Annotated in this window: 46 protein-coding genes and 2 tRNA genes; 31 read left to right on the top strand and 17 right to left on the bottom strand. The window is 59.9% G+C overall.

Going from position 1 to position 53097, the window contains the following annotated elements; translation table 11 throughout:
* Positions 1–967: 967 nt before the first annotated feature.
* Complete coding sequence (locus NMA52_RS18220) at positions 968–1729, bottom strand: hypothetical protein (protein ID WP_254829146.1); 762 nt, start codon at positions 1727–1729, stop codon at positions 968–970.
* Between the two features lie 73 nt (positions 1730–1802).
* Between NMA52_RS18220 and hemH the strand changes: the two genes are divergently transcribed.
* From hemH to NMA52_RS18205, 3 genes are read left to right on the top strand one after another with little or no spacing between them, the layout of a single operon-like run.
* Positions 1803–2885, top strand: a complete 1083-nt coding sequence (hemH, locus tag NMA52_RS18215) for a ferrochelatase (RefSeq protein WP_254829144.1) — start codon at positions 1803–1805, stop codon at positions 2883–2885.
* Entirely contained in the window at positions 2885–3526 is a 642-nt protein-coding gene (bioD, locus tag NMA52_RS18210) for a dethiobiotin synthase (RefSeq protein WP_254829142.1), read from the top strand. The genes hemH and bioD overlap by 1 nt, the downstream gene beginning before the upstream one ends.
* 24 nt (positions 3527–3550) lie before the next feature.
* Positions 3551–4543 carry a glycosyltransferase family 9 protein gene (locus NMA52_RS18205; RefSeq protein ID WP_254829141.1) on the top strand — a complete coding sequence of 331 codons (993 nt, stop codon included), beginning with the start codon at positions 3551–3553 and terminating at the stop codon, positions 4541–4543.
* Here the strand turns inward: NMA52_RS18205 and NMA52_RS18200 are convergent.
* The gene (locus tag NMA52_RS18200) at positions 4523–4918 is read right to left on the bottom strand and encodes a DUF4783 domain-containing protein (protein ID WP_254829140.1); all 396 of its coding nucleotides are present in this window, start codon (positions 4916–4918) and stop codon (positions 4523–4525) included. The two genes, NMA52_RS18205 and NMA52_RS18200, sit on opposite strands and share 21 nt — an antisense overlap.
* Positions 4919–5150: 232 nt before the next feature.
* Between NMA52_RS18200 and rplS the strand changes: the two genes are divergently transcribed.
* The 7 genes from rplS (at position 5151) to NMA52_RS18165 (ending at position 10771) form a co-directional block, all read left to right on the top strand.
* Positions 5151–5498, top strand: a complete 348-nt coding sequence (gene rplS / locus NMA52_RS18195) for a 50S ribosomal protein L19 (protein WP_254829139.1) — start codon at positions 5151–5153, stop codon at positions 5496–5498.
* A 178-nt stretch (positions 5499–5676) separates the two neighbouring features.
* Positions 5677–7050: a lactate utilization protein B gene (locus tag NMA52_RS18190; RefSeq protein WP_254829138.1), complete on the top strand. Its 1374-nt coding sequence runs from the start codon at positions 5677–5679 to the stop codon at positions 7048–7050.
* Positions 7040–7612 (top strand): LUD domain-containing protein, encoded by a 573-nt coding sequence (locus NMA52_RS19290; protein ID WP_254829137.1) that lies wholly within the window; start codon positions 7040–7042, stop codon positions 7610–7612. The genes NMA52_RS18190 and NMA52_RS19290 overlap by 11 nt, the downstream gene beginning before the upstream one ends.
* Before the next feature lie 157 nt (positions 7613–7769).
* Positions 7770–8786, top strand: coding sequence for a hypothetical protein (locus NMA52_RS18180; protein ID WP_254829136.1), 1017 nt, complete (start codon positions 7770–7772; stop codon positions 8784–8786).
* A 67-nt stretch (positions 8787–8853) separates the two neighbouring features.
* Positions 8854–9171 carry a hypothetical protein gene (locus tag NMA52_RS18175; RefSeq protein WP_254829135.1) on the top strand — a complete coding sequence of 106 codons (318 nt, stop codon included), beginning with the start codon at positions 8854–8856 and terminating at the stop codon, positions 9169–9171.
* The gene (locus NMA52_RS18170) at positions 9161–9820 is read left to right on the top strand and encodes an O-methyltransferase (RefSeq protein WP_254829134.1); all 660 of its coding nucleotides are present in this window, start codon (positions 9161–9163) and stop codon (positions 9818–9820) included. Before NMA52_RS18175 ends, NMA52_RS18170 begins: the two co-directional genes overlap by 11 nt.
* Positions 9821–9904: 84 nt before the next feature.
* Positions 9905–10771 carry an alpha/beta fold hydrolase gene (locus NMA52_RS18165; RefSeq protein WP_254829133.1) on the top strand — a complete coding sequence of 289 codons (867 nt, stop codon included), beginning with the start codon at positions 9905–9907 and terminating at the stop codon, positions 10769–10771.
* A gap of 66 nt (positions 10772–10837) precedes the next feature.
* Here NMA52_RS18165 and NMA52_RS18160 read toward each other — a convergent pair whose 3' ends face one another.
* The 5 genes from NMA52_RS18160 to NMA52_RS18140 are packed head-to-tail and all read right to left on the bottom strand — an operon-like array spanning position 10838 to position 16274.
* Positions 10838–11878, bottom strand: a complete 1041-nt coding sequence (locus NMA52_RS18160; RefSeq protein ID WP_254829132.1) for an NAD(P)/FAD-dependent oxidoreductase — start codon at positions 11876–11878, stop codon at positions 10838–10840.
* Between the two features lie 49 nt (positions 11879–11927).
* Complete coding sequence (locus NMA52_RS18155) at positions 11928–12614, bottom strand: phosphoadenylyl-sulfate reductase (protein ID WP_254829131.1); 687 nt, start codon at positions 12612–12614, stop codon at positions 11928–11930.
* A complete protein-coding gene (locus NMA52_RS18150) occupies positions 12614–13363 on the bottom strand; it encodes a bifunctional precorrin-2 dehydrogenase/sirohydrochlorin ferrochelatase (RefSeq protein ID WP_254829130.1) in 750 nt (249 codons plus the stop codon). The genes NMA52_RS18155 and NMA52_RS18150 overlap by 1 nt, the downstream gene beginning before the upstream one ends.
* A gap of 12 nt (positions 13364–13375) precedes the next feature.
* Entirely contained in the window at positions 13376–14149 is a 774-nt protein-coding gene (gene cobA, locus NMA52_RS18145) for a uroporphyrinogen-III C-methyltransferase (RefSeq protein ID WP_254829129.1), read from the bottom strand.
* Positions 14150–14153: 4 nt separating this feature from the next.
* Positions 14154–16274 carry a nitrite/sulfite reductase gene (locus tag NMA52_RS18140; RefSeq protein ID WP_254829128.1) on the bottom strand — a complete coding sequence of 707 codons (2121 nt, stop codon included), beginning with the start codon at positions 16272–16274 and terminating at the stop codon, positions 14154–14156.
* A 681-nt stretch (positions 16275–16955) separates the two neighbouring features.
* On the opposite strand from NMA52_RS18140, the gene NMA52_RS18135 reads away from it, so the two are divergent.
* Positions 16956–17537 (top strand): RNA polymerase sigma factor, encoded by a 582-nt coding sequence (locus NMA52_RS18135; protein ID WP_254829127.1) that lies wholly within the window; start codon positions 16956–16958, stop codon positions 17535–17537.
* Positions 17538–17629: 92 nt separating this feature from the next.
* Here NMA52_RS18135 and NMA52_RS18130 read toward each other — a convergent pair whose 3' ends face one another.
* Both NMA52_RS18130 and NMA52_RS18125 read right to left on the bottom strand, forming a co-directional pair.
* The gene (locus NMA52_RS18130) at positions 17630–18934 is read right to left on the bottom strand and encodes a RagB/SusD family nutrient uptake outer membrane protein (protein WP_254829126.1); all 1305 of its coding nucleotides are present in this window, start codon (positions 18932–18934) and stop codon (positions 17630–17632) included.
* A gap of 21 nt (positions 18935–18955) precedes the next feature.
* Positions 18956–21892: a SusC/RagA family TonB-linked outer membrane protein gene (locus NMA52_RS18125; RefSeq protein WP_254829125.1), complete on the bottom strand. Its 2937-nt coding sequence runs from the start codon at positions 21890–21892 to the stop codon at positions 18956–18958.
* A gap of 294 nt (positions 21893–22186) precedes the next feature.
* On the opposite strand from NMA52_RS18125, the gene NMA52_RS18120 reads away from it, so the two are divergent.
* Both NMA52_RS18120 and NMA52_RS19285 read left to right on the top strand, forming a co-directional pair.
* A complete protein-coding gene (locus NMA52_RS18120; protein ID WP_254829124.1) occupies positions 22187–23302 on the top strand; it encodes a hypothetical protein in 1116 nt (371 codons plus the stop codon).
* Positions 23299–24744 carry an O-antigen ligase family protein gene (locus NMA52_RS19285; protein WP_254829123.1) on the top strand — a complete coding sequence of 482 codons (1446 nt, stop codon included), beginning with the start codon at positions 23299–23301 and terminating at the stop codon, positions 24742–24744. Before NMA52_RS18120 ends, NMA52_RS19285 begins: the two co-directional genes overlap by 4 nt.
* Here NMA52_RS19285 and crcB read toward each other — a convergent pair.
* The 7 genes from crcB to NMA52_RS18080 form a co-directional block, all read right to left on the bottom strand.
* A complete protein-coding gene (crcB, locus tag NMA52_RS18110; protein ID WP_254829122.1) occupies positions 24703–25083 on the bottom strand; it encodes a fluoride efflux transporter CrcB in 381 nt (126 codons plus the stop codon). The genes NMA52_RS19285 and crcB overlap by 42 nt on opposite strands.
* Positions 25080–26168: a glycosyltransferase family 4 protein gene (locus NMA52_RS18105; protein ID WP_254829121.1), complete on the bottom strand. Its 1089-nt coding sequence runs from the start codon at positions 26166–26168 to the stop codon at positions 25080–25082. Before NMA52_RS18105 ends, crcB begins: the two co-directional genes overlap by 4 nt.
* A 122-nt stretch (positions 26169–26290) precedes the next feature.
* Positions 26291–27058, bottom strand: a complete 768-nt coding sequence (gene truA / locus NMA52_RS18100) for a tRNA pseudouridine(38-40) synthase TruA (RefSeq protein ID WP_254829120.1) — start codon at positions 27056–27058, stop codon at positions 26291–26293.
* Positions 27055–27738, bottom strand: coding sequence for a tRNA (adenosine(37)-N6)-threonylcarbamoyltransferase complex dimerization subunit type 1 TsaB (gene tsaB, locus NMA52_RS18095; RefSeq protein WP_254829119.1), 684 nt, complete (start codon positions 27736–27738; stop codon positions 27055–27057). Before tsaB ends, truA begins: the two co-directional genes overlap by 4 nt.
* A 3-nt stretch (positions 27739–27741) precedes the next feature.
* On the bottom strand, positions 27742–28071 hold the full coding sequence (locus NMA52_RS18090; protein ID WP_254829118.1) for an MGMT family protein: 330 nt from the start codon (positions 28069–28071) through the stop codon (positions 27742–27744).
* A 3-nt stretch (positions 28072–28074) separates the two neighbouring features.
* A complete protein-coding gene (locus tag NMA52_RS18085) occupies positions 28075–28737 on the bottom strand; it encodes a sterol desaturase family protein (protein ID WP_254829117.1) in 663 nt (220 codons plus the stop codon).
* 42 nt (positions 28738–28779) lie between these two features.
* Positions 28780–29865 carry a PLP-dependent cysteine synthase family protein gene (locus NMA52_RS18080; protein WP_254829115.1) on the bottom strand — a complete coding sequence of 362 codons (1086 nt, stop codon included), beginning with the start codon at positions 29863–29865 and terminating at the stop codon, positions 28780–28782.
* 182 nt (positions 29866–30047) lie between these two features.
* On the opposite strand from NMA52_RS18080, the gene NMA52_RS18075 reads away from it, so the two are divergent.
* The 5 genes from NMA52_RS18075 (at position 30048) to accC (ending at position 33809) form a co-directional block, all read left to right on the top strand.
* Positions 30048–30473, top strand: a complete 426-nt coding sequence (locus NMA52_RS18075; protein WP_254829114.1) for an NUDIX domain-containing protein — start codon at positions 30048–30050, stop codon at positions 30471–30473.
* Positions 30474–30546: 73 nt separating this feature from the next.
* Positions 30547–31269 carry a DNA repair protein RadC gene (gene radC / locus NMA52_RS18070; protein WP_254829113.1) on the top strand — a complete coding sequence of 241 codons (723 nt, stop codon included), beginning with the start codon at positions 30547–30549 and terminating at the stop codon, positions 31267–31269.
* A gap of 84 nt (positions 31270–31353) precedes the next feature.
* On the top strand, positions 31354–31914 hold the full coding sequence (efp, locus tag NMA52_RS18065; RefSeq protein WP_254829112.1) for an elongation factor P: 561 nt from the start codon (positions 31354–31356) through the stop codon (positions 31912–31914).
* A 15-nt stretch (positions 31915–31929) separates the two neighbouring features.
* Positions 31930–32448, top strand: coding sequence for an acetyl-CoA carboxylase biotin carboxyl carrier protein (gene accB, locus NMA52_RS18060; RefSeq protein ID WP_254829111.1), 519 nt, complete (start codon positions 31930–31932; stop codon positions 32446–32448).
* 8 nt (positions 32449–32456) lie between these two features.
* Positions 32457–33809, top strand: coding sequence for an acetyl-CoA carboxylase biotin carboxylase subunit (gene accC / locus NMA52_RS18055; protein WP_254829110.1), 1353 nt, complete (start codon positions 32457–32459; stop codon positions 33807–33809).
* A gap of 6 nt (positions 33810–33815) precedes the next feature.
* Here accC and NMA52_RS18050 read toward each other — a convergent pair whose 3' ends face one another.
* Positions 33816–34766, bottom strand: a complete 951-nt coding sequence (locus tag NMA52_RS18050; RefSeq protein WP_254829109.1) for a sugar phosphate isomerase/epimerase — start codon at positions 34764–34766, stop codon at positions 33816–33818.
* A 147-nt stretch (positions 34767–34913) separates the two neighbouring features.
* Here NMA52_RS18050 and corA point away from each other — a divergent pair, with 147 nt between their 5' ends.
* From corA to NMA52_RS17985, 13 genes are all read left to right on the top strand, one after another.
* Entirely contained in the window at positions 34914–35999 is a 1086-nt protein-coding gene (gene corA / locus NMA52_RS18045; RefSeq protein WP_254829108.1) for a magnesium/cobalt transporter CorA, read from the top strand.
* Positions 36000–36078: 79 nt separating this feature from the next.
* Entirely contained in the window at positions 36079–37008 is a 930-nt protein-coding gene (locus tag NMA52_RS18040; protein WP_254829107.1) for a hypothetical protein, read from the top strand.
* 47 nt (positions 37009–37055) lie between these two features.
* Positions 37056–38012, top strand: a complete 957-nt coding sequence (locus tag NMA52_RS18035) for an acetyl-CoA carboxylase carboxyltransferase subunit alpha (RefSeq protein ID WP_254829106.1) — start codon at positions 37056–37058, stop codon at positions 38010–38012.
* A gap of 5 nt (positions 38013–38017) precedes the next feature.
* The gene (gene dapA, locus NMA52_RS18030; RefSeq protein ID WP_254829105.1) at positions 38018–38923 is read left to right on the top strand and encodes a 4-hydroxy-tetrahydrodipicolinate synthase; all 906 of its coding nucleotides are present in this window, start codon (positions 38018–38020) and stop codon (positions 38921–38923) included.
* 24 nt (positions 38924–38947) lie between these two features.
* Positions 38948–41458, top strand: a complete 2511-nt coding sequence (locus NMA52_RS18025) for an AsmA-like C-terminal region-containing protein (protein ID WP_254829104.1) — start codon at positions 38948–38950, stop codon at positions 41456–41458.
* A gap of 81 nt (positions 41459–41539) precedes the next feature.
* Entirely contained in the window at positions 41540–43297 is a 1758-nt protein-coding gene (locus tag NMA52_RS18020; RefSeq protein ID WP_254829103.1) for a gliding motility-associated C-terminal domain-containing protein, read from the top strand.
* A 60-nt stretch (positions 43298–43357) separates the two neighbouring features.
* A tRNA-Cys gene (locus NMA52_RS18015) sits at positions 43358–43428 on the top strand.
* A gap of 424 nt (positions 43429–43852) precedes the next feature.
* On the top strand, positions 43853–47074 hold the full coding sequence (locus NMA52_RS18010; RefSeq protein WP_254829102.1) for a T9SS type A sorting domain-containing protein: 3222 nt from the start codon (positions 43853–43855) through the stop codon (positions 47072–47074).
* Positions 47075–47193: 119 nt separating this feature from the next.
* Positions 47194–49365: a 30S ribosomal protein S1 gene (rpsA, locus tag NMA52_RS18005; protein WP_254829101.1), complete on the top strand. Its 2172-nt coding sequence runs from the start codon at positions 47194–47196 to the stop codon at positions 49363–49365.
* A 69-nt stretch (positions 49366–49434) separates the two neighbouring features.
* Positions 49435–50379, top strand: coding sequence for a GYDIA family GHMP kinase (locus NMA52_RS18000; protein WP_254829100.1), 945 nt, complete (start codon positions 49435–49437; stop codon positions 50377–50379).
* Complete coding sequence (locus tag NMA52_RS17995) at positions 50372–51106, top strand: ferredoxin--NADP reductase (RefSeq protein WP_254829099.1); 735 nt, start codon at positions 50372–50374, stop codon at positions 51104–51106. Before NMA52_RS18000 ends, NMA52_RS17995 begins: the two co-directional genes overlap by 8 nt.
* A gap of 65 nt (positions 51107–51171) precedes the next feature.
* A tRNA-Ile gene (locus NMA52_RS17990) sits at positions 51172–51244 on the top strand.
* A gap of 100 nt (positions 51245–51344) precedes the next feature.
* On the top strand, positions 51345–51542 hold the full coding sequence (locus NMA52_RS17985) for a hypothetical protein (protein WP_254829098.1): 198 nt from the start codon (positions 51345–51347) through the stop codon (positions 51540–51542).
* Positions 51543–53097: the final 1555 nt, after the last annotated feature.

Below are 53097 nucleotides of genomic sequence, written 5' to 3'. Positions count from 1 at the left end.
GGGTGGTGGCCAACGCGGTGAAGAACAAAATCATCGAGCGCGTCTTCGCCGTCGTGCGGCGGGGCACTACATATCAAAAAAATTATCAACCAAACTTGCAAGCATCATAGAAAACACGGATTCTCGCGGATTGCGCTGCCGCACGGCTCAGGTCGAGGCGTTGCACGCCGAGCAGGCAATGGGTCGAGCGGCCTCCGGTCCGAGACGCTTCACCACGGATGGACACGGATCAAACACGGATTTCGGTGCCGCACGGCTCAGGTCGAGGCGTTGAACGCCGAGCAGGCAATGGGTCGAGCGGCCTCCGGTCCGAGACAAGTTCACCACGGATAGGCACAGATTAAACACGGATTGCGCTGCCGCACGGCTCAGGTAGAAGTAGGGTCGAGGCGTTGCACGCCGAGTGGAAGCAATAGGTCGAGCGGTCTCCGGTCCGAGACGCTTCACCACGGATGGGCACGGATTACCACGGATTTCGCTACTCACGGCTCAGGTCGAGGCGTTGCACGCCGAGCGGGCGATGGGTCGAGCGGCCTCCGGTTCGAGACGCTTCACCACGGATGGGCACGGATTACCACGGATTTTGCTGCCGCACGGCTCAGGTCGAGGCGTTGCACGCCGAGCAGGCAATAGGTCGAGCGGCCTCCGGTCCGAGACGCTTCACCACGGATGGGCACGGATTCTCACGGATTTCGCTGCCGCACGGATCCGGTCGAGGCGTTGCACGCCGAGCAGAGTAGTAGGTCGAGCGGCCTCCGGTCCGATACGCTTCACCACGGATGGGCACGGATTCTCACGGATTGCGCTGCCGCACGGCTCAGGTGGGGGGGTAAGGTCGAGCAGGCAATAGGTCGAGCGGCCTCCGGTCCGAGACGCTTCACCACGGATGGGCACGGATTGAACACGGATTTCGCTGCCGCACGGCGCTGCTCGGCGTAAAACGCCTCGACCTAATAATGCCTAGAACCTAGGTGGCGTAGAAGAATTTTCGCCGCCCCGCGATGCCAAATACTGCCAGCCCTACTAATCCTATAGCTCCCGCGATCCCCGCCCAGAATATGAGTGTCGCGTCCCGCTGTTCGACGGCGACCGCGACCAAAGCCCAGGCTACGGTGAGGGCATAGATGCCGTCGCCGCGCAGGCCAAGGTAGGTACCCAGTGCAATCAGGACGACTACGAGGGCCGTAGCGATGTAAATAGCCGTTTGCGGAGCGAAAGACACCCCCAGCTGGTCGAGGGCCAGGGCGGTGGAGATGACCGTTGCCGCGCTGATCCACCCTAGGTACATGGAGGGGGCGAAATAGGTCCAACCGTACCGCGGACGCCCCACCTCCCGTACGTGAGCGCGCAGGGCAAGGTGGGCTCCGATAAGGGCCATGAGGTGCCAGAGCAGATCCACGAATCCCCACAGTTGATCGCCGACGATGCTGATAGGGACGAAGGCAATACTCGCCAGTCCGGCCACGGTAAGGAAGCGGTAGGCCCGTCGTAAAGCCACCGTTTCCCGGTCCACCCTAAGCTGCAGGACCGAAAAGACGAGCATGCCCGTGAAGATCACGCCCCAGATGGAAAATCCATAGCCGGCCGCATCGACCCGGGTACTCACGTCGTCGGTAAACCGATCCTGGGAAATATCGAGGACGACGGGCAGATAATTGGCGATCGGCACCAGGATGAAGGTGACCAACAGCAGGTACCGCCAGGTACGGGTGGAAGCGGAGACGGACATAGCACACTTTACGGTGTACAACCGAAAGCAGGCTACGGGGTTAATTCAGCACACCATAATAATCGATCGTTCTATGGCTCTCCAGCCTCACTACGGAAAACAGGGCGTGCTGCTCGTCAATCTGGGTACCCCGGATGCCCCGACCCCCTCGGCGGTCAACCGCTACCTCGGAGAATTTCTGACCGACCCCCGGGTGATCGACAACCTACCCGGCGTAGCCCAACAATTGCTGGTGCGCGGCATCATCGCCCCCATCCGCTCGGGCATCGTCAACCCCTTCAAACCGGGAGGATCGACGAAGCTCTACCAGGAGCTCTGGACGGAAAACGGCAGCCCCCTCAAATACTACGGTGAAGTAGTCACGGAAAAGGTAGCCGCCACTCTGGGCGACGATTACGTGGTGCGCCTGGCCATGCGCTACCAGAATCCCAGCATCGAGTCCGCCCTTGACGAACTGCTGGCCGAGCAGGTGTCGAGCATTCTGGTCTTTCCGCTTTTCCCCCAGTACGCGAGTGCCACGACCGGCTCCGTCCACCAGGAAGTGATGCGCCTGCTGAGCCGGCGTCAGACCATCCCCGACGTGAAGCTCGTCAACAGCTACTACGAGCAGCCCGACCTGATCCGGGTCTTTGCCGACAACGCCCGCGACCTCGGCGATCTGAGCCGCTACGACCACATCGTCTTCAGCTACCACGGTCTGCCCCAACGCCAATTGAAAAAGGCCGACGACTGCAACCACTGCTACGTGGTCGACGGATGCTGCAACAGCATCTCCCGCGTCAACCAGTTCTGCTACAGCGCTCAGTGCCACGCGACCACCCGGGCCATTGCCGACGACCTGGGCCTAAGCCCCGACCGGTACACGACCAGCTTCCAGAGCCGCCTGGGCTTCGACGACTGGGCCAAACCCTACACCATCGACGTACTCGAGGAGTGGGCGAAGGAACGGGGGGCGAAAAAGATTCTGTGCTTCAGTCCCGCCTTCGTAGCCGACTGCCTGGAAACTACGATCGAGATCGGCGTCGAGTACCAGGAAGAATTCGAGAAATGGGGCGGCGAGCGCATCGACCTGGTGCCCAGCCTCAACGATGACCCGCGGTGGATCGACGCCCTCGTGAGCATGATCCGTGCCGAAACCCGGGAAACGGTCGCGTAATGGGGCAGGCGTACTTCATCACCGGCATCGGTACGGAGGTCGGGAAGACCGTCGCGAGTGCCTTTCTGCAGCTCACCCTCGACGCGGACTACTGGAAGCCGGTGCAGGCCGGGGATCTTGACTTCGGCGACACCGACCGGGTGAAATTCTGGACCGGACTGCCCGACGATCGCTTCCATCCCGAACGGTACCGCCTGCGTACGCCGGCCAGCCCCCACTATGCCGCCCGCCTGGACGGGGTGGAAATCCGTTTAGGCGACTTCGTTCTTCCGGACTCCGGCGACCGGCCCCTACTCGTGGAGGGGGCGGGCGGACTGATGGTCCCCCTCAACGAAAACGACTGCATGATCGACCTTGCCGTTCGGCTCGGACTGTCGGTGATTCTGGTTTCGCGTCACTATCTGGGCAGCATCAACCATACGTTGCTCAGTATAGAGGTCTTGCGGACGCGGGGGTGCCGGATTGCCGGTATCGTCTTCAGTGGTGGGGATAACCCCGAATCGGCCCGCATCATCGAAAAAATGGGCGGTGTTCCCGTCCTCGCTACGCTGCCGGAAATGCCCGTAGTGGACGCGAAAACCCTTCAGACGCTTGCCGCCGCCGCGCGGCTTACCTTCGCGACCCCGGCGTCGGAATCATGACCGGCCGGTGAACGTAATCCGTCCGTGAAGATCCTCATCGTCCGCTTTTCGTCCATTGGCGACATCGTACTGACCTCGCCGGTCGTCCGTTGCGTAAAGGAACAGACCGGTGCGGAGGTCCACTTTCTCACCAAGGAGAATTTCGCGGCGACCGTCCGTCATAATCCCCACATCGATCGCTTGTGGCTGATCGACCGGCGCCTTTCCGAGATCGCCGCCGGGCTGGTCGCCGAGCACTTCACTCACCTGATCGACCTGCACGGCAACCTGCGCACCCTGGAACTGAAGCAGCGCCTGCTTATCGGTAACCTGAGAAACGGGCGCAGACCGCCGCGGGTCACCACCTTCGCTAAGCTTAACCTGCGCAAGTTCTTGCTGACCCGCTTGCGGATTAACCGGATGCCGGACCGCCACATCGTGGACCGTTACCTCGCGGCGGCGGCGGGGCTGGGCGTCGTTAATGACGGCAAGGGACTGGACTATTTTATCGGCCCCAATGAGCGGGTCGACCCACCGGCCGGCCCTTACGTGGCTTTCGTGATTGGCGCGGCCCACGCCACTAAGTGCCTGGAGGAGGAGCAGATGGTGGATATCTGCCGGGCCCTGCCCTGCCCCGTCCTCCTGCTGGGCGGGCCGGCGGAAGCGGAGCTGGGTGAGCGAATCGCGGCGAGCGGACCGGGGATTATGAACGGTTGCGGAAAGTACTCCCTCAACGGGTCGGCCGACCTGGTCCGTCAGGCGGCCGTAGTCATCACGCACGACACCGGCCTGATGCACGTAGCGGCGGCTTACCGGCGCCCCATCGTGAGCGTATGGGGAAATACGGTGCCCGAACTGGGCATGTATCCTTACCTGCCGGACGGGCCGGCGGCAGTCGTGGCGGAGGTAAAAGGGCTCGATTGCCGGCCCTGCTCGAAGATTGGGTATGCGGCCTGTCCCCGGGGCCACTTCCGGTGTATGCGGAGTCAGGACTTATCCGCCATCGCCCGGGCGGCGCTACTCGCGGTCGAATCGTAGCTCCTGCAGCACCATTTTTTCTCCCTTTCGGGCCACGTAGATGTAGACCCGAAAAGTGCCCGCACTGGTACTGAGGTTACCGATACAGTATTCTGCATTGTCGGATTTCGAGGCGCCCTGGTGCACCTGGCTGAAGCCCGAAGGGGTGTTGGCGGTAAAGAAGGTGGAAAGCTTCTGGATGGCCTGGTCGCGGGAATACAGGTTTTCGTCGCCCAGCAAGCTTAATTCTACCTCGGAATCCATCATGGCGGACAGCGAAGCGGTATTGCCGCTGCCCAGGGCCTTGGTGATGTCACCGATGGTTTGGGCTAGGACCAGGTCCGTCGCCAGCAGGGGCGAGAGCACGATGGCCAGGGTGATCAGGACGGAGTTCATGGGGTAAAGTTTGTGCGAATAAAACAAGGGCTTAGGGCAAGCGGGTTAATAAGGTGACGTTAAATTACAACCCCCGGCATTAATCGACCCGTACCGGAAGTTCTTGCATACAACGGGACCCGCCCGGTGCTATTTTACTAGGAAACAGAAAAGTATGCCGGGGCGGTTTGTTGTTTGTTACAATTAACACTACCTTTGCGGGCCGCAAACAGCGGTCAAAATTACAGAAGCCATGGACGCCATCTCTTTCGTACACGAACAAGTCAGCAAAAAGAAAGAATTTCCCCAGTTCCGCGCCGGTGACACCGTCGTGGTCGACTACCTGATTACGGAAGGTGAGAAGTCCCGGATCCAGCAGTTTCGTGGTGACGTGATCCAGATCAAGGGAGAAGGCCTGACCAAGACCTTTACCGTTCGTAAGATCTCCAACAGCGTCGGTGTCGAGCGCATCTTCCCGATGTCCTCCCCCAGCATCGACAACATCACCATCGTGAAGCACGGTAAGGTTCGCCGTAGCCGCCTGTTCTACCTGCGCGACCGCGTCGGCAAGAAAGCCCGCATCAAGGAGCGCCGCATCTAAACCGGTCGGTATACGTGTCGAGTCCCGGCACGCTTGCCCAGCCCGGCACCCACCACCCGTTGGACGGTTCTGAACCGTCCAACGGGTGGTGGGTGCCGGGCTGTGTTGTTCAGGCTTCCTTGGTCCGGGCAGGTAACTCCCGGATGCCCTTACCGACCGAAATGGCGAACTTGCGGTCATGACCCACGCCGAACGCGCCGCCGAATTCCTGCTTGACGAGTCCCGCACCGATTGGCACGATGCATCCCTGTGGCACGTCCGCGGCAAACGGGACGCGGTGGTACACGGCATCCCGGAGTGGGAAGCCCTCCGGCAACTAGGCTCCGACATCAAGGACAACGTGCTCAGTAATCTCGACACCTACCTCGAAGAGTTCGAGGCCCGGGCCACCGCGAAAGGCGTCACGGTTCACTGGGCCCGGGATGCCGCCGAGCATAACGAGATCGTGCACTCCATCCTACACCGGCACCGGGTGGAGCGCATCGTTAAATCGAAGTCGATGCTGACCGAGGAGTGCCACCTCAACGAGTACCTCGAAGGGCGGGGCATCGAGGTCATCGATACGGACCTCGGGGAGCGCATCATTCAGTTGCGGAAGGAACCACCGAGCCACATCGTCATGCCGGCCATCCACCTGAAGAAGGAGGAGATCGGTCAGCTTTTTCACGAGCAGCTGGGGACCGACGTGGGTGCCAGCGATCCCCAGTACCTCACCGAAGCGGCCCGCCAACACTTGCGGGAAAAGTTCCTGGCCGCCAATGCTGCGATCACCGGAGTCAACTTCGCCGTCGCGGAAACCGGCGGCATCGTGGTGTGCACGAACGAGGGCAATGCCGATATGGGCGTTCACCTGGCACCGGTGCAAATCCACTGCATGGGTATCGAGAAGATCATTCCCCGGGCCGAACACCTGGGGGTATTTACCCGCCTGCTGGCCCGTAGCGCTACCGGGCAACCCGTCACCATCTACACCAGCCACCACCACCGACCGAAGCCGGGGGGAGAGATGCACGTGGTTATCGTCGACAACGGGCGCAGCGAACAACTCGGCCGGGAAGATTTCCGCAACAGCCTGAAGTGCATCCGCTGCGGGGCCTGCATGAACACCTGCCCCATTTACCGCCGCAGCGGAGGCCACAGCTACGACCACACCATTCCCGGTCCCATCGGCAGCATTTTGTCGCCGGGTATCGATCTGAAAAAACACGGCGACCTGGCCTTCGCCTCAACGCTCTGCGGCAGCTGCTCGGACGTCTGCCCCGTCAAGATCGACATCCACGACCAGCTCTATAAGTGGCGACAGCTGGTGAGTGAGGCGGGCCATCTGCCGCGCTCGAAGACACTCCCCCTGGCGGGCGCCGGTGCCGTTCTGAGTCGCGGAGGACTGTACAACTTCATGGGTAAAGCGGCCCGCGTGGCCCTGCGCCTCGCGCCCCGCTCGCTGCTGTACCATAAGTTTAATCCGTGGGGGGAAACCCGCGAACTACCCGAAGTTCCGGAAGAAAGCTTCAAGGAGTGGTACGCCCGTACAAAGTCCGGCCGTGAGCAGTAAGTCCCACATCCTCGGCCGTATACGCGGCAACAAACCCGGTCCGCGTGCCCTGCCTACCCTCCCCCCCGATCCGGCGGCGGGGACGCGGGAGCAATGGGAACCCGCCTTTCGGGCCGTACTTACCGGTAGCAAATCCGGATTTATCACTCCCGACGCGCTATCCGGGCACGTAGCCGCATACGGTCCGGATGCAACGATCGTATCGACGGTTCCCGAAGTGGCGGGCAACCTCTATCTCGGTACGGTCACGGACCCCCTGCAACTGGCCGGCGTGGACGTTACGGTACTTAGGGCCCGCCTCGGCGTAGCGGAAAACGGCGCCATGTGGGTCAGCGAAACGGAGGCCGTGCACCGGGTACTCCCCTTTATCACCCAGCACCTGGTGCTGGTCGTGCGGACTTCCGATCTGGTGGGTACTATGCACGAAGCTTACCGACGGATCGACGTTGCGGAAACCGGTTTCGGGGTCTTCATCGCCGGTCCGAGCAAGACGGCGGACATCGAACAAAGCCTCGTAATCGGCGCCCACGGCCCGCGCAGCCTGACGGTCTGCCTGGGGTAGCCGGAGCGTACACGAACCGTAAACTTTAACACTTTTCCGTAATACATACCGGTCGAAAAGCGTTTAGTAACGCACCTGACTGAACAATCAGGCCCCCTATCGGGTGTCCGCGTCAATTGCACCAGTACAGCGGCATCCATCATCAAACCAACGCCATATGGCTACCATTCAGAGTAATCCAGATCCTAAGTTCACCCCGGCTCCCCGGCCGAAACCCAACCGTACGCCCCTCCTTGCCGGAATCATCGGCGTACTCCTCATTGCCCTCATCGCGCTCGGCATCGGTTTCATGAACCGCGGAACCGACAACGCGAAGTTATCTACCGACCTGGTAGAGATGGAGCAGTTCAAGGCTCAGGCCGAGAAGCAGTACTACGAGTCGCTGGCCGAACTCGAGGAAATGCGCGGCAGCAACGAGGAACTGAACGCGATGATCGATCAGCAGAAGGAAGAGCTTCGCCTACAGAACGAGAAGATCACCAGCCTGACCAACGACTCGCGTAACCTGGCCGCCGCTCGCCGTGAGCTGGCCGATCTCAAAACCAAGACCACCGGCTACCTGGCCGAACTCGAGGAACTGCGCGCCGCCAACGCCAAATTGGCCGAGGACCGCGACCGCCTCTCCACCGAGCGCGATCTGCTGAGCAGCGACCTGCAGGTGAGCCAGCAGACCAACGAGCAGCTGAATAGCGAGCGTGCCGTGCTGGTAAGTGAGCGCGAACAACTGGCTTCCAGAAATACTGAACTGAGCCGCAAGGTGAATGTCGCCAGCGTGATCAAGACCAATAACATCACCGCCGAGGGACAAAAGCAGCGCAACAGCGGCCGCTGGGTTACCCGTACCAACGCCAAGAACGTAGAGCGGCTGTACGTCTGCTTCAACAGCCTGGATAACGCCGTCGCCCGCGCCGGGGAGGAGGCATTCCAGATGCGCATCATCAACCCCAACGGCGAGACGATGAGCATCGAAGCCGAAGGTAGCGGCGTACTGACCACCGACGACGGTGAACAGGTCCCCTACACCAAGACCGTACCCTTTGATTTCCAGGGCGACGCGGCCAATCACTGCGCCGAATGGAACGTTCCCGGCACCGAGTTTGCCGAAGGAACCTACACCATCGAGCTGTACAACAAAGGCTTCCTGGTGGGTAATACCCAGCTGGAGCTGAAGTAAGCAAGGCATCGTTCGTAAGAGAGGGCTGTCTCCCCACCGGGGGGGCAGCCCTCTTTATCTTTGTGCCGTGACCGTAGACCCCCACACCGCCGCACTGATCCGCAAAGACTTCGACCTTCCCCGGGGCTCATTGACCGAAGCTGAGTTGCTGGCTTGGTTGGCGGACCGCGTAGCCGAACTCATGGTACACCGCATGGAGTACCTCATGAGCCTTTGCTACACCCTGGATCTTTCGGAAAAAGAAGTAGCGGCCGCCCTGCATCCAGCTGCTCCCGCGCCCCCGCACGAAACGCTCGCCCGTTTACTGTACGAACGGCAGTGCCGCCGGGCCCGCACCAAACGCTCCTTCCCCACCACCCCCTTAGACGACGAAGATGCGTGGTAAACCTACCCGGCGTGACCGCATAGATCCCCAGGCCGAATACGCCGGGGCCATGAGCGGACCGGTTCCCGACTACCTGCATACGGTAGAACGGCAAACACACCTGCGTACGCTGGCCCCCCAAATGATCACGGGTACGTTGCAGGGCCGCTTCCTGGCCATGCTTTCCGCGATACACCGCCCCCACCGCGTACTGGAACTGGGCACCTTTACCGGATACGGCACGCTGTGTCTGGCCGAGGGACTGGCAGCGGGGGGAACAATCGATACCATCGAGGGCGACCCGGAAATGGCCTGGTTAGCCCGCCGTCACTTTGCGCAATCTCCCTACGCCAAGATGGTCACACTTCATGAAGGACAGATTGAGTCGCAACTGCAAAATCTGACCGGCCCCTACGATCTTATCTTCCTCGATGCCGACAAGCAGAGTTATCCGGACTACTTCGACGTGCTGGCCGAGCGTCTCCGTCCCGGTGGTCTGCTGCTCGCCGACAACGTACTTTGGGACGGCAAGGTGGGCCGGAATGCACCCGATCGGGACGCCGCGGCGCTGCGTGAATATAACCGGCGGGTACGCGACGACGATCGCTTCACTACGGTAGTGCTGCCGCTCCGCGACGGTTTGTCGGTAGCCCGCAAAACCCTGGACTGAGTCTCCTGATCCGAACACCCCGGGGTCGGAGAACATATAGTAACGAGTGTGATATTCACACTTCATTACTATAAACAACACAGAATGCAATTCATCACCACGAAAGACACGAAATCGGGAAAGGAAGTAAAGATCAGGTACCAGGAGTACGGCAACGGTAAGCCCGTCGTATTCATCCACGGCTGGCCGCTGTGCGGAGACATGTTCGAGTACCAACTCGAGCCCCTCAGCCGGGAGGGTCTGCGCTGCATCGCCTACGACCGGCGGGGCTTCGGCTACTCCTCCAAGATCGGCGACAGCTATAATTACGATACCCTGGCCGACGACCTGAACGCCGTACTAACGGAGCTTGACCTCCGCGACGTAACGCTCGTAGGATTTAGCATGGGCGGCGGCGAAGTAGCCCGGTACATCGGAAAGTACGGAGAGGACCGGCTGTCCGGGGCCGTACTCGTCAGCTCCGTCACGCCCTATATGCTCAAAACCGACGACCACGAGGGCGTGGAGTGGAGCGTGTTTCAGGGCATGATCGACGGGATCCGAAAGGACCGTCCCGAATTCCTGGCCAACTGGGCAAAGCAGTTCTACGGCATCGGCCTTCTCAGCCACCCCGTGAGCGACGCCTTCCAGGCCTGGACGCTCGGTATGGCCCTGACCGGCTCCAGTACCGCCGCGATCGATTACATTTCGGCCTTCGGAAAGACTGACTTCCGGCAGGACCTACGGAAGGTGACCATCCCCACCCTGATCGTTCACGGAGAGGACGACAAGATCGTTCCGGTTAAGGTCGGTGGTGACGCTACGAGTGAACTTCTTCCCAACGCCGTCTACCACAAGTACGACGATGCTCCCCACGGGCTGTTCTACACCCACCGGGATCGGTTGAATCGGGATATTCTGGCCTTCGTAAAAACGAAGACCACCACCCGTCGCGAGATCAACGTAAACTGATCGTCGATCCGGAACCCCATAAACAAGAAGCCGGCCGCTCCCGTAGGAAGCGGCCGGCTTTTTTATTTATGCCGTAGCAGCGGCGGCAACCTCTTCTTCCTTGGGAAGACCTTCGATGCCGTTAACGGTGGTGTACTTGAAGCTGAGCTTCTTGTCGGGGTAGATATAGTTGAAAGCCGACTGCACGGCCAGGGTGCCTTCGTGGAAGCCGCAGAGAATTAGTTTGAGCTTACCCGGATAGGTATTGATGTCACCGATCGCGTAGATGCCCGGTACGCCGGTACTGTAATCGCGGGTATCAACCTCAATAGCGTTCTTGTCGATCGTCAGGTTCCAGTCGGAGATCGGGCCGAGTTTCGGAGAAAGGCCGAAGAGGGGAATAAAGTCGTCCACCGCAACTACGACTTCCTCGCCGGTCTTGTGCCGGATGGCGACGCCCTCTACTTCGTCGGTTCCGACGATTCCGACGGCCTGGGCGTTGGTGACGAGGTTGACGCGGCCGGCCTGGGCCAGTTCGTGGACTTTCTCCACGCTGTCGAGGGCTCCGCGGAAACTGTCGCGGCGGTGCACCAGGGTCACCTCACGGGCTACGTCGGCGAGGAAGATGGTCCAGTCCAGGGCGGAATCACCACCGCCGGCCAGGAGTACGCGCTTGTCGCGGTACACCTCGGGGTCACGAATCACGTAAGCGACGCCGTTATCCTCGAAGCGTTCGATGTTGGGGATGGGGGGTTTGCGGGGTTCGAAGCAGCCCAGTCCACCGGCAATGCAGATCACGGGGGCCTGAATGACGGTGCCGCGGCTGGTGGTGAGCTCGTACATCTTATCGCCTACCTGCCGGAGTTTCTCGGCACGCTCGCCGAGGGTGAATCCGGGATTGAAGGGCTTAATCTGTTCCATCAGGTTATCCACCAGGTCGCCGGCGAGAACGCTGGGGAAGCCGGGGATATCGTAAATGGGCTTCTTGGGATAGATCTCGGTGAGCTGTCCGCCGGGTTGTCCGAGGCTATCTACCAGGTGGCAGCGGAGCTTCAGCAGTCCGGCTTCAAAAACCGTGAATAGGCCGACCGGGCCGGCGCCAATGATCAAAATATCGGTCTGAATCATGATATATCTTTAATGTGTCTTGAGGGGATCCGGTTCAACGGGCTGGCGATCAGGTATGTAAGCCGCACTCATCCTTGTCTTTGCCCGCCCAGCGACCGGCACGCCCCCGCCCGGGACGGGTGCAGTGGGTGCAACCGATGGATCCGTACCCGAGGGCTTCCAGGGGATGGCGGGGCAACTTATCCTTTTCCAGCAGGTAAAGGAATTCCCCCTCCTCGATGTCGATCAGCGGGTGAAAGTGGATGAGTCCGTCGACTTCCTCGAAAATCTCCATGGCCGCCCGGTTCATGGTTTGGTAACTGTGTACGCCGGACATCCACACCTTGTGGCGGGCTTTGACGGCGCGCAACGGCAACACCTTATTGTAGTGGCAGCACCGACCGGGCTGGCTGTCCCACATTTTGGTGTCGCGGGTCAGTGCGTGCTTTTCCGGGTCGGGAAGGATCTCCACGACCTCCAGACCGGTAAGCCGGGCGAGGGTGTCCCGGTAGGCCATCGTCTCCGGAAAGTGGTAGCCCGTATTGAGCATGTGGACTTTCTGGGCGGCGTTGGCCCGGCTGACGAGCGTCAGCATGACTACGGACTTCGTCCCGAAACTGGACGTAAACAAAACGTCCTCGACGGGGAAATAGTCGTAGAGGCGTCGGATACGCTCCTGAAAATCCAGGGTGGCGTACTCTTCATTCAGCGCGGCCAGGTTAAAGGTGACGGCGGTGTCGGAGTGGGGTAAGCTCATCAATTCAGGGTGTTTTCATCCGGCGTTAAGGGGGTATTTTCATCTCCGGCGGCGGTAGCCAGCAGGCAGCCTCCGGGTGGGCAGCGGCGCTCCGAGCGGGCCGAGGCAAGTAAACCGCTCGTGAGGGCGTTGAGTTCGCGGACTTTAGACTGGAAATCCCCCGTCAGCCGATCGCGAAACAGCCGGAGCCCTTCGATGAGTTCGGTGGTTTCGGCTTCCGGCAACTCCGCCTCCAGCCACTGGCGGAAACGCTTGGCGAAGGTGGGGCTTTGTCCGTTGGTGCTGATGGCTACCTTCAGGGGTCCGCGCGTTACGATGCTTCCGAGGTAAAAGTCGCACAAGTCGGGCGTATCGGCAATATTGCATAGGCGGCGGTGGGTGCGGGCGGCTTCCCACACCGCGTGGTTCACGTTACGGAAATTGGTGGCGGCGACGATCAGGTCCGCTTCCAGGACGTCGTCCGGCCGAAATTCCCGGCGGTACCAGGTGACCATTCCACCGGCCGCGGTATGCCACCGGTTGGCCGGCCGTTCCGGGGATGTAGGCTCCTGCGGCCCCGCCTCTCCGGATTGCCCGTCAAGTAGCTCACGCAGCTCCTGCCCCATCCAGGGTGCCACGACGGTTACCCGGGCGTTGGGACTGCTCTTCAGGATAAAGCTCAGTTTTTCTTCCCCTACCTGACCGGCACCGACGACCAGCATCTGCAGGCGGTCCAGGCGAAAGAATGCGGGGTACAGGGGGTTGGTCATGGGTGGGTACGATTACAGTTGGGAAGTGTGGATAGCCCGGTAGGCACCAAAGTCCGCGTGCTGGCGCACGGTTTCTCCGAGCACGATGATGCCCGGCCCCTTATCGCGTTCGGCGGCCACCCGGGCGGCAATATCGTTTACGGTGCCCACCCAGCATTTCTCGTTGGGGCGACTGCCGTTCTGGATCACCATGGCGGGCAGCTCCCCCCGGCCTTCGGCGTCCCAGAGCGCGCAGATCTGGTCTAGTCGGCCCAGTCCCATCAGGATGATGACCGTAGCGCCGGAACGCGCCGCCCGGAAGAGGTCATCGCTCAGGCCCCCGTCGCGGGTATGGGCGGTAATGACCCAGAAGCTATCGGCGTAGCCCCGGCTCGTGGGTGCTACCCCCTGCAGCTCGGGCAGGCTGATGCAACTGCTGATGCCGGGCACGACCTCGACGGGGATGCCGTGGGCCTCGGCGTATGCCTTCTCCTCCTGACCCCGGCCGAAGACGAAAGGATCGCCCCCCTTCAACCGTACGACGTGGCCGTACTCCCGGGCGGTGGAGACAATCAGTTCATTGATTTCCTCCTGCTTTTTGTAGTGACATCCGGCTCTTTTCCCGACGAAAATGCGCTGACAGTGTGCCGGAGTTTCGTCCAGTAGGTCGTTGCTGCTCAGTGCATCGTAGAGTACTACGTCGGCGGTGGCCAGTGCCCGCAGTCCCCGGCGGGTAATGAGATCGGGATCACCGGGACCGGCTCCCACCAGGGTGACGCGGGCCGGGGCGGCTGGAGAGGAAGACATAGGCTTACGCTTTGTAGTATTCACTGACGACCCGCTTGTCGAGTTGCCGTTCGCGGGTAGCAATGGCTTTGCTGACGAAAGCGCGGGCGTCCGCGAGATAGGTGGAGACGAATTCCGTGGTCGGGGCCGTACTTTTTATACGCAGCACGAAGCCTTTAAAGTCGCCTACTTCGGGGAAGCGATCGCCGAAGTGGTCCTGAAAATCCGCCAGGATACCGATGTGGGTATTACACTTGACGTCTTCGGCGAGCAGTAGTGCCTTGGCCGCGGTGACCATGGCGGAGTAAGCGTGGTACCCGGCGTCGGCGGGAGCATCCCCTTCCAGGCTACGGGCGGCCGCGATGAGTTTGTTGCTGCTGTCGTTGAGAATGGCGCCGATCACGTCGAGACTTACGCCGGCACACTCGCCGACACCGATCTCCTGTTTGTAGTCCTCGTCTTGTCCCCAGTCGTAGAATTCCTCGTCGGCAATCTCGCTTGTGTCGCCGAGTTCCTTGAGCAGACCGTAGAAGTAGCGCTTGCCCTGCCGCTCGGCGTAGTCGTTGTAGTACTCACCCTCGTGGGCGTTGAGCCGATAGTCCCGGAAGAGGATGCGTACGGCTTCCGGGGCGCGGCGGGTAGGCACCTTGATGACTTTCTGGGCGATGAAACCGCGACCGTCGGGGGCAATACCTCCGCCCACTACGACCTGCATGGCGGGCGCGATCTTGTCGCCGACCCGAATGCTGGAACCGTGAAAGCCGATGTTGGCGGCCATGTGCTGACCGCAGGCATTCATACAGCCGCTGATCTTGATGCGGATGTCGTTCTCGGTGACCATCTCGGGAAACTCGTCGCGCACCATCGCTTCCAGCACCTGGGCGAGGCCCGTGGAGTTGGTAACTCCCAGGGCGCAGGTGTCGGTACCGGGGCAGGCGGTGATGTCGGCCGTAGTGTCGTACCCCGGCAATCCGAGATCAAGCGCGTAGAGGGCGTTGAAGAGGTGGGGCAGTGCGGTGGGCGGTACGTAGCGCAGCACCATACCCTGCTGCACGCTGAGGCGGATATCGTCGCTGGCGTGCGCCCGGATCACTTCGGCCAGCAGGCGGGCCTGCTCGGCTTCGAGATTACCCAGGGGAATGCGAATGGCGACGGCCCGGTAGCCGCCCTGTTTTTGCTCCAGCACGTTGGTCTTCAGCCACTCGGCGTAGACGGCCGCGTTGACGGGCTCGGTCGCCGGAAAGTTATCGGCGGGCACCTCTCCCAGACGGGGGACCAGCGCTGGATCGATTTCGTACGACTGATGCGCGATGGCGGGCCATTCCTCGTGGATCAGCTCCATGAAGCGCTCGAAGCCGAGGTCCTTGATCAGGAACTTCATGCGGGCCTTCATCCGCTTTTCGCGCTCGCCGTAGCGGTCGAATACCCGGATGGCCGCTTCCTGGAAAGGAATGATCTGATCGGCCGGCAGGAACTCATAGGCGGTATGGGCGACCATGGAGACGGCCCCCAGTCCGCCACCGACCACCACCTTAAAGCCGCGTTGCCCGTCCTTGATACGGGGAATAAAGCCGAAGTCGTGGAAATAGGTAAAGGCGCTATCGCGATCACTGCTCGAGAAGGCGGGCTTGATCTTGCGGCCCATTTCCTGGCAAATGGGGTTGCGCAGGAAATAATCGAAGGTAGCGTACACGTAGGGGCTGACGTCGAAGAGTTCCTCGGGGTCAACGCCGGCGAGCGGACTGGCGGTCAGGTTACGCACGGTGTTGCCACAGGCTTCCCGGGCCGTCATGCCGGCTTCCACCAGTTCCTGCCAGATGGCCGGGCTGTCATTCAGTTTCACATAGTGCAGCTGCACGTTCTGCCGGGTGGTGATGTGCAGGCGACCGTTGGTGTACTTCTCCGAAATATTGGCCAGCGCGATGAGTTGATCCGGCGTAATGTGGCCGAAGGGAATCTTCGTCCGGAACATGTGCACCCCCAATTGTCGCTGTCCGTACACGCCGCGCGTAAGGCGGTAGTGCTTGAAACGATCCTCATCCTCCTTTCCCCGCTGGTAGGCGTAGATACGGTCGGTGAGTTCTTCGATGTCCGCCCGGTTGGCGGCGTCAAGATGATTGAGGGAGGGGGCTACGGTCGCATTCATATGACCAAATTACCCGTAAGCGGCGTCGCCGTTCGAATCAAAACAGGGACAAATGATCATATGAACGGACAATCCAAGTAGCGAACACCTTTATTATCAGTAAGATATATATTTTAATGATTTAATACGTTCAGAACTTAACATATATTTTAATTTTAAATTCGTTCTGGCGGGGTCGCAGGAGCTGTCTTTATTAGGATGAGCCGGAACGGCACGTTAGTAATATGCTTCACGACTTCGGGTGCACACTTGGGGTTTGGTTGTACGAAAACAGCACGTTTTAGGGCCATGGGGTGTAGCAAACCCCATTGTTGGAACAATTACCCTTAAAATTGCTGGCCGACAAAATATGGCCCGAACCCAACTATAATTTTTTGATTATGCGTTTACACATTCGTATGTTTCAATATATAGTTAAAAACGGAATTAAAAATTACGACTTGCGTTAATTCAAGGTTAAAGAGCACTTACATCTGGAGAAAAAATTGTGTATGTCTCCAGCCTTAACCTATATTTGATGCCACAAGGGGTTGCACCCCCTTTTCTTTAGCTTTGGGGTTGCACCCCCCTTCTCATCACTTAAAGCTTTTCCTATAGTCTTAACGTCTACACTAACTGTTAACCGGCAGTAGCGCCGGCTCCCGCTTCGGGAAATAATCCCAAATTGAAACATTGTTAGTTATGGACGTCAAGTCTCTCAACGATCAGGAACTGATCAACCTCTACCTCTCTGGCCAAGACCGTGCATTCGAAGAACTGCTCGGCCGTCACCAACAAAAGATCTACACCTCGATCTACCTTTTCACGAAGGACCACAGCAAGGCGGAAGATATCTTCCAGGAGGTGTTCATCAAGATCATCGATACCCTGCGCCGCGGCAAGTACAACCACGAAGGCAAGTTCCTCCAGTGGGCCATGCGCATCTCGTACAACATGTGCGTCGATTCCTTTCGTCGCAACAAGCGTCGGCCCCAAGTCGGCCAGACGGAGACTTTCAACATCTTTGACGTCCTCCAGTCTTCGGAAGACAACGCCGAACAAGGCATGATCCGCAGCCAGACCCACGACAAGGTCCGCAAGCTGGTGGATGCCCTTCCCCCGGAGCAGCGCGAAGTGGTCATCCTGCGCCACTACGCCGACATGAGCTTCAAAGAAATCGCTAAGCTCACCCGCGTGAGCATCAACACCGCTCTCGGCCGCATGCGCTACGCCCTGATCAACATGCGCAAAATGGTCGAGGAGAAGGAGATCGTCCTGCAGTAGGTCACTACCTTCCAGCCTCAGCCCGAAGCAATACATAAAAACCCCGCTACCAATCCGGTAGCGGGGTTTCTCTTTGTGGGTAGGGCGGTAAGCTAGACCCCTTCGGACAAGGGGATGGGGAACTGGGTAAACACATCGTCGCCCTCCCGGTCGAGGGGAAGGAAATTGGCGTTGAGCCGGCCGTAACGCCGCAAGTCCCACATCCGGTGGCCTTCCCCCCACAGGCTGTAGCAGCGCTGGTAAAGCATTTCGTCAATGAGGGCTTCCTGACTTACCGTGCCCGAATAGTCACCGATCCCGGCGGCGTTCCGGATGATGTTCAGGGCGGTGACGGCCTCTTCCAGGTTACCCAGATTGATATTGGCTTCGGCGTAGATGAGGACGAGCTCCTCGTTCCGGATAATGTCCACCGGGGAAGTAGCGGTAGCGTAGAGCGCCGTTTCGTAAGCTCCGTTGAGTCCGTCCTGCCCGGTGTTCTGTACCCGGAGGCCGAACTTCCGCAGACGGTTGTCGCCCGGAGTGGCATTGGCGATGATGCGGGGGTGGACGACCAACTGATCCCCACTCTGGCCCGCCGGTTTGTAGAGCGGATTGAGCAGGTCGCCAGATACCGTACCGAAGATATGTTCCACGCCTTCACTCAGGTCGCCATCCAGATCCAGAAAGCTGGCATTGACGTAGCTCAGCGCCTGATCGTAACGGCCGGCGTGGGTGGCTACGCGCGCCGCGATGGCCCGGTTGAAGCGGGCGAAGGTCTGGGGCGTGTCGTAACCGGCGAACCCGTCGGACAAAAAGAAGGGGAACTCCGCTCCGCTCAGGGAGCCGTTTGCGCTATCTAGCAGGTCCAGAATAGCGTCGTAGCTGGCGTCCTGGCTCAGGAAGGGGCCGAGGTTCTCGGGATCGCTGACGTCCAGTCGGATGCCGTTGGTTCCCAGCATGTCCAGTACCTGGCTGAGCATATACGCCTTGATCGTATTGCCGAAGGCGCGGTAGCCCTGCTTCTCCGCCTCCGAGACGGACTCCGTATTATCCAGGGCCTCCAGTAAGATATTGACGTTCTTGACGACCTGGTAGCGGGAGTTGAAGGGGCCGGTAATGTAGAAGGTATTATTGTCCAGCGCCAGGTCACCCTTACCCAGGAGATCCTCCGTATTCCGCGGATCGGCGTCAAATATGTACAATTCGCGGGCGATGGTGCCGGAGGCCGTGACGTAACCGGCAAATCCGTTGCGCATCCCGGCTTCAATGCCGGTGACCAGCAGATCGAGTTCCGCCTTGGAGGCGTTGGTGAGTACGCTGTTGATACTCGGACCGTTGGGGTCGAATTGCTCCTCGATCTCACAGGAGGCGAAGAGGGCGAGCAGGCCGATAAGACTTAAGATTCTAAACGTTTTCATGTTATTCGGATTGTCGGTTGGTTAAAAGTCAAAGCCCAGGTGGAGGTAAAACTGTCGGCTGCTCGGGAAGGGGGCTACCTCGATGTTGGTGGACAGTCCGCTACCCCCCTTCACCGAGGTCTCGGGGTCGTAGCTGCTGTAGTCGGTGATGGTGAAGATGTTGCGGCCGGACACCCCGACCTTGAGGCCGCGGATAACACTGCTCTCCAGGGGGATGCGGTAGTTGATGCCGGCCTCGCGGAGGCGGAAGTATGATCCGTCCTCGATGAATCCTCCGAGGTCGTCGTACTCCCGGGGCGTGGTGTTGCCCAGGTTGGTTAGCAGACGGGTGAGGTTCAGCAGTTCGGATCCTTCGCGCCAGTGGAAGAGGAAGTTGATGTCCAGGTTCTGGAAGAGGGTGAAGTTGTTGTTCCAGCCGAACTGAAAGTCGGGTTCGGTGTCGCCGGTCTGGGTCGGTACGCCGCCGACGTTCTCCCACAGGCCGGTGATCGGCGAGCCTTCGTTGATGTAGAACGTTCCCAGGCCCAGTCCGAAGGCTACGCCGGGCGGTACGAAGCTGGGAATGTCTTCACCGTCGCTTCCGTCCGGGATGCCCAGGCGGGTGATCTCACTCCGATTGAGCCAGAAGTTGAGGGTCGTCCGGTAGTAGAAATTTTCCTTCCGGACGGGGTTGAGGCCTAACTGAAATTCAAAGCCCCGGTTACGCAGGTCCAGATCGTTGCGGATCTCGTTGGAGAAACCCGAGGAGGTCGGGAGTGACCGGTCGTACAGTAGGTTCTGGACGTCGCGGATGTAGTAAGTGGCCGTGAGGCTGAGCTTATTGTCGAACAGGCCGATGTCGGTACCGAACTCGAATTCGGAGGATGTTTCCGGTTCCAGATCGCTGTTGCCCTGCTGCCCGTCTACGGTAAAGCCACCCCGGCCGCCGATGTTGTTATTGGTCAGGGAGGTAAAAAGTCGACCGAACGAGGCGCTATTGCCGGTTTCGCCGTAGGCCGCCCGGAGCTTTACCTGATTGATCGGTCCGGCGGTGTTCCAGAAGTCGAACTCATTCAGGTTGACGGCCACCGAGGCCCGGGGGAAAGTGTAAAACTTATTGGGGTCACCGTTGAGGGAAGACTTATCGAAGCGAAGGCCGCCGGTGAGGATGACGCGATCGTAGAGATTGACCTCCTCCTGCACGACGTAGCCGAATTCCTCAACGTTCAGCAGCGTCTGATCGATTTCCTGAGCGGCGCCCTGCCCGAGGTTCGTCTGCAACGGAATGAGCTGGGTGGTCTGGGAGAGGAGTTGGTCGGCGGATTGGTTGATGTAGGTAATACCGGCCTGGGTGGTGAAGTTGATCCCGCTGTCGGTATAGAAATCGTGGACCGCGATCGCGCTGTAGTTGTAGTTGAACAGATCGTTCTTTCCCTCGGCCAGGAAGCCGTTTTGCCGGCCCCGCTGCGACTGGAAATTCTCGGGCACGTAGACGAACGTCTTGGACAGGATGAAGTCAAGTCCGCCGTTGAAGACCAGGTTCAGGGTTTGATTGTCCTGCTGTAGTAGTCGGTAATTCACGTTGATTCCCTGCAGGACACGGTTGATATCCTCTTCGTTGCGCGTCTCGTCGCGGGTCTGGAGCGGGTTGCCCGAGAAATTGGGGTTGTCGGGGTAGTTACCGTCCTCGTCCGGGAAGAGGTTTACCCAGTCCCGGGTGAAGGCGAGGGTGTAGCCGTAGGATAGGCCGCCCTCGTTCTCGTTGCCGCTGAACGAGCGTGAAGCTGACGACCGTACGAAATTGGTGTTGGACTGAATCTTCAGGCGATCGTTGATCTGGTGCGTCAGGTTGAGGCGGGCGGTAAACCGCTCGTATCCGGTTCCCTTGATGATGCCGTCCTCATCGCGGTAGCTTCCGCTGACGAAGAAACTGGTCTTTTCACTGCCGCCGCTGACGCGCAGACGGCTGTCGGAGATGAATCCTTCTTCCCCGTAGATGATGTCTTCGTAGTCAAATATCTCACCACGGGCCTGTGCCGCTTCGAAGGCTGCCCGGGCGGCTTGTCCGGCGGCGATCTGGTCCGGCGTCGTACCCCCGAATTCTTCCTCGACCTGGGCCGGCGTGAAGCTGCGACGCCCGACTTTGCGGATGATGGTATTGAAACCGAGATCCTGATTGAAGCTTACTTTCGTCTCACCCGACACGCCCTTCTTGGTGGTGATGATGACTACGCCGGCATTGGCCCGGGTGCCGTAGATAGCCGCCGCCGAGGCTCCCTTCAGAACTTCGATGCTTTCGATATCGTCGGGATTCAGGTCTGCGATCCGGTTGGAGGCGGATTCCTCCGAGGCACTGTTGGCGCCGGAAGCGTTGCGCGAGCCGCTGGGAAGTTCGATGTTGGAGATGTAGACACCGTCGACGATGAATAGGGGCTGGTTGTTACCGGAAAGTGAGGATACACCCCGCAGACGTACGGCGTAACCGCCCCCCGGCGCGCCGCTGGTCTGTACGATGTTTACGCCGGTAAGTTTACCGTAGAGCGCTCCGTCAACGGTTTGCTGGCTGGTAACTCCGGTGAGTTCCTCCCCGCTGACGACCGATACGGCGTTGGCGAGGTTGGAGCGCTTGATCGTGGAGGCCAGGCCGGTAACCACGACTTGTTCCAGATTGGCCACGTCCTCCGATAGGATGATTTCGACGGGGGCCATGCCGCGGCTAACCTCGACGGTCTGGGGCACGAAGCCCGTGTAGCTGAGTCGGAGAGTGCTGCGGTCGTCGGGGACGTTAACGGTGAAGTTCCCGTCGAAATCGGTCACCGTACCGGTGGTCGTTCCGACCACCAGGACGGAAACCCCGATGAGCGCTTCCCCCGTACCGTCCGTGACCGTGCCGGATACGGGATACTGAGCGAAGAGTAAACATGGCAGGGCCAGCGCGAAAACGAGGCTCCCAAGCAAACGTCGGGAAAGGGTATTCATGATCAATGTTGGGTATTGGTTGTGACTAACGGGCAAACGAACGAGTGCGAAAATTCGCTGCCATTTATGGCTAAATGTAAGGCGCAGCCGATACTTCACAAGTTTTGTGTTGGAATTTCCCGTCGCAGACGGAACACTTTGTCGGATATCACCCGGAGGACGACGCCACGCCCCGACCGCCCGCGGTATCTGACGGATAGATAGTTTGGCTCGCTTTTCCGTGTCGCGTCGGCACCCGCGGCCCCGCAATGCTTACCTTTGCGGCCGTCTGAAAAAGGCCCCTACCCTTCCCGCATGCATCGTAACACCGACCCCACACCGTCCCCGCCCACTCACCTGTTGGGCGTACTGCGGACCCTCTGGCGATGGCGTCGCCCCGTACTCCTCACGACCATGGCCGGCGCGGTGCTGGCCGTAGTGATCTCCCTGCTCCTGCCGAGCTACTTTACGGGTTACACTTCCTTCGTCGTCATTAGTCCGGAGCAAATCTCCATCGAAAGCACCTTCGGTACGGGTAGTAACCGCATCCAGTTTTACGGTACCGGCGATGACATCGACCGCATGCTCAGCATCGCGGAGAGTAATGAATTGATCGACTACATGGTCGATACCTTTAATCTGTACGGGGTGTACGATATTGACAGCACTCACGTGAAGGGACCGGTCCGCGTGCGGGAAGAGTTCCAATCGCTGTACGAAGTCGAACGCAACCCCCGGGACATCATCGAACTGACCGTGGAGGACCGCGACCCCCGCCGGGCCGCCGCCATGGCTACCGCGGCCCGTCAACGAATCGATGCGATCAACCTGGCGCTCATCCGTTCCATCCATCAGCGCAACGCGGCCGGCCTGCAGCAGGAAGTTTCCGATGGGGAGCGGCGGCTGGATGAACTGAACGCGGCCCTGTCGGAAGTGCGGGGTAAGTACGGCGTGTACAACACCAAGGCGCAGAGCGAGGCACTGGCCACTTCATCTACGCTGATCGATCAACGGCTCGCCGCTACCCAGGCCCGTCTGGCGGCATTTCGGGAGACCGGGCGGCGGGACAGCATCGCTAAACTGACCGTCGACCTGTTGGGGCTGCAGAACAGTCGACAGCTACTCGACGAGCAGCTCGGCAAACTGAACGAAAGCATCGGTCAGATCGAAAACATGGAAGAGGCCCGCCTGCAGGCCAATGAGGCCCTGTCGGAGAGCACCACCCGCCTGAAGCAGTACCAGAGTATCCTCTCCGGTGACCGTCGCACGCTGGAGGTCATCGAGGAAGCACAGCCTCCCCTGGTGAAGAGCTCCCCCATTCGGTGGCTCATCGTGATGGTGACGACCGCCCTCACCTTCTTCTTTGCCGTTGTCGGGGTGTTGCTGCTGGAGAGCGGTCGGCGGTACGATTGGGGAAGCATCACCCGGTGACCGTGGCCGGGCGGGTATACATCAGTTACGCCGCAGCGGTACTGCTGTGCGCCGGCCTTGCCCTGAGCACGGGTGCGTACTGGTTCGCCGGCGTGCCGGTGTTGCTGTGGGTGATCGCGCAATCCGTCGCCGACTTCAAGCCCCTGTTCTGGCTGCTTTTGATCATGATCCCCCTGGGTACGGAGGTCGCCCTGCCCGGCGGCATCGGGACCGACCTTCCTACGGAACCCCTGGCGGTAGGCCTCACGGGGCTGCTCGTCCTCCACGCCGCCCGTCACTGGCCGCAGTACGATTACCGCACCTTCGCGCATCCGATCGCCCTGTTGTTGTACCTGCACGTCGGTTGGATTTTCGTCGCCAGCGGTTTCAGTGAGCTTACGCTGATCAGCCTGAAGTTCTCGCTCGCGAAGATCTGGTACATCGGCGCCTTCTTTCTCCTTCCCCTCCTCCTGCTGCACACTCCGGACCGGGTCACCATCTTTGCCCATTGCATTTTCTGGCCCCTGCTGTTCGTGGCGGTGCAGACCCTGGTGCGGCACGCCGGTTACGGTTTCAGTTTCGCCGATCAGTTTCGCACGCTGCATCCCTTCATGCGCAATCACGTCAGTTACGCGGGGTGCCTGACAACCTTCACGCCCTGGTTCGGCTATCTGATCTACCAGCGAAAGTGGCGGGGAAAGCCGTACCGCTGGATGCTGTACGGTTTGGGCCTGCTGTGGGTTCTGGCCATTGCGCTGGCCTTTACGCGGGCGGCTTACGTGGCGCTGGCGCTGGCGGGAATAGCCTTCGTGCTCATCCGCCGGCGGTGGTTGAAGCCGGCCCTCCTGGCGGCGCTCGTAGCCGGTGTCGCGGTTGCCGCTTACCTGGCGCATGACGATAATTACCTCAACTACGCCCCGAACTACGATACCACCATCGCCCACCAGGAATTTGACGATCTGATCTCGGCTACCTACAAGTTAGAGGACATTTCCACCATGGAACGCTTCTACCGCTGGGTGGCCGGCGGTAATATGGTGCCTTACCGGCCGGTTGCGGGCTTCGGCCCGGGCAACTTTGTAGAGCTCTACGAAGCCTACACCAACAATAATTTTGCCACCTACGTCAGCGATAACCCGGAACGAAGCGGTATTCACAATTACTACCTTATGACCCTGGTGGAACAGGGTTACGTGGGGCTGGTGCTCCTGCTGCTGTTCATGATCGGGATCCTGGTGTACGGCGAGGAACTGTACCACCGTCAGCGGGATCCGCTGGCCCGGGCGGCCGTAATGGCGGGGCTGTTATCGGTGATCATCGTGGAGGCATTCAGCATCATCAACGACTTGCTGGAAACCGACAAGATCGGCAGCCTGTTCTTCCTGGCCACCGCGATCGTGATCACGATGGGTACCTACCGCTCACCCGCCGATCGCGGAATCCACGTACAGCACCCCCAGTAGCGCCAGTACACCGAAGATCAGGCTGACGGACAGGTAAGTCAGGGCCACCGCGGCGTGGCCGTTCTGTAGCAGTTGCAGGAGCTCGGCGGCGAAGGTGGAAAAGGTGGAAAATCCGCCGCAGAAGCCCGTGAGTAAGAGGAGTTGTCCGGCCCGCGGGAGGTTGCCCCGCAGCGCGAGCGACAGCCCTACGCCAAGGAGTACGCAAGCCAGCAGATTGGCCACCAGGGTGCCCCAGGGAAAATCGCCGCCGGCAAAGGAGGGGGGTGAAAACATCAGCGCCACCCCGTAGCGCGCCAGTGCCCCGAGTCCGCCGCCGAGGAAAACCCAGAGCGCGCTCACGCCGCCTGCCGTACGTGCGCGGCCTGCTTGCTTGCCCTGACCCGGATAGCGTGGCGGTGCAGGATGTAGGTAAGTCCGAGTGCCAGCCCGATCTCAATGGCGAGGATGAGGTGAAGGTCGAGCAGGGGGTCCAGGTACAGCGCCAGGCTGATGAAGATCAGGTTCACCAGGGCCAGCAGGAAGGTGGCCTGCACGTGACTGAGGTTGGAATCGATCAGCAGGTGATGAATGTGCCGGCGATCCGGCTTCATCGGGCTGACGCCCCGTACCACGCGGGTGATGAACACGCGGATGGTGTCGAAGAGGGGAATGATCAGGATGCCGACGGCTACGCTGATCGGATTATTGAAGCGGTACACGGAGGGGAAGGACCCGGTGGAGCATACGTCAATGAATTCTACCGTCATGATCCCCAGCAACATTCCGATGACGAGGGCTCCGGTGTCCCCCATGAACGTCTTCTGCGTTTTCGAAATGTTGTAGTAGAGGAAGGCGAGAAGACCACCGGCCGCCGCCAGGGCGAGGATGCCCAGGTGGGTCATACCCACTACGAAGAACCAGGTCCCGAAGCTCAGCATGGCGATGACGCCCACCGTACCGGCCAGACCGTCGATCCCGTCGATGAGGTTGAAGGCGTTGGTAATGACCAGTAAGGTGAATACGCTGAAGGTGATCGATAGCCAGTACGGCAGGTCGCGGGAAACGTAGAAAAGCTCGTACAGGCTCTCCAGACGGACCTCTCCGCGGGTGACCAGTATCGCGATTGCCATGATGAGTCCCGCCATCTTTTTGCCCGCCGAGAGCTGAGTGATGTCGTCCTTGGTACCGATCATAAATACGATCACCAGGGCGCTCAGGATGTACTGCAGCCCCCCCCACTGCTCCATCGGCGTGAGCAACAAGCCACAGAATAGGATACCGAGAAAGATGGGAATGCCTCCGAGGCAGGGGGTAATAATGTGATGGCTGCTCCGCTCCTCCGGCAGGGCCACCAGCTTCTTCTCAATGGCAATCCGAATCACGTTGGGCATGATTGCAAACACCAGCGCGAAGGATATGAGAAAGCTGAGTATAAATTCCAACATACGCAGAGGCTAAAATGGGTGTGGGTCAGAGACGTTATTCACTCGACTGACGACGCGTACGGCGAATACACCGAGATCCCGGGGTCTCGGTGACGGCCACAAAGATAACTGCTCGGCGCCGATTATGAAATGCGGGACCACTGCCCCCGGCCCGGATATTGCACCTGGTGTAAAAAGAGCCCGGACGCCGGAGCGCTCAGCGGTTTGGGCAAGCGCCGTTGCCGGTCCAACGCCTGACGAACCGCACTTATCTCGAGTCGGCCCGCTCCTACCTGTAGGCACATACCTACGATCAGACGCACCATACCGCGCAGAAAGCGATTAGCGGAAATGTGGTAGGTCATTTCCTCCGCGCTGAAAGACCAACGGCTTTCCGTTACCTTACATTGCATGGTGAAGGCATCCGAATTCGTTTTACAAAAGGTCGCGAACTCGCCGTACTCCAGCAACAACTGCGCGGCCCGCCGCATAAGGTCGTGATCGAGCTCCCGCAGGGCGGGCAGCCACGCCACGGTATCGGTACGGAAGGGATCCTTCACCGGGCTGATGCGGTATACGTAAGCGCGCCCCACGGCACTGAAGCGCGCGTGCAGATCGGGCGGTACCCGGTAGAACCCCCGCAGGGCGATGTCGTCCGGCAGGTAGCGATTTATCCGGGCCAGCAGGCGATCGGGCAGCTGCCCGGCATAATCGAAGTGGGCAACGTAATCACTCGCGTGAACCCCGGCATCGGTGCGTCCGCAACCGACGATCTTGATGGGTTCTCCGAGTATGGTGCTGAGGGCCGTATCGATGGTTTCCTCCACCGAGCGGGCGTTGGGCTGCCGTTGCCAGCCGGCGTAGGCCGTACCCCGGTAGGCCAGGTCGATGGCATATCGCGTGTCGTTCACAGCAGCGATTTCTTCTTCGGGCGGGTCACGAAAGGTTGATTCAGGTAAAGGGGCTCGTAAGCGGCAACATCCTGGCGGCGGGGCGCGGGAGCAAGGAGATTCCGGGCAGCCACGGTATCCGGTGGACCGAAGGAAAAGGCATTGTCGTCGTCCAGTGCTTCCCGGACGCGCGTTTGTCCGGGCCCAACTACCAGGAGTCGGCCCAGCGCCCTGCCCCCCAGGAGCTTGCCCCGCCACTGGGGATCGGTCAACCGTACGTTCATCACTTCGGTAAGGGGGGAATGGTCGCGGGCGGAAAATACGCGGCCGAAAACCTCCCCCCGCCGGGAGTTGATCGTCGCCAGGATCTTATCGGCTCCGTCGGGCACGGCCGCGCGGGCGATGGCCTCCAGGGTGGGCACGGCGTACAGTCGCAGACCGGGAGTCGCTACGCACAGCCCCTTGGCCGTCGCCGCGCCTACGCGCAGACTGGTGTAGCTTCCCGGTCCGTCGCTGATCAGGATCCCTTCCAGGTCGGACAGTGACACGGCGGCCTCCTCCAGGGCCTGCTGAATGAAGCCCGTCAGATGGCTGGCGTGCTGTTGTACCTCCCGGGCCGTGACTTCGGCGAGGATGGTTCCTTCCCGGGCAACGGCGACCGAGCAGACTTCCGTAGTGGTTTCGAGGAGTAGTCGCAGCATAAATCAGGAAAGCAGCACGGTGGGTGACCAGAATAAGCGATCGAAGTCTACTACGGCATCGTCCCGGACGGCAACCCCCTCGGCTTCGAGGCGCTCCTGCATCAGCGTGGGGGGGCGGAAATGGTTGCGGCCGCTGAGTTCGCCCCGGCGATTGACCACCCGGTGGGCGGGGACATCGTTGTCGGGGCCGCTGACACTCTGAAAGAGTGCCCAGCCCACCATGCGGGCACTACCCAGGGTGAGAAAATCCGCGATGGCTCCGTACGTACTTACCCGCCCCGGGGGGATGAGCCGCGTCACCGCCCACACGTCGTCGATGTACTGAGCCGCCAATGCTTAGCGGTGGATTTCCCGCGCCATGCGCTTATCCTTATCGGAGCGCGGCAGGGTACCGAAAACGTAGTCCCACAAAGGCTGGGATACGCCAAAGAGCACCTCATCTTCACTGTAGTGGTGAATGGAGTGGTTGACCCAAAGCGCACGCAGGAAATTGCGGGGCGGCGCGTACATGTGCACCGTATAGTGAACGACGAGGTAGAGGGCGTAACCCACTACGAAACCCGCCAGGTAGGAGAAAGAGTACTGCCCCAGCACCAACTCGAAGAGGAACAGCAGGGAGGTAGCGATCACGATCGCTACCAGAGGGGGCATGGCCAGTCGCTTTTTGTCCTTAGGGTAGTCGTGATGCATACCGTGCATCTTGTAGGTGGCCTTCTTGTAAGCCTCCGAGGCGCCGTGGGGTGGGTGGTAGACCCAGCGGTGGACGGCGTATTCCATGAACGTGAAGCCCAAAATACCGGTAAAGAAGACGAGAACCACGGTGGGAATGGGAATGTCCGTCTGGGCCACGGTGTACCAGAGCAACCCGATCGCGTACACGAAGAAGATGATGATGGGCGTAGCGATGTGGGTTTGACTCAGCCGGTTCAGGATTTTATTCTCGAACATCGGCGGCGACTCGTGGGCGTTCGACTTGAATTTCTGGGTGCGGGCTTTCATCGAAATGAATTAGCGGTTAGTGTAGTTTATCAACCCGCAGGACTAAACCAGGTTGAAACGTTGCTTGATCTTGCGGCCGTACATACGTTTGTACACCCGGTACATCCGTTGCAGATGCTTAACGCTGTAGGAAGCCGGCTCGCCGTTTGGTTTGAGGTAGCCCTGCTCCTGCATCCACTCGTCATTAAACACCTTACCGAGGTACTTACTTCCGTGGTCGGGGAAGAGGACGACGACCACGTCCTCGGGGGTCAGTTGCTTGCGGATGGAAAAGACCGCCTCCAGCGCCGCGCCGCTGCTGTATCCCAGGAGGAGTCCCTCCCGCTGGGCCAGTTCGCGGACCCGCAGGGCCGCGGCCCGGTCACCGACCTTGATGAATTCGTCGATCAGATCGAAGGCGACGTTATCGGGTATAATGGTCTTGCCCAGGCCCTCTACCTTCCAGCTGAAGATCTCGTCGGCATCGAAAACGCCCGTTTGCCAGTATTTTTTGAGGACCGACCCGTAGGCATCTACCCCGATGATGTTGACGTCGGGGTTTTTCTCCTTCAGGTAGCGTGCGGTACCGGAGAGGGTACCGCCGGTGCCGGCGCAGCAGACGTAGTGAGTGACCTTACCCTCCGTATCGTCCCAGATTTCGGGGCCCGTACTGTGGTAATGCGCTCCGCTGTTGTCCAGGTTCCAGTTCTGGCGCAGATAAAAGCTGTTGGGTATGGTGCCCGCCAGTTCTTCGGCGCGGCTGTAGTAGGATTCCGGATCTTCGGGGGCGGCATCCTTAGGACACAGCACGATCTTGGCGCCGAGGGCCTTCAGTAGGGCCTGTTTTTCGGGGCCGGCCTTATCGGAAAGCGTAAGGATGCACTTGTACCCCTTAATGGCGGCGATCATGGCGATGCTGAACCCCGTATTTCCGCTGGTAGCTTCGATGAGGGTTGCTCCGGGGTGGATACGCCCCTTGCGCTCCGCCTGTTCGATCATATACAGTGCCGCTCGGTCCTTGGCGGACTGCCCCGGGTTCATGGATTCCATCTTACCGTAAACGGTTGCCGGAATGCGGCTACCGCAGATGCGATCGAGTCGGATGAGGGGCGTGTTTCCGATTGCCTGAAGGACACTGTCGTAGCGCATAGTGGGAAAGTGATTTGAATCGGGGGAGGCGATCCCTGAAGTGTTGACCAAAGGGTCGTCGGGTAGTGCTCGTATCCCCAAATTCCCGGCGAAGTTAGGGGATAGGTGCTTAACGCCGCGACCCCCACCGCGGTTTGACGCCCTATCTTGGAGGCTTTTCCGCAACTCACCCCACTCCCCTCATGGCCAAATTCAGCGTTTCCCTCAAAGCCAGGCTTATCCTGGAGGACCGCGGCCGCATCCTGCTGCTCAAACAAACGAAGCCCAATGGTGGCAACTACAGCCTGGTGGGCGGCACCATCGAGCGCCGCGAATACGCCGTGGAGTCCCTGATTCGCGAAAGTTTTGAAGAAGCCGGCATCGAACTCACCCCCGCCGACCTCACGCTGGTACACGTGCTGCACAAACGCTACAAGAAGGCCCACCGCATCGTATTGTACTTCCGGGCACACCACTACGAAGGGGAACCCGAGAGCAAGGAGCGCAAGAAGTTCGAGAACGTGGAGTGGCACCCCTACGATTCCCTGCCCCACAACCTCACGCTGACGGTCCGCCACGTGCTCAAGGCCTACAACCGCGGACGCCTCTACTCGGAAATGGAAAAGTAATTCAGCACGGCGCCTTACCTTGGGGGTACGTTGCCTTTACCGTCCTCCCCTCCGGCCCCACTACCGCCGGAAAATGACCAAGATTTTAAACACGCTCCACCCGCTGCGGATGCGGGATCTGGCTACCGCCGAACAACCCCGCGAAAAGCTGCTGCGCCACGGCGCTCACGGCCTCACCGACGCCGAAGTACTGGCTATTTTGCTGCGGACCGGCGGCCGCGGAATTTCCGCCGTAGACCTGGCCCGTCGGTTGCTGCTCTCCGTTGACCACGATTTGCACGACCTGGCCCGCCGGCAACTCTCCGACCTGACGCGCATACCGGGGATCGGCCGGGTAAAGGCCATGCAGGTCGTAGCGGCCCTCGAACTGGGCCGCCGCCGCGAGGTGGCCACGCTCCCGGATCGCCCCGTGCTTTCCGACAGTACGGCCTGTTTTCGCTACCTGCGACCGCGGCTCGGCGATCTTAACCACGAGGAATTTCACGTGCTGTGCCTCAACCGGGCCCACCAGTTGCTGGGGGCCCGGGTTATCAGTCGCGGCGGCACTACGGGCACCGTAGCCGACGCCAAGACCATCTTCCGGGCCGCCCTGGAATTCGGCACCGTAACGTCGTTGGTACTGGCCCATAATCACCCCAGCGGACAGGCGCACCCGAGCGCGGCGGACGTGCGCTTGACGCACAAACTCTGCCGCGCGGCACGCCACCTCGATCTGCAGGTACTCGATCACGTCATCGTCGCCGGGCGGGGCTACTACAGCTTCGCGGACCATCAGTTGCTGGACCAATCGATTTAAATAAGGACAGAAAGCATATCTTCGCGCTTCCTAACCAGATAGTGGCTGACTTGCTTACATTGGCGTCAGCGATAAACCGAACCCATGGCTTCAACCTCGGATATTAAGAACGGATTCACCTTCCGCCACAACCACGACATTTACAGCGTCGTCGAATTCCAGCACGTCAAACCCGGCAAGGGGGCTGCGTTCGTGCGTACCAAGATCAAGAGCCTGTCGACCGGTCGGGTACTGAGCGAGACCTTTCCTTCGGGACATAAGGTGGACGAGGTGCGCGTGGAGCGGCACAAAATGCAGTATCTGTACAAGGACGAGATGGGCTATCACTTCATGAATGCGGAATCCTACGAACAGGCAACCATTCAGGAGGTTATGATTGACAACCCCGGTTTCATTCGGGAGGGTGACACCATCGAGGTGCTTTACAACACCGAAGACAATACCCCCCTCACCGTAGATCTGCCCCAGTACGTGGAGATGGAAGTGACCTACACCGAACCGGGCGTGAAGGGCGATACTGCCACTAACACCCTCAAACCGGCCACCATCGAAACCGGGACCGAAGTACGCGTTCCCCTTTTCGTGAATACCGGCGACCGGATCAAGATCGATACCCGCAACGGCGCTTACGTAAGCCGTGTATAAACATACGCCCAGAACATGACTCTAAAGGATATTCAGGAACTGATCAAACTCGTTGCTAAGAGCGAGATCGCGGAATTCAAATTCAAGGACGAACAGGTTTCGCTGCACATTCGCGGCAAGTCGTTCATGCCCGCACCCGCTCCGGTGCCGGCGCCCTCGATCATCAGCATGCCCGCCGCACCCGTCGCGCCCGCGCCCGCCGCAGCGCCCGCCCCGGCACCGGCCGCCGCCGCCGCTCCGGCCGCCAACGGTTCACAGCCCGCCGCCGCGACTGACGATCAGCAGACCGCCAACCTAATCGAAGTGAAGTCGCCGATGATCGGCACTTTTTACCGCTCCTCCTCCCCCGATAAGCCGCCCTACGTGAAGGTCGGCGACCGCATCGCCAAGGGCGATACGGTATGCATCGTGGAGGCCATGAAGCTTTTCAACGAGATCGAATCGGAGGTAGCCGGCAAGGTCGTCAAGGTACTGGTCGAAGACGCCCAGCCCATCGAGTACGATCAGCCCCTCTTCCTGGTAGACCCGTCTTAGTAAATAGTATGGCCGAGAAATTCAACAAAATCCTCATCGCCAACCGCGGTGAAATCGCGCTGCGCATCATTCGCACCTGCCGGGAGATGGGCATCAAGACCGTCGCGATCTACTCCACCGCCGACCGCGAGAGCCTGCACGTCCGTTTTGCCGACGAAGCCGTCTGCATCGGCCCGGCGGCTTCCTCGGAAAGCTACCTCAGCATCCCGAAGATCATGGCCGCCGTGGAAATCACGAACGCCGACGCCGTCCACCCCGGATACGGCTTTCTGAGTGAAAATGCCGACTTCGCCGAAATTTGCCAGGATTACGGCATCAAGTTTATCGGCCCGCGCCCCGAGCACATCCGCAACATGGGCGATAAAATTACCGCGAAGGAAACGATGATCCGGGCCGGCGTTCCCGTCGTACCCGGTGACGGCACTCTCCTCAAAAGCGCCGAAGACGGTATGGCCCGTGCCGAGACCATGGGCTACCCCGTCATGATCAAAGCCACCGCCGGCGGCGGCGGCAAGGGTATGCGGGTCGTCAACCGGAAAGAAGATTTCGTCAACCTCTGGAACAGCGCCCGCGCCGAGGCTAAGGCCAGCTTCGGCAACGACGGGATCTACATGGAGAAGTACATCGTGCAACCCCGGCACATCGAAATTCAGATCATCGGCGACCAGAACGGCCGGGTCATTCACCTGAGCGAACGGGACTGCAGCGTCCAGCGCCGCCACCAAAAGCTGCTCGAGGAGTGCCCCAGCCCCTTCATGACCGACGAACTCCGCGACCGGATGGGTGAGGCCGCCATTCAGGCCGGAGAGGCCATCGGCTACGAGGGCGTGGGAACGGTAGAGTTCCTCGTCGACGCCGACCGCAATTTCTACTTCATGGAGATGAATACCCGCATTCAGGTAGAACACCCCGTGACGGAAGAGAGCATCGACCATGACCTCATCAAGGAACAAATCAAGGTGGCCTACGGCGAACCCATCAGCGGAAAGAACTATACGCCGAAGGGTCACGTCATCGAGTGCCGCATCAACGCCGAGGACCCGTGGAACGACTTCCGCCCGAGCCCCGGCAAAATTTCCAGCTTTCACAGCTCGAAGGGCCACGGCGTACGCGTCGATACCCACGTATACGCCGGCTACACGGTGAGCCCGTACTACGACAGCATGATCGCTAAACTCATCGTCCGAGCCCCCACCCGGGCCGAGGCGATCACCAAGATGGAACGAGCCCTGGACGAGTTCATCGTCGAAGGCATCAAGACGACCGTCCCCTTTCACCAGTGGTTGCTCAAGCAGGAGGATTTCCGGGAAGGAAACTTCGATACCGGCTGGCTGGGTAAGCAGGACATGCCGAAGAAGTAGTGCTGCCTACACTTCCGCCCCCACGCGACGCAGGAGGGCAATGGAAGCGCGGATACCGGCTTCTTCCGACAGGGAACTGCCCTCGTATTCGACACCCACCCAGCTCCGGTAGCCGTGTTCCTTCACGATACCCAGCATGCGCCGGTAGTCGGTGTGGATTTCGTCGCCCACCTCGTTGAAGTCGTGGGTCTTTGCCGAAACGGCCTTGGCGTAGGGCATCATTTCCCGCACGCCACGGTAGCGATCGTACTCCTCGGCACATCCGTTCGCGCCGCGTTCCATGCAGAAGTTTCCGAAATCGGGTAAGGTTCCGCAGTTGTCCATCTCCGTAGCGGCGATCACGCCGGCCAGCCAGCCGCCGTCACTGCTGTATCCTCCGTGGTTCTCCACGATAACGTTTAGGCCGGCCTGTTGTCCGTACTCGCTCACCCGGCGTAACCCGTCGATGGCCGCAGCGGCAACCTCCTCCCGGCTGCCCCGACCGGCGGCGTTGACGCGGATGCTGTGACAACCGAGGTAATTGGCCGCGTCTATCCACTTGTAGTGATTTTCCACGGCGGTGGTGCGCTCCGTAGCGTCGGTCGCTCCGAGGTTGCCCTCCTGATCCACCATGATGAGCAGGGAGCGAACGTCGTTGTCCGCAGCCCGCTGCTTCATCTGCGCCAGGTAGGCCTGGTCCTTTGCCCGATCCTTAAAGAACACACTGACGTATTCGGCTCCGCCGAGTCTGAAGGTGTCGCGAGTGACGGAGGCGAAATCCAGATTGTCCAGCTCCCCGGCGAAAAAGGCCTTGTGGAGGCTCCACTGGGCCAGGCTGATGTCGAACCAGAGGTCATTCTCCGTGGCGGGAGTGGCGGGGCTGGCAGTCTCGGGCGTTTTGCCGGCGGTAGTGCCGCAGCCCGTCAGGGCGGCGGTGCCGAGTACTCCGGCGGTGTAGAGAAAGGTTCTTCTTTGCATGATAAGCGGTGCGATTTGGATGCCGGAGAAAGGTAAGGCACGTAGACTTAACCGTGGTTACCGGACCGCATTGTCGTTGCTCGGCCTACATTGCACTTACGCACGAAGCCCGCTCCCGCGAACCCGCCCACCCGCAAACCCCGACTCATGAGAATTGTCAACCTGCTGCGCTCCAAGGAAGAAAAGGCCGTCACGGGCCGCCGAAAGGCCGGTGCCCCGCCCGGCACGATGATCTACACCGGCGAACAGGAAACGGAGAGCATACACGTGCACCTGACGCAGTACCACGGGAACTTTATCGAGGCCCAGACCACGGAAAACGTCCTGCCCGAACCACGCACCGAGCAGGCTACCCTGTGGTATGATATTCGGGGATTGCACAACGTCGGGCTGATCGAGCAAGTAGGCCGGCAGTTCGGCATGCACTCCCTGGCGTTGGAGGACGTGGTAGACGTGCACCAGCGCCCCAAGATGGAGATCATGGAAGACGGCGTATTGATCGTGATCAAGGCCTTCGCCTTCGACCGCCCGAACCGCCAGCTGAGCATCGAACAGGTATCGATCTACCTGACCGAAGGTAAGGTGCTGACCTTCCAGGAAGACGTGGGGGATCTCTTCCGGAGCGTCCGTAAGCGTCTGGAAACCGCATCCGGCCGGATCCGTAGCCGGGGTGCGGATTACCTGGCTTACGCCCTGGTGGATAACGTGGTCGATAAGTACTTCACCGTCATCGACCAGATCGAGGACGAACTCGATCAACTCGAGGAGGAAATCATGGGCGAACCCGAGATGGGGACCAAGTCGAAGATCCACGATCTCCGCCTCGCGCTGCTGACCCTGCGCAAGAGCATCAGCCCATTGCGCGAACTCACGGGGCAGTTCGCGGATACCGAGACGCCGCTGATCACGGCGGATACCCAAGTGTACGTTCGTGACCTCCGGGATCACGTCATTCAAATCACGGATCTGGTGGAAACGTACCGCGATGTCACCAACGGACTGTACGACCTCTACGTGAGTGAGATCAGCTTCCGGATGAACAGCGTGATGCAAACGCTAACCATCGTGTCGACCATCTTCATTCCCCTGAGTTTTCTGGTGGGCGTGTACGGTATGAACTGGGACCATATGCCGGAACTCCACACCCGCTACGGCTACTTTATCCTGTGGGGCGTAATGCTCGCGCTGATCGCGGGAATGCTTACCTGGTTCCGGTCCCGGAAGTGGATTTAGGCCGGCTGCGCCGCCCCGACCCCGTCCGCTATCGGGAGAAGTCGTAAATTCGCCCGCTCAACTACGCCCAAGCGGTAATATGAACAAACGTACCCTCACCATCATCGCCATCCTGCTTGCCCTGCTCTTTATCGGGGCGCTGGTCTGGGGAGTGACCACGAAAAGTAAGCTGGAGGCCAGTTACGGAGAGAAATCGGAGGAGGCCGAGCAACTCACGCTGCTGCGGGACAACCTGATGCGGTCCGTCGATAGCCTCGATCGCGCCTTCAGGGAAGTCAGCGGGGAGAACGCCGAGCTCCAGGGCCAACTCACCGAGGCCCAGGAAACCGCCAAGCGAGCCCTGTACGATATGCGGCAGGCCCAGCAATCGCGCAAGAACGACAATGACGTCGCCTACAAGATGCGGTTACAGATCGAGGACCTGATCAACGTCCGTACGATGCTGGAGACCAGCATCGTGGAACTTACCGAAGAGAACGAAGACCTGCGCAAGCGCAACGTCGTGCTGCGGCAGGATCTCAGCACCGCGAAGACCGAAGCGTACGAAGCCACGAAGCAGGTGGACAATCTGAGCCGGATGAACGAGAGTATGGAGGCTGACCTGGAGCGTATGACGCTGGGCGCCTTCAAGGCCACGGCCATTCAGGTAGACCTGCTGCGCAAGAACGGTTCCAACACCGCTAACGCCAGCCGTGCCCGCCGCATCTCCGTAAGCTTCGACCTGACCGACGTACCCGCCGAATACCTCGGCGTACGGCCCATCTACCTGGTCCTGACCGATGCCTCGGCCACCCCGGTCATCAGCGAGAACCCCGTGCGGGCGACCTCCATCGTCAACGGCGCCGAAAAGCCCCTAATCGCCCTCGAGGGGCGTGACGTGAATCTGGAGCGGAACCAGCGCATCAGCTTCACCCACGAGCTGGACGATAAGCTGGCGGAGGGATTCTACCGGGCCGAGATCTACACCGATGTCGGCATGCTGGGCTCGGCCAAGGTGCAACTGCGCTAAGCGGCGACGCCGTACGAACTAAGGGGGAATTATAAAGACGACGACGAATGGTATTTCTGGAGTTTGAAAAGCCACTGGAAAAGCTCTACGAGCAGCTCGAGAAGGTGAAGGAGGTTAGCGAAGGCGGAGTGGTTGATATGGATACAACCATCCAGGAACTCGAAGGGCGCATCAAGCAAACCCGGCGCGATATTTACAGCAACCTCAGCGGATGGCAACGCGTACAGCTCAGCCGGCATCCCGAGCGGCCCTACACCCTCTACTACATCGAACAGATGTGCCGGAAGTTCGTGGAGCTGCACGGTGACCGCTACTACGGCGACGATAAGGCCATCGTCGGCGGCATCGGCAATATGGACGGGCAGACCGTGGTCATCATCGGCCACCAGAAGGGCGTCAATACCAAGATGCGGCAGTACCGCAACTTCGGCATGGCCAACCCGGAAGGTTACCGCAAGGCCCTGCGGCTCATGAAACTGGCCGAACGCTTCGGCTTTCCGGTCATCTCGCTGATCGACACCCCGGGCGCCTATCCGGGCATCGAAGCCGAGGAGCGCGGACAGGCCGAGGCCATCGCCCGCAACCTCTTCGAAATGGCCCAGCTGCGGGTGCCGGTAGTGTGTGCCGTGATCGGCGAAGGAGCCAGCGGCGGCGCGATCGGGATCGGCCTGGGCGACCACGTGATGATGCTGGAAAACACCTGGTACTCCGTGATCTCCCCGGAAAGCTGCAGCAGCATTCTGTGGCGGAGCTGGGACTTCAAGGAAAAAGCCGCTGAGGCCCTCAAACTCACGGCCGAGGACATGCACAGCTTCGGCATCGTCGACGAGATCGTTAAAGAACCCCACGGCGGGGCTCACTCCTCGCCGGAAGAAATGGCCAAGACCCTGAAGCGGCAGCTGAAGAAAGCGATCGCCGCCATCCAGGAGAAGTCCGTCGACCAGATGGTGGAGGACCGCATCAATAAGTACGCCGCGATCGGGCAAGTCACCCACGCCAACTAAAGAACATGGAAGCTATCGTCCCCGAATTCAGCGGCACCGGCGTTGCGCTCATCACGCCGTTCCGGGCCGATAAGTCGATCGATTACCCCGCCCTGGGGAACATCATCGACTACGTGATCGGGGGCGGCGTGGACTACGTCGTCAGCCTGGGGACCACCGGAGAGGCCATCACCCTGAGTACGCAGGAGTGTCGGGAGATCCTGGACTTCACCATTCGTCACGTCGACGAGCGGGTACCCATCGTAGCCGGATTCTTCGGGGGCAACTACACCGAAAAACTCGCCGGCTTCATACGCGACTACAATTTTGACGGAGTGGCGGGTATCATGTCGAGCAGCCCCGCCTACAGTAGACCGCCGCAGGAGGGCATTTACCAGCATTACATGCGGGTCGCCGAGGTTGCCCCGCGCCCCCTCATCATCTACAACGTGCCCGGCCGCACGAGCAGTAACGTACTTCCGGAAACCGTCCTGCGCCTCGCCGAGGAGAGCGATCGTTTCGCCGCGGTGAAGGAAGCCAGCGGCATTCTCAGCCAGGCCACCGAAATTCTCCGCCACCGCCCGGACCGCTTCGGCGTACTCTGCGGCGACGACCCCCTGGTCACGGCCACCATCGCCGTCGGGGGACACGGCGGCATCAGCGTCATCGCCAATGCCCTGCCCGGTCACTTCAGCCGGATGGTGCGCGCCGCCCGGGAAAATCGGGTAGACGAAGCACGGCAGCTCAACTTCGACATGCTCGACGTACACCCTCTGCTCTACTGCGAAGGAAATCCGGTCGGGATCAAGGCGGCCGTTTCCCTCCTCGGCTTGTGCGGCAACCACTTGCGCGTGCCCCTGGTGCCCCTGAGCGAGCCTCACCGGGAAAAGCTCCGGCGTGTGCTGTCGTTGGTCCCCGGTCTCGAACTGTAGGCGGACGGCCTATCTTCGCGCCCCATGCGTCCCGCCAAAATCATCGGCACTATCTTTCTGGTCCTGCTACTGCCCTTCGTAGTGGTTGAGCTCTTCGGCGGGCCCATTGCCCGGCGGGTCGTGGAAGCCCTGAATGGTCGTCTGCAGACCGAGATCGTCATCGGCAGCTTCGACCTGAGCCTGCTGCGGGCCTTCCCCCACCTGTCCGTAGACCTGCGCGACGTCACCGTAGCGGGCAGCGACGGGAGCCGCCTGCTGGAGGCCGAACACGTGGCCTGCCTGGTGGATCTCGGCAGCTTGTTCGGCAAGGTTCGCGTCAGCGGCATCCTGGTCGAGGACGGCAAATTGCAACTCTTTACCGACCCGGACGGGAATACTAATTATCAGTTGACGGGCTACACTTCCGTTGGCGACCGGGCGGAGGGCGGGGGCGCGGGAGCCGAGGGGGTGGAATTCGCGGCCGAACGGGCCCGGTTGCGCAACGTCGCCCTCGTATATCAGGATGCGCAGCTTGGTGTTGATGCCCTGCTCACGGTAGACCAGGCCGCGTTTAGCGGAGACTTCGGCCGCCAGTCCTACCTGCTGGAAACCCATGCCGAGATTCGGATCGCCTACGTAGATCAGAACGGCCAACGCTACCTCGACAACGAGACGTTGACGGTGGAGGGCACGACCGCGGTCGACCATACCCTGGGCGGTTACGAGTTTCGTCCACTCCGACTGATCGCCGGCGAATTGGAGTTGGAGGCTACCGGATTTCTTACTCCTACGGAAGACGGCCTCACGACGGCCCTGGAGATCAACAGCACCTCCGGAAGCCTGGCCGACGTGCTGGCCTTCGTGCCCCCCGCGTACGCTTCTACGCTGGCCGAACTCGAAACCAGCGGAGAACTGTCTCTGACCGCCAGCGTGAACGGGGCGTGGACGGAGCGGACCTACCCCCGGTTCGACGGTCGGCTAGCCTTCACGGACGGCCGCCTCGAAAGTCCGCGCATGAACGTCGGCGCACGGGCCATCGACCTGGCGGCCACCTTCGCCTACGTCAACGGCCCTGCCGGCGGGGTGCAAACTTTCGTCATCGAACGCTTTACGGGCACCTTTCGGGTGGAGCCCTTCGACCTGCGCTTACGCATGGAGGATCTCGATGACCCCCGGATCACCTTCGGTGCCAACGGTAGCCTGCCCCTCGCGACCCTTCCGGCCCTGCTCGGGGACGGGCCCATTAGCCAGGGACAAGGCTTGATCCACTTCCGGGGGGTGAGCGTGCAGGGCCGTTACCGGGATATGGTGGATCCCCGCCGTGCCGGTCGGATAGCGACGGCGGGTACGGTACGCGTCGCGGACGGAATGCTTACGGTACACGGACGGGAAATCAGCCTGCCCACCGGCACCTTGGTCCTTGAGGACAATGCGCTGCAACTGACGGATCTGGCGCTCCAGATGGAGGAGACCGACGTCGTGCTTAACGGGCGGGCTACCAACCTTATCCCGGTCCTCTTTTCCGACAGCCTGAACTCCCGAGACGCTGCCCTTGACTTTTCGGCTACCCTTAGCGGTCGCCGGTTCGACATCGGGGAGGTACTGGCACTTTCCGGGCCCGGGGAAGACGAAAACGGATCCGCCGTGTCCGCGGGCGGCGGCCCTGCCCCACCGGTGCGGCTCACCGACCTGCTCGACGGGCGTTTCGAGGCCAGTGTTGATGGTTGGCGGTGGGATAATATGAACGGAAGCGACTTCCGCGGGCAACTGATCTTCACCCCCGGGCAACTCACCGTGCGGGGCGTGACGGAGGCCATGGACGGCGGTTTTCGCCTGGACGCCACGGCCTACTTCCGGGAAACCAACCGGGTCGATGCCCGCATCACGGCCACCGGCGTGGACGCCGAGCAGTTCTTCGACCAGTCCGATAATTTCGATCAGACCTTCCTCACGGCGGATCACCTGGAGGGCACCCTGAATGCCCGGATTCTCCTGGAAGTCCCCTTCGATACTCTGGGTGATGTAGATTACGATCGCCTGCACGTACTGGCCGGACTGGAGATCCTGGACGGGGAGCTGCACGACTTCGAGATGCTCGAAAACTTCGCCTTCGCGCTCAAGTCGGGCGATCTCGAGCGTGTACGGTTTACCCGGCTGGCGAACTATGTCGAAATCACCGACCGTACCGTCTACATTCCGGCAATGTCGATCCGCAGCAGCGCGATCAACCTTACGCTGAGCGGACGGCATACCTTCGACCAGGAGCTGGAATACTACGTGAAGGTCAACGCCGGCCAGGTCATCACGAATAAGATCCGCCGTCACGACGATGCCCTGGAGGTGCTACCGGCCCGGAACGGCCTGTTCAACCTGTACTATACGATCCGGGGTCCCCTGGAGTCCTACGCGGTGGAGAACGACAAGCGGGCCGTCAAGAACGACTTCATCCGCAGTGACGCGCGCCGGAGCCGCATAAAGGAAGCGCTGGACCTGCGCTTTCAGCAGCCGATCGAGTTACTGCCCCCGCCGGAAGACGACGATCTGACCGAGCAGTAATTATCCGGGTGGGCGGCAACCATAACAAGCAGCGGCCCGGCGGCGTTTCCCCCTTACTACTATGAACATTGACACTTTCCCTTGCGCTACCTACTCTTCCTTCCCCTAGTTTTCGTGCTGACCGGCGGGCTATCGGCCCAGGTCCCCGCTCCCGATTTTTTGTGCACCCGTTCCGAAGCGGGGGGCGAGATCCTTACATGGACGAATGTATCCAGCGATTGCGGCCCCTACCAGGCTACCGAGATCTACCGTAGTGCCACGGCGGACGGCCCCTTTAGTCTGCTCGCGAATATTGAGGATTCCTCGGTGACGGAGTACCGCGACGAGAATCCCGGAGGGGAGCAGCTGTTCTATTATTTGCAGTACCGGTATGACTGTCCGGATACCACATTCCTGACCAGCGATACCCTCGATAGTTTCATTCCCGTTACGCCGGTGGTCGATTTTGTCAGCGTGGTCGAGGGAGAACTCATCATCTACTGGCAGCCTTCTCCGTCACCCGAGGTGAATCGCTACGTCATCTTCGAGGTTACGGACGCCGGTGGTATCGTCCCCCTGGATACGGTTGGGTTGCAGACGTCCTATACCATTGGTGAAGTGCCCACCGGTGAGCAAGGCAGTCGGGGATACCGGGTAGCCGCGCTGGACGCGTGCGGCAACGACAGTCCGCAAGGCAGTATCGTCTACGCGGTTGGCCTGGAGGGCACCGGTGGGGTCGGATGCGAATCCGACATTGAGCTCAGTCCACTCTTCGGGGACGAGATGGTTACCGGCACTCCTACCCTGACCGGAGATGACAGCCTCAACTTATTCGTTGCGGTGAACGGTGGTGAGTATACGCTATACAGTACTCAATCCGGGCTAGATCCTCTACGTCTCACTTACGCTGATGCCAACGACGGGGACAGCCTGTGTTTCTACCTCGAATTCGGCTACCTTGACGTGGAAATTAATCAGCGTACCGCCGTATACTGCCAGCGTGTGGACATCACCCAGCCGGTCCGCGACTTTGAGCTGTACGGGGTAGAGGTCGGGGAAGGAGGCCGGCTTCGCTTCGCCTACGATTACCCCTACCCTCCCCCGCCCGCTTACGATTACGCCCTCGAGCAGGTCGGTGCCGGGGGGCGGATGACTTTTCCGGATGCAGTGGACAGCTTACTCTCCTTTACCGAAGTAGTGACCCGCGTGCCCATTCCGGTAGCCCCGGGAGATTCCCTTCGCTTCACGCTGACGGACGACTGCGCCCGTACGGCAAGTAGCAACTACGTCACGCCCGTTTTTCTGGGCGCGGACCCCCTGGGCGACGACCGGGCCGTACTGCAGTGGTCGCCGCTGGAGAACGGTTTACCCGGTACGATCCGGTATAATGTATACCGGGTGGCCGCCGACAGTACCTTATCCATTCTGGCTACCCAGTTGAGCGAGCTTACGTATACGGACGATGATCCCACCGCCGGCGCCGTTCGTTGCTACCGGGTCGAGGCCGTGTATACGCCCGCGGATTCGACCGCCTCCTTTTCCTTCCTGTCCAACATCGCCTGCGTGGCTCAGGAGAGCGAGGTGTACCTGCCGAATGTATTCAGTCCCCGCGCCCGGCAGGAGGTCAACCAAACCTTTCGGCCCATTTTTACCAATTTGCTGGGCATCAACGCGTATAAACTTACGGTATTCGACCGCTGGGGCGGACTGCTCTATGCCGGAGAGGATCCCGGAGTGGGCTGGACCGGGGAGGTCGACGGCCGCCTGGTGCCGGCCGGGAGCTACGTGTACGTGCTCACCTTTACTACCCCCCGGGGAAACTTAGTGGAGCGCAGCGGCGTTGTGCACGTACTTTACTGAAAGAAAGATCAGGCAAAGTTTGGTGCAACCCTCGGGTGCAGCCTACTTTTGCCCCTCGATGGTTGGGTGGCCGAGTGGCTAGGCAAAGGTCTGCAAAACCTTGTACGGCGGTTCGAATCCGCTCCCAACCTCTCTGGAACCGCGTCGGGCTTTGGCCCGTCGCGGTTTTTTTATTGGCTTGCTCCCGCGTCCCCGCCCCAAACGGACGCGTATGCCGTGTTCTCTAAGTCCGCCGGTAAAACTACTGTTATTGACGATTTAATATACCATACGTTACCGTCCAGTCGGAGTATATACATTATCTAGTCCATAAGTATTGCTCAGGTAGGGATATCCCGGCAGGGAAGCCGACCAAACTAAAATATCCGTTCGTACGATATACTCCCGGTAGCCGCCCCGCCGGTGTATATCCCAAAAGGATACGGGGTATAGGCGACCGGAGATCATACTTTAATCCGTGAATAGCCGGGTATTTAACACATACCGCAATTAAAGTATGGATGGCTAGGAGTTATCTTGATGAGGTCGTCGCAACTGACGACCAACACTACGACCATGCACCAATTATATACCAACTCCGACGGAGTACGCACCTTGTGTGTACGCTTACTGCTTCTCTCACTCATCCTGGGTCCCCGGCCTGGGACGACTCAGAGTCTTAGCGACGTTTTTAATCAGCGCTACCTCTACGAACCCGAGTGCGAGGCGGTCGGGAGCCGCTTACGGGTAATGGAAGATACGACCGCCACCAGCGGTGAATACGTAGTGCCCGACGGGGCGGTGTTCTCCGGCACGTCGCCCGGCGACGATCCGGATAATTACGTCCGCCTGCACTTCGACCCCCGGGCGGGGGGGGCCGGCGAGGTCGATTATTCTCCTTACTTCCGGGTACGGCAGACCGACCCCAGCTCGGTGGCTCTGTGGCTACGGACCAATGGTGGCACCTGGAAACTGTACACCTACGCGACCACCTACGCCCGGATCGCCGACGGCGGGTGGGCCTGGGTGCCCGACGGCCTGGAATACGATGCGGAAAACACCCTGGGACTGGAGGGCGACACGCTGCGAACCCTGGACGTAGCCTTCACCCGCAATGATCAACAACTCGATCAGGTGTACCTCGAATCCATCCATTTCAACTGGTACGCCTACCGGCTGCTGCGCCCCTTCGAGTACGACCTGCCGGGTACCAACTGCCCCGACTTTGACAATGTGCCGCCGGTAGCGATACTGGAGCCGGGAAGGGAATCGATCGTTACGCCGTTTACCAACATCGTCCTTGATGCCTCGTCGTCCTACGACCCCGACGGCACAATACATATTTACGATTTTAAGGGCCCGTACCGACAGGACGATTACGATCCCCACCGCCTTGAGCAATCCTCTATTGTCGTATACCCGGAATTTCAGGGAGTAGGAAAATTCACGGTTACGGTCTACGACTTTTACGGCGCAAGCGACACCGATACCTCCCTCTGGAAAATTATTCATCGTGACAACGGAGAGGATGCCGGCCCGTATCTCCGCATCAACGCCAAGTGTGCGGAAGTAGGGGATAAATGGACACGGAAGGCCGATCCACAAAATGCGAGCGGCGCGATTGCGGTTGCCCCGTCCGAGTCGTCCGTTGACCAGGTGCCGGGGGATATCCCGGCCAATAAATTGCGTTTCTTGATTCCCGATGTACCCGAATACATCAATACTGCGAATGACCCGTCTTACAATTTACTCGGGGTATTCTCCCTGCCGGAAACCAAGGGAAATTGCCTTTGGATAAATACCAATGGTGGGGGGTGGCGCAAATGGGAAGTGATCGAGGCGGCTTCCATTATGCAGGGAATAAACCTGGCGCCCGGCGATAACGTGATCGAATTGGCCTACTGCAGTCCTGATCTCGAAGTCAGATACCTGAACTTCAGTCCGGATATCGGCCTGAATCACCCCTACCACATTTACGATGGCCTGGGCAATTCCGGTTCGGTCACCGACATTACCTGTGACGAGCCGACGACGTCGAAATTCTGGCTGGAAGCCGAATGCGCCCAGCTCGGGTCTGCGTGGGAGACGGGCCGCAGCGCCGACGCGTCAAATACCGCTTACGTATATCCCCGTGGCAGCAGCACGAGCGCACCTCCAGCGGACACTCCCGCCAATTACGTACGGTTCGGCCTGTCCAATACAGAGGCGGGCACCTACTACTTACAAGCCCGGATCAATGCGCCTACCAATCTAAACGACTCGTACTACGTGCGGGTAAACGGGGGGGACTGGTTTGCCTGGAAATCGGGCATCCGGCAGGGAGCTGGCTTTCGGTGGAATATGTTTCCGGGTGGGCCTATTGCACTCGGCGACGGCGACAACACCATCGACTTTGCGTACCGCGAACCGGGCACACAATTGGATAAAGTATACCTCAGCAGGATGACCACTCCCGTGACCGGTCAGGGTGACGACGATGCCAACTGCCCCGCCCCGGTAATTCCGTATACCGGTCAGTGGCTGGAAGCCGAGTGTGCTGATTACGGTAGTGCCTGGACGTCGGTCAGCGACGCAGCAGCCTCCCGGGGGACCTACCTCGTCGAGTGGGGTAAGAACGCCCTATCTGCGCCCCCGCCCACGACGGCGGACAATATCATCGGGTTTGAGCTGGACCTCGGCGTTGAATTCACCACGGCTCCCCTGTTCCTCTACGGCCGCATTAATGCACCCTCCGGCGACGATGACTCTTTCTGGGTGCGGCTAAACGGCGGCCCGTGGTACGCCTGGAAGACCATCCGGCACGACCGCCCGGGCTTCCGGTGGAACCGCCTGCCGATCGCGCTGACCGGCGCGCAGGGCCAATTCAACACCCTGGAATTTACCTACCGCGAGGACGGTACGAAACTGGACCGCATCTACGTCAGTACCGTGGATCACTTGCCGCCGGATGATGAGTCGGTGGCCGATCCGGCGTGCACCGTCGGCGTGGCTCTGGAGGCTGAATGCGGCCTCTCCGGAGGCGGGTGGACCACCGTTCTGGACAGCGGAAGCGCCAATGACCAATACGTGGTCTTCAGGGGAGCCCGTCAGTTGAACGAGCCCGTCGGTCACCATGCCGATCAGGAAATCGTGTACGTCGCGGAGGTACCCACTACGGGTCAGTACCATTTGTTCCTCCGCATGAACGCTCCGGATAACGGCCGCAATTCCGTCTGGGTCCGGATCGACGACGGGAAGTGGATCAAAATGTGGGAAGAGATCGGAGGTGCCCAGTTGCACACGAATGGTTTTGAATGGCGCAAAGTGAACGACGACGGCGCGGAAGTTTCCTTTTCCCTCTCTTCCGGTACACATACCATATACATCGCGAACCGGGAACCCGGCACCGCTATCGATCAGTTGTACCTCACCACGCTACCCCTCGGTCCGGTATTTTCCTCCCCGGACGTCACCACGATACCCGCTGCGCTTAATTGTCCGTACGCCCCCGGGTCACTGGCGCAAGGGAGCAGTCAGGCCTTTAGTGGCGTGGCTTCCGGCGACGAGACCGGTCGAATGAGCCTCTACCCCAACCCGGTGATCGACGAACTCACCCTCGTCCTGGCCGGTGGTTATGCCGGAACCGTGTATGTAGACGTGTACGACACCGCCGGGCGCCGCTTACGCACGTTGGAATACGTCGCGCAGGTCGGCGGTTTCCGTGCGGTGCTGCACGTAGCGGACCTGCCTGCCGGCCTTTACCGCCTCCGGGCGATCGAAGATGCCCGGCAGACCGTGAAATCTTTCGTTAAACTATAGGGACATAAGTCGGGTCAAAGCCGTATCTTTGCGCGCCCAAGCCGAGCCCCTCGGTGAGGGAAGGGGAATGGCCGCCCCCGAAGCGGCCCGAGTGTTTAACCTTTTAAACCCATCGCGTCATGCAAGTAGACGACGATAAGGACCCGCAAATCGACGGGACCGAAGAGACCTCCACCGATCCCATTACGCCGGAGGCCAGCCAATCCACCGAAGAACAAGTTAACCCCGCCGGCACCGACGAGGAGACCCCGGAAATCACCGAGACCCAGTCGAAGATAAAGCCCGGCCCCGAAGCCACCGCCGACGATATCGCCGCAGCGACCGAGGACGACGCTGAAGACAGCGAAGAGGACGAGGACGATTCCGACGACAAGCCCAAGCGCGGCGCCAAGGTGATCCGCAAGGAATCCACCCGCGTTTCCGTAGCCCTCACCGAGGAGGTGAAGGAAGAAGCCGTGGAAATCGAGGAAGCCGATACCAGCGGTGCCACCGGTTCCGCCCACGACGACTTCGCCTGGGACGCCATTGCCAAGATCGACAATCGCTACAGCGATTCGGAGCGCGAGGCCATGGAGAAGGAGTACGAAGCCTCCATGACCAACATCCAAGAAGCCGAGATCATGTCGGCCAAGGTATCGGCCATCATCGACGGCGACGTAATCCTCGACCTCAACTACAAGAGCGACGGTTTGCTGCCGCTTTCCGAATTCCGTGACCAGGACATCGAGGTGGGCTCCACCGTCGAGGTCTACGTGGAACAGCAGGAAGACGAGCGCGGACAACTCGTGCTCAGCCGCCGCAAGGCCAAGCTCCTGCGCGCCTGGGACCGCATCCGCGACTCCTACGCCAACGGCACCGTTATTACCGGTAAGGTGATCAGCAAGACCAAGGGCGGCCTCATCGCCGACTGCGGTGGCCTGGAGACCTTCCTTCCCGGTTCGCAGATCGACATCAAGCCGATCATCGATTACGATGCCTACGTAGGCAAGACGATGGAATTCAAGGTCGTGAAGATCAACGAAACCATCAAAAACGCCGTGGTTTCCCACAAGGCCCTCATTGAGAGCGACCTGGCCGAGCAGCGCGAAGCCATTATTGCTAGCCTCGAGCGCGGTCAGGTACTGGAAGGTATCGTCAAGAACATCACCGACTTCGGGGCCTTCCTCGACCTGGGTGGCGTCGACGGACTTCTCTACATCACCGACATCAGCTGGGGACGGATCAACCACCCGAGCGACGTACTCGAACTCAACCAGAAGGTCAACGTGGCCGTACTGGACTTCGACGAGAACAAGAAGCGGATCAGCCTCGGCCTCAAGCAGCTCCAGCCCCACCCCTGGGAAGTGCTGGACGAGAACATCACCGAAGGCAGCACCGTCGAAGGCCGCGTAGTCAACATCGAAGACTACGGTGCATTCCTCGAAATCCAGCCCGGTGTCGAAGGCCTCGTTCACGTGAGCGAAGTCACCTGGAGCAACCAGCCCATCAACGCCCGTGAGTACTTCACGGTCGGAGAGACCCGCAACGCCCGCGTCGTAACCATCGACCGCGACGACCGCAAGATGTCGCTCTCGATCAAGCAACTGCAGCAGGATCCCTGGGATACGATCAACGAAACCTTCCCCACCGGCTCGCGCCACAACGGTAAGGTCAAGAACCTCACGCCCTACGGTGTATTCGTCGAACTCAACGACGGCATCGGTGGCATGATCCACATCAGCGACCTGAGCTGGACGAAGCGCTTCGGCCACCCCAGCGAGTTCGTGAAGGTGGGCGACGACATCGACGTCGTGGTACTGGAAGTGGACGAGCACAACCGCAAAATGTCGCTCGGACACAAGCAGCTCGAGGAGAACCCCTGGGATTCGTTCGAGTCGGTCTTCCCCGAAGGCAGCTACCACGAAGCCACCGTCCTGCGCAAGGACGACCGCGGTGCCATCGTTCAGATGCCCTACGGTCTGGAGGCCTACGCCCCCATCAAGCTTATGCGTAAGGAAGACGGCAGCATCGCCGAGGTAGACGAGACGCTGACCGTGAAGGTCATCGAATTCGACCGCGACCAGAAGAAACTGATGGTCAGCCACAGCCGCTACGTCAACGACATCCGCCGCGAAGCCAAGGACACCGTTGTCCGTGAGCGCCGCGAGGAGCAAGCCACGACCCGCAAGGCCGTCAAGCAAACCAACGCCAGCAATGAGCGTTCTACGCTGGGCGACCTGTCCGCCTTCGAGCAACTGCGCGAACAGCTCAGCAACGACGGCGATACCGACGACAACGAGGACGAGGACTAATCCCCCCGCCCGCTTACCGCTTACAGGCCACTCTACCCCGGTAGGGTGGCCTTTTTTCGTTTATCTAGCATGCAACGTATCCACGAATTTTACGGCCACGGCAAGCTCCTCCTGACGGGAGAATACTTCGTGCTGGACGGCGCCACGGCCCTGGCCATCCCCACCCGCGCGGGCCAGCGGTTCACGGTCGGCCCCCTCTGGGGAGACCTTCGCTACGACCTGGAGTGGATCATCGACGATAATACCGACGAGCCGCGGCGGGAATTGTTCTTCCTCCGGGAAGAGTGGCATTCTGCCGCCCAGCCGCCCCGCGATCCTGTCAGGGCTCGCCTCCTGCAGCTGCTCCGGGCCGCCGAGCAACTACGCCTGGGTTGCACCGAGGCGCTGTACCAGAAGAAGGTGACTTCCCGCCTGGAATTTCCCCCGGACTGGGGCCTGGGCAGCAGCTCTACGCTGGTGTATTTTCTGGGGCGGTTACTGGACGTCAACCCGTATAAACTTCTGGAACTTTCCTTCGGCGGCAGCGGCTACGACTTGGCCTGTGCCGGAGCTGCCCAACCCTTGCTGTACCGCAGAATGGGGCACTACCCCGAAGTCAAAAGCGTGTCGTGGAACCCCGCCTGGGTCCGGAAAACCTACTTCGTACACCTGAACCGGAAGCAGAACAGCCGGGAGGGCATCGCGGCCTACCGCAACGTGGAAACCTCCCCACGGACGCTCGGGCAGATTACCCAACTTACACTGGCCTTAGTGAACGCGCCGGACCTGCGCACCGCCGCCCGTATCCTGACCGATCACGAAAAGATCGTCGCCTCCACCCTGGAGCTACAGCCCGTGAAGGAGCGGCTGTTCCGCGATTTTCCCGGAACGGTCAAGAGTCTCGGAGCCTGGGGAGGCGACTTCGTCTGGGCCCTGAGCGAACTGGCGGCGGAAAAGGTGCAGGCGTACTTCAACGAGCGGGGCTACGGCACGGTTATACCCTTTAACGAAATGATCTGGCCGAGTGATGAGTAAGTGGAAAGAGGCGGTGGTAAAACGAATCGAACAGCGCAGCCCGACGGTACGCAGTTTTTGGATCTCCCTGCCGGACCGGGAGCGGCTGGACTTTCGGCCCGGGCAGTTTCTCACCCTCGACCTGCCCATCAGCGAGCGGCGGCGGGAGCGCTGGCGTAGTTATTCCATTGCCTCGGCCCCCGATGACACTAACGAAGCCGAACTCTGCATCGTCCAGTTGCCCGGCGGTCGGGGTACCCGCTACCTGTTCGAGGAGGCGACCGTGGGCACGGAGCTGCTGACGAAAGAACCCGGCGGGGTGTTCACCCTCCCCGACCGCCCCCTGGACTACGACGTGGTCATGATCTGTACGGGTACCGGCGTGGCTCCCTTCCGCTCCATGCTGCTGCAACGTCTGGGCCGCGAGACGCGCAACTTCCACCTTATTTTCGGTTGTCGCACCCCGGCCGACCTGCTGTACCGCGAAGAACTGGAAGGACTGGCGCGCAAACACCCCAACTTTACCTACACGGCCACCCTGAGCCGGGAGATGCCGGAGGACGAGACGCCGGGTTTCGAAGTACTGCCGGGCTACGTGCACCAGGTTTACGAGCAAGCGTACGCTACGGTGCGGCCCGACGTTAAATTTTATCTCTGCGGCTGGAGTCAGATGGTGGACGAGGCCCGCGACCGGCTCCTGAAGCTCGGGTACGCGGAGGAGCAAATTATCCTGGAACTGTACGGGTAAACCTCCGGTTGGTGACGATCGGGTTACCAATTTTCCGGCCGCCTCCGTACCTTCGCGCCCAATCGGGGCCCATAGCTCAGCGGTTAGAGCAGCGGACTCATAATCCGTTGGTCGTAGGTTCAAATCCTACTGGGCCCACTACACGGGACATAAGGCGGGGCCGCAGGTGCAGCGTTGGCTCAATACAGCAACGAACCTGGGTTCCCGCCGCGGGGTTAGGCAAATAAAAGCTTAACTCATGCGCTTCAATCACGCCCCCTCCCGCTATCGCTTCTTCGACGCCAAGAGCCAACGGCCCATCCTTGCCGATGACGATAAGAAAAAGTCGGATAAGGATCCCAAAAAAGACTTCCAGGACCAGGACGACGATGACCTCAAGAACGTAGATCAGAGCAAGGGGGGTTATGGTCACGGTACGGGATTTGATAAGGAGTAGGGTGGTCGGTTGGTCTATTGGTACGGTAGTAGTTTAGTAGTGTAGTCTTTTAGTAGGTTAGTCGCTTAGTACGTTAGTCTTTTAGTACGGTGGTAGTTTAGTGCGTTAGTCTTTTAGTAGGTTAGTGCGGTAGTAGCCTCTGTGGCAGTGTGTCGTGGATAATCATGAACTATGCTGGGCTACCGGAATAGATAGACGATTACAGTTATGCGATTAGCATAATTTTGAGGAGGGGACACGCTTCGTCGGATTAGCCGGCCAACCCTGGCAAGCACCCCGGTGAGCTAGTCTTCCATGCGGTCCGTTAGCGCCCTAATTACCTGGTGCCGTGCTCCTAAAATGGTTGGGTATTGGACCTCCCAGGTAGTGGTAGCAAAAAAGCATATTGCCGTAAGCGATCGGGTAGATCGTCCGGGGGCCGCTGCACATCCGCCGTACCCTGTAAGAATGTACTCTGTCGGATTGCTGGACAGCAGAGAACCCATGTCCACCGCTTGTACTGTTTGCAGACAATGATCGACCACATCTCATCTGCCTGAAATTCAACATCTTGCCAATCATCTTCCGGCATACTGTCGGGCAACTCCCAGTTCACTCCGCGGACGGCCGGCGTCTGTTCCCAGATGGAGGCACGTAAACCGATTCGTTCGCGCAGTAGCCTTTCGGTGTACGTTCGGGTTCGTTTATCAATCTTCAATACTTGTTTCGGGCAACGAACGGGCGCTGCCGGTCACACTATTTGCCCTATTTAACGTGGTGATGTGGCTACACCAAATAATTGCGCTTGTGCCGTCCTGGTAGGTCAGTATTTTTTTGCGTCTGTCACTTTTAAAATAGAGACCTCACTAAGGCTGCCGCTTTTCTAGATATTGAACCATTACTCCTGCTACACTGCCATATTTGATCCCTAGGTATCGCTGTCTATACTGAAATACCGGGCAGTGGTGAATGGTGTTTTTATCCCACACTTGTGGAGTAGAGAAGCATTACCGTGTTGTAATACCATGACACATGATTATGATCGCACGTATCCGGGAGGGGTGAATAGGGTCCTAAATTATGACTTATATGCTAGAGCAGGAGTACCGTACGGTAGTACCGGGGCCGGATAGCAAAATTATAGCTGAGCAGGCCGTACCCATAGGCAGTCGCTTCGTTCCCAGGTTGCCGCAGTGGATAGTACGGTGATGAAGTATGTCCGTGAACGCCGGAGGGAATGCCCCCATAAGTATTGGCGGGCCCGGCGCAAGATTGGTAAGAAGTTCCCCCCCCCTGAATCGGAAGAACTCACCCATATATGGCTATGCCGGCTTCCAGCCTACCTGACCGAACCCAATTATGGCTCCTTATCCGCTTACCTGACAACCTAATCCCATAGTTGCCTTCAGGAATGCCTCACTCGCTTATTAAAAGGCTAACTCTAAACTACCGGACTGGAGGTGCTCAAACAAATAGACAGTGACTTCGGCCTGGAAGGTTTGGTATCTTTCAAATCTTCAACCCGACATCATGTCCAAATTACGAAAACGATTCACCCGGGAGGAGCGCCTGGAAC

Source organism: Lewinella sp. JB7 (assembly GCF_024297185.1).
Classification (GTDB): Bacteria; Bacteroidota; Bacteroidia; order Chitinophagales; family Saprospiraceae; genus Neolewinella.
The sequence above is the reverse complement of the archived record's forward strand: the minus strand, read 5'-3'. Positions and strand labels throughout refer to the sequence as shown.

Coding starts and splice junctions, on each gene's coding strand:
- NMA52_RS18220 (WP_254829146.1), bottom strand. CDS start 1,729: ATGTCCGTCTCCGCTTCCACCCGTACCTGGCGGTACCTGCTGTTGGTC.
- hemH (WP_254829144.1), top strand. CDS start 1,803: ATGGCTCTCCAGCCTCACTACGGAAAACAGGGCGTGCTGCTCGTCAAT.
- bioD (WP_254829142.1), top strand. CDS start 2,885: ATGGGGCAGGCGTACTTCATCACCGGCATCGGTACGGAGGTCGGGAAG.
- NMA52_RS18200 (WP_254829140.1), bottom strand. CDS start 4,918: ATGAACTCCGTCCTGATCACCCTGGCCATCGTGCTCTCGCCCCTGCTG.
- rplS (WP_254829139.1), top strand. CDS start 5,151: ATGGACGCCATCTCTTTCGTACACGAACAAGTCAGCAAAAAGAAAGAA.
- NMA52_RS18190 (WP_254829138.1), top strand. CDS start 5,677: ATGACCCACGCCGAACGCGCCGCCGAATTCCTGCTTGACGAGTCCCGC.
- NMA52_RS18180 (WP_254829136.1), top strand. CDS start 7,770: ATGGCTACCATTCAGAGTAATCCAGATCCTAAGTTCACCCCGGCTCCC.
- NMA52_RS18170 (WP_254829134.1), top strand. CDS start 9,161: ATGCGTGGTAAACCTACCCGGCGTGACCGCATAGATCCCCAGGCCGAA.
- NMA52_RS18165 (WP_254829133.1), top strand. CDS start 9,905: ATGCAATTCATCACCACGAAAGACACGAAATCGGGAAAGGAAGTAAAG.
- NMA52_RS18160 (WP_254829132.1), bottom strand. CDS start 11,878: ATGATTCAGACCGATATTTTGATCATTGGCGCCGGCCCGGTCGGCCTA.
- NMA52_RS18155 (WP_254829131.1), bottom strand. CDS start 12,614: ATGAGCTTACCCCACTCCGACACCGCCGTCACCTTTAACCTGGCCGCG.
- NMA52_RS18150 (WP_254829130.1), bottom strand. CDS start 13,363: ATGACCAACCCCCTGTACCCCGCATTCTTTCGCCTGGACCGCCTGCAG.
- cobA (WP_254829129.1), bottom strand. CDS start 14,149: ATGTCTTCCTCTCCAGCCGCCCCGGCCCGCGTCACCCTGGTGGGAGCC.
- NMA52_RS18140 (WP_254829128.1), bottom strand. CDS start 16,274: ATGAATGCGACCGTAGCCCCCTCCCTCAATCATCTTGACGCCGCCAAC.
- NMA52_RS18135 (WP_254829127.1), top strand. CDS start 16,956: ATGGACGTCAAGTCTCTCAACGATCAGGAACTGATCAACCTCTACCTC.
- NMA52_RS18130 (WP_254829126.1), bottom strand. CDS start 18,934: ATGAAAACGTTTAGAATCTTAAGTCTTATCGGCCTGCTCGCCCTCTTC.
- NMA52_RS18125 (WP_254829125.1), bottom strand. CDS start 21,892: ATGAATACCCTTTCCCGACGTTTGCTTGGGAGCCTCGTTTTCGCGCTG.
- NMA52_RS18120 (WP_254829124.1), top strand. CDS start 22,187: ATGCATCGTAACACCGACCCCACACCGTCCCCGCCCACTCACCTGTTG.
- NMA52_RS18105 (WP_254829121.1), bottom strand. CDS start 26,168: ATGTTGGAATTTATACTCAGCTTTCTCATATCCTTCGCGCTGGTGTTT.
- tsaB (WP_254829119.1), bottom strand. CDS start 27,738: ATGCTGCGACTACTCCTCGAAACCACTACGGAAGTCTGCTCGGTCGCC.
- NMA52_RS18085 (WP_254829117.1), bottom strand. CDS start 28,737: ATGAAAGCCCGCACCCAGAAATTCAAGTCGAACGCCCACGAGTCGCCG.
- NMA52_RS18080 (WP_254829115.1), bottom strand. CDS start 29,865: ATGCGCTACGACAGTGTCCTTCAGGCAATCGGAAACACGCCCCTCATC.
- NMA52_RS18075 (WP_254829114.1), top strand. CDS start 30,048: ATGGCCAAATTCAGCGTTTCCCTCAAAGCCAGGCTTATCCTGGAGGAC.
- radC (WP_254829113.1), top strand. CDS start 30,547: ATGACCAAGATTTTAAACACGCTCCACCCGCTGCGGATGCGGGATCTG.
- efp (WP_254829112.1), top strand. CDS start 31,354: ATGGCTTCAACCTCGGATATTAAGAACGGATTCACCTTCCGCCACAAC.
- accB (WP_254829111.1), top strand. CDS start 31,930: ATGACTCTAAAGGATATTCAGGAACTGATCAAACTCGTTGCTAAGAGC.
- accC (WP_254829110.1), top strand. CDS start 32,457: ATGGCCGAGAAATTCAACAAAATCCTCATCGCCAACCGCGGTGAAATC.
- NMA52_RS18050 (WP_254829109.1), bottom strand. CDS start 34,766: ATGCAAAGAAGAACCTTTCTCTACACCGCCGGAGTACTCGGCACCGCC.
- corA (WP_254829108.1), top strand. CDS start 34,914: ATGAGAATTGTCAACCTGCTGCGCTCCAAGGAAGAAAAGGCCGTCACG.
- NMA52_RS18040 (WP_254829107.1), top strand. CDS start 36,079: ATGAACAAACGTACCCTCACCATCATCGCCATCCTGCTTGCCCTGCTC.
- NMA52_RS18035 (WP_254829106.1), top strand. CDS start 37,056: ATGGTATTTCTGGAGTTTGAAAAGCCACTGGAAAAGCTCTACGAGCAG.
- dapA (WP_254829105.1), top strand. CDS start 38,018: ATGGAAGCTATCGTCCCCGAATTCAGCGGCACCGGCGTTGCGCTCATC.
- NMA52_RS18025 (WP_254829104.1), top strand. CDS start 38,948: ATGCGTCCCGCCAAAATCATCGGCACTATCTTTCTGGTCCTGCTACTG.
- NMA52_RS18010 (WP_254829102.1), top strand. CDS start 43,853: ATGCACCAATTATATACCAACTCCGACGGAGTACGCACCTTGTGTGTA.
- rpsA (WP_254829101.1), top strand. CDS start 47,194: ATGCAAGTAGACGACGATAAGGACCCGCAAATCGACGGGACCGAAGAG.
- NMA52_RS18000 (WP_254829100.1), top strand. CDS start 49,435: ATGCAACGTATCCACGAATTTTACGGCCACGGCAAGCTCCTCCTGACG.
- NMA52_RS17995 (WP_254829099.1), top strand. CDS start 50,372: ATGAGTAAGTGGAAAGAGGCGGTGGTAAAACGAATCGAACAGCGCAGC.
- NMA52_RS17985 (WP_254829098.1), top strand. CDS start 51,345: ATGCGCTTCAATCACGCCCCCTCCCGCTATCGCTTCTTCGACGCCAAG.